This window comes from Apilactobacillus intestinapis (assembly GCF_049166695.1).
Taxonomy (GTDB): Bacteria; Bacillota; Bacilli; order Lactobacillales; family Lactobacillaceae; genus Apilactobacillus; species Apilactobacillus kunkeei_C.
Genome location: NZ_JBMHFD010000001.1, coordinates 114539 through 172209, shown reverse-complemented (window position 1 = coordinate 172209; position 57671 = coordinate 114539). Strand labels below are relative to the sequence as shown.

Here is a 57671-nt window from a genome sequence, read left to right as displayed (position 1 = left end):
CCTGATGTTCTTGAGAAAACATCGAAGCTTTCAAACATTGGTGTTCTTATTTCTTGATAACGATAAGCCGCAAACAACTTTCTAGCTGTTTCTTCAACAAATTGCCATTTTTCAGAAGTTCCTGGCAAAATATCTGCGGTTCCTTTTGGACGTTGATATCGCATGATAATCCCTCCGCAAACTTTAATAACTGAATAAAAAAGCCCCTGTCTAAATAAAATCATTTAGACAAGGGCGCAAAAAGCACGGTACCACCTTTTTTTAACTCTTATGTAACGTATAATTACGAATGGCTTAGCCATTAGCCTCAAAAGTGTCTTTCCAGGATTTCTTTCGTCGTTATTTCACCAAACTAACGCTCTCTTATACCTAAGAAAATTCCGTACTCTTCTTTTTTCATCAGCGAGTATTCTATTCATGTTTTAGATTAATGTAATTTACTTAAAAAGTCAAGAACTCACATATTTTGCTTCATTCTAAATCCATTGTAGAATGGAATCGAGGTGATATATATGAAGCAATTAACACAAGAATGGCTTGAACAATTACCAATTAAAAACGTAACTAAACTACCCCCTGTCTCGGGTGGTGATATCAATGATTCATATGAAATCATTGCTGATAACCAAAAATACTTTATGAAAGTCCAACCCAATAAAGGAAAGGAATTCTTCGAACACGAAGTCGAAGGAATCAAACTGATTGGTCAATACGCGACCGTTCCAACCATTATTGACTATGGTGAAATTGATGGTGATGGCTTTCTAATTCAAAAATGGATGAACCTATCACCATTTGGTGATCAATATCAATTAGGTCAAATGTTGGCTAACGTTCATAAGCACCACAATGACCGTTTTGGTCTAGACAAGGACTTTAAACTAGGTCGTGTGCCAAAGACGAACACATGGCAAGATAATTGGACCGACTTCTTCATCAAACAACGTTTGAATCCTTTAATGGATATGGCCATTAAAAGCCGTGAAATTTCCAAAGAAGATTTAAACCATTTCGATAATCTAAAAGAATCTTTCAAAAAGGATATGGATAGCCATCATAGTGATGCATCCCTTCTTCATGGTGACCTATGGAGTGGGAACTTCTCATTTCTAGAAGACGGCAATCCAATCTTGATTGACCCGGATGTCTACTATGGTGACCGTGAATTCGACATTGGTGTGACTACCGTATTTGGTGGCTTCAATGCCGACTTCTACGAAGGTTACAACGATACCTATCCACTAGACACCGGATGGAAGAGAAGAATTCAATACTATCAATTCTTCTACCTACTTGCCCACTACGTCATGTTTGGTGGCGGATATGGATTAGAAGTAAAGAGTATTCTAAGCCAATACTAGTCATTACGATGTAAGAAATCATAATAGTTGTTGATTGTCATTTCGGGGTTCCCAGTGGAATTAATCATTCCATCTGGATCAAATAAACAGGCTTTGATTCCAGCATTATGAGCGGCATCAACGTCTAGCTTTCTGTCACCCATGAACATGCAATCATCACGATTAATATCATTATTTTTAATTAAATAATTAACCGCTTCTGGATCAGGTTTTCTCTTGAAAGCCTGATTTTTTGTCACCATTTCGGTGAAGTAATCCTTTAATCCGGCATCTTCCAACATTGCAATGGAATCATCATCACGGTGAGTTAGTAAAAAGTTTCTCCCGCCATCGTCGACATTTTGCGCTAACACCTTATCTACATTTATAAAGATGTTGGCGTCTTTGACATTTTGTTTTTCGTATTGGCGATACTTGTCATTAATTGTGTCTGCATCAATATTGAAATGAGCAGCGTACTTTTGCACACATGTAGCCAGAGAATGACGACGCATCACCTGATTGATTTCATAATCATCAATTTCAAACTCATCAATTCTCATATCAATTAAGGCATCAACAAATGCTTCTACCATAATTGGATATGTATCCATAATTGTTCCATCAAAATCCCAAATTAAATCCATGTCTTTCTCCCCTAATTAAAAAAGAGCTTTCACAAGCTCTTTTTATTTGTTTTCTGTATCAAAAATAATTGTAAACGGACCGTCGTTTTGCAAATCAACTTGCATGTCTGCGCCAAAACGTCCAGTTTCAACATGATTACCAACATCCCTTAAAGCTTGGTTAAACTGGTCATACATATCAGATGCAAAATCTGGTTTGCCCGCCTTGGTGAATGAAGGACGATTACCCTTCTTGGTATCAGCATACAAAGTAAATTGGGATACTGATAATATTTCACCATTAATTGATTGTAAGCTCAAGTTAGTCTTACCGTCTTCGTCAGCGAAAATGCGTAAGTTACTAATCTTTCGCACTAAGTAATCAATATCGTCTTTGGTGTCGTCATCTTTAATACCAACTAATAGCAAGTAACCTTGGTTAATTTTACCAACTGGTTCGTTATCAATTGATACGCTCGCATGACTGACTCTTTGAAGTACAACTCGCATAATTAGCTCCTTACATAAATGGTCTTTTTACTACGTAAACATCAGGAATATTCTTCAAGTGGTCAATAATCATATCCAATTGTTCTAGATTACGAACACCTACCTTCAATGAAATAACGGCAGTCTTATCGTGATCCACTTTTCCTTCAATTGAATTGATTTGTTTGCAAATGGTGCTGACCTTCTTGATAACATCATTTAACAAGTTATTACGGTTGTATCCTTGCACTTCGATGTTAGCACTGAATGAAGCATGATTATCTGAAGCGATGTTCCAAGTAACGCTTACCAAACGTTCATCGTTATCGTTGATGTTTGGACAGTCCTTACGGTGAACAGATACCCCACGTCCTTTAGTGATGTATCCAACCACTTCATCACCAGGAACAGGTGAACAACAGTGACTTAGTCGAACTAATAGGTTGTCAACACCTTCGATTACAATTCCATCAGAAGGTTTCTTGTTCTTATTAGTCTTGTTGACCTCGTCGGTTGTCTTTTCAATTGTTTGGTGGTTTTCCAAAATATCTTTTTGTTGTTGTTCAATTCTCTTCTTTTCAGCTTCATCTCTGATGCTGGCGGTTAGAATATTAACAATTCCGTTTGGTTGTTTATTACCAAACCCGATTTCAGCAAACATATCATTAACTTGGTTGTAATATGTTCCCTTGATTGCATCTTCAAGATGTTCTTTGGTCATGATTTCATTAACATCATAACCGGCATCCTTAACCGATTTGGTCAAGATTTCTCTTCCGGCGTTGACGTTTTTTTCACGATCGCGAGTCTTGAAGTATTGACGAATCTTGTGCTTAGCACGACTTGTCGATACCAAGCTAATCCAATCTTGGCTAGGTCCAGCAGAACTGGATGAGGTCATGATTTCAACGATATCACCGGTTTGGATTTGGTAATCCAATGGTTCGATTTTACCGTTAACACGGGAACCAACTGTGTGATTACCAATATCAGTATGAATTAAGTATGCCATATCCAGTGGACCGGAACCCTTTGGCAATTCCAAAACATCCCCTTGTGGAGTGAATGCATACACGTGATCACCAAATAGGTCACCCTTTACGCCATCCATAAAATCAGAAGCACTATCGGTATCTTCTTGTAGTTCAATAATGCGCTTAAACCAGTTCAAACGGTTATTGTCTGAAGATTCCTTAACTTCATCTGTAGCTCCTTCTTTGTAAGCCCAGTGAGCAGCAACCCCATATTCAGCGATTTGATGCATTTCCTTGGTTCTGATTTGAACTTCCAATGGACGTCCACCAGGTCCAACAACAGTGGTATGCAAGGATTGGTACATATTAGCCTTAGGCATCGCAATGTAGTCCTTAAAACGACCCGGCATTGGTGACCACTTAGTATGAATAGCACCTAGAACTGCATAACAGTCCTTGATGGAATCAACAATGCATCTAACGGCCAATAAGTCATAGATTTGTTCGAATTGTTTCTTCTTAATAACCATCTTGTGGTAAACGGAGTATAAGTGCTTAGGTCTACCATAGACTTCCACATTCTTAAGCCCCATTTGTTTAACTTGTTGGTTCACTTCTTTAACGGCTTCATTAATATATGAAACACGTTCGTCTCGCTTAGAGTTCATTAAGTGAACAATGCGGTAATATTGTTGTGGGTTAAGGTATCTAAGTGAGATATCTTCTAGTTCCCACTTAATTGTCCCAATCCCCAAACGATCGGCAAGTGGTGCGTAAATTTCCAATGTTTCATTAGAAATACGACGTTGCTTTTCTGGTTTTAAATGCTTTAGTGTACGCATGTTATGCAAACGGTCAGCCAATTTAACAATCATGACACGAATATCCTTACACATTGCTAATAATAGCTTACGGTGGTTTTCGGCCAATTGTTCTTGGTTCGATTTGTACTTAATCTTACCAAGCTTGGTAACTCCATCTACAATTAGTTCGATATCGTTACCGAATAATTCAGCGATATCTGATAATTCTGCTCCGGTATCTTCAACAACATCGTGCAATAGGCCCGCACTAACGGTTTCTGGGTCCATTTTTAATGTTGCTAGAATACTAGCTACTTGAATTGGATGAACAATATAAGGTTCTCCGGATTGTCTAAATTGGTCTTTATGACAAATTGACGCAAATTCGTATGCTTTTTTAACAATTCCTACATGTTGTTCATTCATGTAACTGGAAATTTCTTTAAATAAGTCTTCTTTAGACCAAATCTTATGTTCAGACATTTCCAAAACCTTCTTCCAATCATTTATTTTCTATATTCTATCATTAATTTAATGAGTTTAATTCCATATGAACTGATAAAGCTGATAAAAAGTAAAATGGTGCTGTTTCAGTTCTTAAAATTCTAGGACCTAATCCACAAGTTAAATATCCCATTGATTGTAAAGTTTCAACTTCCTTAGGAGATATGCCTCCTTCAGGTCCAAAGAACATTGCGACACTTTCAGCCGGTTTGGTTTGATCTAGTGTCTTAATTAAATCAGATTTTTCACCATGCTTAGCTGATTCTTCGTAAGCAATTAAACGATGATCAAAATCATAGTTAGCTAATTCCTTGATTGAATTAATATATTCAACTTCTGGAATCACATTTCGATGCGATTGTTCAGCTGCACTTCTAGCGATTTTTCTAAAACGTTGTAATTTCTTTTCGGCCTTATTATTCCATTTAGCAATAGCCCAATCCGTTGGGGTAAAGATAATCTTTTTCACCCCTAATTCGGTGGCTTTTTGCACCACTAGTTCGGCCTTTTCCTTCTTTGGTAAACCACAAATAATAACCGCATCAGCTGGTAGTTCAACATTCTTATCAGATACTTCAACTACTTTAGCTAGATTGTTCTCATTATCGATTAATTCGGCAACAAATAATTGGTGGTTACCGTCAACGATTTCAAAACGATTCCCCTCTGTGGAACGTAAAACACCCATGAAGTGATGAGCGATATCAGCACTAACCTCAAACTCAGTATCATTACTCAATATTTGGTCTGTAAAGTAGTGTTGCATCTATTCATCATCCCTTCTTAAATGTGCTGTAATTCCACACCAATCACCTAACATTGATACTTGATCAATCACGAAATCATTGTCATTAAGTGTTTGATTGGTAATATCTAGTTTTTCCTTAATAATACCGGAAATGATAATTTGTCCGCCAGGATTTAGATTATTAACTGCTTGTGGAATTAAAGGTAATACCGCTTCTGGAAGCATGTTAGCAAAAATAATATCTACCTTCTTAGTAATGCCATCCAATAAACTGTTCTTACCAACTTTAATGTCGTCAGCAAAGCCGTTTAAGGCCACGTTTTGTTTAGCAGATGTAACGGCATCGTCATCATAGTCATAGGCTTCAATATCAGCAGCACCTAGTAGTTTGGCACCGATACTTAAAACCCCAGAACCAGTTCCAATATCTAGAATGCTTTGACCTTCTCTAATGATGTTTTCAATTGCTTGAAGACATAAAACAGTGGTTGGATGTACCCCAGTACCAAATGCCTTCTTTGGATCTAGTTTGATTACCAACTCATCATCTGATTCTTTCTTATAATCTTCCCATACTGGTGAGATTGTTAAGAACTTGGTAATGCGTTTGGCGTGGTAGTACTTTTCCCATTCAGTGTTCCACTTGTCATCATTTAAATCCTTGGTAACAACCTTACCCATTCCAGGGTTTAGGCCAAAGCTCTTTAATTGATCCACTCTTTCTTGGATTGCTGGCACCTTTGACTTAATGTCAAAGTCTTCTGGGAAATATGAGTTAATACTCAATACTCCATCGTTTCTTGAATCTAATTCCACACCTAGAGATCCAAATTCCATCAAGATGTTAATAACTGCATCTTGAGATTCATCATTTGTTAATACTGATATTTCAGTCCATTCCATTTCAAACACCCCTGTTAACTTTTACAAAAAAGGTGCATCCCTCCTATAGGACACACCCCCGATTAATTTAGCGTACTATTTCGATTCTGTCTTTTCTTTTTCTTGAATCTTTAGCTGCTTAAGTTTTTCCTCATGTTGTTGCAAGTGAGATTCCAAATAAAGCATCAATGAATTTTCATCCTTAAAAATTCGTGGATGTTTTTGTTTATGAAGTCTTAAATCAATTTCATTAATTTTTTGTCTACCTGTCCATTTATGACCGTATCTGATGATTAAACGGTTATCTAAATGTTTCTTTCCGAATCTAAACACGTAAACGTTATCTGGAGTAAGCAATGGTCTAATGTAAGTCTTTTTGTAGTAGTATCCATTATCTCTTAAAAACTTTTTAGTTCGATTAAGCATTGTTTGTACACCTCCATTTTTTAATATTTTGCAATTGCTTTTTAATAAAGCATAATCTGTCCATAAATCATTCTATATAAATTTTATATTAAGTTTGCTAAATTGTCTACCTATATTATATATAAATAAAAACGCCAAATGTCTGCTGTTTACACAGAAATTAGGCGTTTAAGATTTATTATTTTACTTCTCCAACATCAAGAGCTTGATGCTTTAGTTTGGTAAAGACATGCTTATCAGCGATCCCTGTAATTCCTCCTTGGAAGAAGAATGCGAACAAGGTTCCTAATCCGAAGTTATTAAATTGGTGAGTAATTACAATAGCGATAATTGCCATGATAGTTGGTGGAATGTATGAGAACCACATTGCCTTTGAGGCATTTCCATCACAGTATTTAAATCTTAAAATTTGCATTAAATCATCAGCAGGATGTAGTGCAATGTTAACTCTTTGGTAAATTGAAATTGCAATCGCAATAAATGAAACACCAACGAAGTTAAGTAATACATATGCTAATGTCATTCCAATTCCGTGTGCTTCTGGTAACCAGTTACTTACAACACCGTTGAAATAGTTAATCAATAATGAGAATGGTCCTAAGAAAGCAGCGTTACCAATAACTCTGCTCCAGCTCCATTTTCCAACTAGAATTGAGTTAAGAACTGTAATTAACATTCCTAGTCCAAAGAATGCCCAGAATAAAACCCATTTACCATTACCTAAAACGGCGTATCCTAGGTTGTTTTCAGCAGCTGTCCAGTATGCTGATCCTAGAAATGATGGATGAATTTTGGCACTAGTTACTAGTGTTAAAACATTCCCCAATGAGTTAATAACTAGTGAGATTAAAAAGTAAATAATAGAGCTTGTCCAAGAAATGGTTCTTTTTGACTTAGTAGAACTTGCACTAATTTGCATGATAGAAATACCCCTTACCTGTAAAATTTTAATATTATTTTTAATTGTGAAAAATTTATCTAGCATTTGAAAGCTAATCAGCTATCAAAAACTTAGTGCAATAAAGCACAAACTTAATTAACAAGTAAATAATAACACGAAATATTATAAAATCAAGTTAATTACCTCGCATATCAATTGGTTTGATATGTCTTTGTAAATGATTTTTGTAATAATCATCACTTGTTTTTTGTTTGTGAACTTTATAACAAAATAAATTATAAACCATTTTAAAAATAAAATAAACCCCTTTCATAAAAAAGCTCAATCTTTTTTCAATAAAAAAGAAGCATCAACGATAAACCGTTGATGCTTCAATCTTATTTTCTTAATTCTTCTGTATTAATCCAGTAATTATGGTTGTCTAAACTTACTAATGCGTATTTAGGACCTAAGAATTCTTTGAATTCTCTATCACATAATTGAGCTGTCTTAATTATTTTCACTTTTCTATCACCATCTAGATACTTAACAAAATGATTATCACGATAGTTAGCGAAGTCCTTGCTTTTTGCCCAAAGTGTTGCACAGTCTTTAGCAATCATTTGATCACTAAATCCTTGTGTTGATAAATCATCATTGTAGAATGTTTCAAGACTGTGATCACTTAGCATCTTTTCAACAGAACGTTTAGATGCATTGCCATCCATCCAAGCTGAATACTTCTTGTAGAATGATTCATACTTATCATCAGGAGTCCATCCATTGTTGAATATATCATCAAGACTTTCAATTACTTCATCGTTAGTCTTAACGATTGGACCTGGTGCTTCCTTAATGAAGTCAAAGTAGAATCCACGAATGGCATTCGCATAATCTTCTAAGTCATAAGTAAAGAAGATCATTGGACGTTTTAATGTCGCATAATCAAACATTACTGATGAGTAGTCAGTAATCAATACGTCACTGATTAGATACAATTCAGCAATGTCAGGATAGTTGCTTACGTTTAGTGCGAAACCTTCGTAATCACTTAAATCTAAATTATTAGAGATTAAGTAATGAGTTCTTACTAATACGTATGCCTTCCCTTCATAGCGTTCACGTAGCTTTTGTAAATCAAGGTGTAACTTGGCAGTGAATTCATCGTTTTTAATATATTCATTATCACGCCAAGTTGGAGCATACAAGATAACCTTCTTGTATGCTCCAATACCTAGATCTTCCTTGATTTCTTCGATATCACTAGAGGTATGGTTTACCAGAATATCATTTCTTGGGTATCCGTCCAATTGAATTTGACTGGCTTGCATTCTAAAGCAGCGTTGCATGATTTCTGCTGAATACATGTTAGGTGCAATCAATCTGGTCCATCTTCTGTTATCCTTAAAGACTTCTTCGTGGTACTTAGCAACGTTTACACCAGGCATTGTTACCTTCATGACGTCGGCACCAATGGTCTTTAATGGTGTACCATGCCAAGTTTGTAATACGACAGTGTCCTTACTTGGGTGCCATCTAAATGGACGACGTGAATTGGTTACCCAGTACTTAGCTCTGGCTTGTTTTAAAATTCCCTTGAAACCAAATCTGGTTACATAAGGAATTTGGTTTAATTCAAAGAATTCACGCTCTTCCTTATTTACGTTCCAGTATAGTTTGAATCCAGGGTAATTGGCTTTCATGTATTCATAAATTGCCTTAGGATTATCTGAATATTGAGTTCCAAAGAAACTATCGAAAATCACGATATCCTTCTTAGTAAGACGTTTTGATAGTTCATTTAACAACTTAGCTTGGAAGAAGTTAGTATTCCAGAAGTGACCAATCTTCTTAAATAACAAGCTCTTGGCTGGTTCTTGGTCTAGATCTTCTTTTTGAGTAGCCAACACTGTTTCAACAACTTGTTGAGTGGCATCCCCGTTTCGACCATATTGTGCAAATTCGTCACAGAATATTTCCATTTGGTCTGCATAGTTGTCTGCAACTGAATCGATATGTCTGATTCGATCAATCAATTCATCTTCTGTCTTAACAATTGGTCCAGGCATTTGCTTGTAGTAATCCAAGTAAACACCACGGTTAGCTTCATCTAGGTACCAGTCAGCATCGTATGCATAGAAAATCATTGGACGTTTTAGATGAGCATAGTCAAACATTACTGATGAGTAATCGGTGATCATCGCATCACTGATTAGGTATAAATCATTAATGTTGTCGTAGTCACTAACGTCGTATACAAAACCTGGGTTGTTGTAGAAACTATTTGAGTGAGCTACAAAGTAATGCAAACGAACAAGTAGAATGTAACCATCTGATAGTTTTTCTTGTAGCTTATCTAAATCAAGTTTGAAGTCAAAACCACCATCCGCTCTAAATGTTGGTGCATATAAAATTACACGCTTGTTTAGCGGAATCCCCAGTTTGTTCTTGATTGAATTAATGTACTCCGTATTGTTGTGAGTGTATAGTTCATCGTTTCTAGGAAAACCTGATTTAATAATCTTTTGACTGTAGTTAAATGCATGCTTAGCAGTTTTTTCCATGTAATCAGAAGGTACAACCAAGTAGTCCCAGCGACGGTTTCTCATTGCAAAACGATTTTGTAACTTGTTGGAGCCAAACTTAAAGTGTGGTTCATCAAATCCCATGTGCTTTAAGAATGTTCCGTGAAGTGTTTCCACTTCGATTTGGCCCTTACGCTTAGCGTAACGGTTAGGCATGTTGGTATTTTGAATGATAAATCTAGCAACAGCCAAGTAGTACCAATACTTAAATGTGTTTACGCGAACCTTTTCACCGTCACCAGTAATCTTGGTTTCGATGTTGTTGAAAATCCAAACTGGTTTAATTTCAGGATGATTTTCTTCAACGTATTGGTACATCAACTTTTCGTTACTATCAAACTTACTTGACCAATATGAGTCAAATACCATCACATCTCTAAGTGGTAACAATCTCATCAATGGATATAAAACAGAGTAAGAAATGGCACGTAAGCCCTTCTTAGCATCCATTGCACCAAAGAATGGTTGATTTACCTTGAAGATAAGATTCATGCTCTTATCCTTCTTTACAGCGTAGAAAATTTGAGATTTACCATTGAATGGTAATTCAGTAGTCTTGATTCGACAGTCCTTGGTGTACTTCATGCGGTAAGTATGAGCCTTACCATCTACTTGAAGATAAATCTTAAATTGATAATCACCTTCAAGTAAGTCTAGTTGTTCATTGTCGTTTGAAGTTAGTGCAAAGTCAAAGTCGAAGCTATCACCATTAATTTGGAAATGGTTGGATGATGGATCCAATACCTTTCTAGTTGCCTTGTCAGAACTAATTAATTCAACGTGAGCTTGTGATACCAAGACGCTGATTGGATCAACAGCTTTGTTCATTTTGGCAGAAACATGTAGAACGTTATTAGAATCAACAGTGACTTTCTTAGCAACAAATGGTGCTTCTTCGATCATTAGTTGCATGTTCAAAATGTCACCATAGAACAATGAAATGGCATCCCCATCATCTAGATTAATTTGTTGATTAATCTTGTTTGAAGAAAATGAGTAGTTCATTTCAGCATGGGTGAAGTTATCCAGAATAACTAACTTAAGTTCTTGGTTACGAGCTTTGTCATTAATTTCTTTAACGTTAAATGCAAAATTGTTCTCGTTTTGATCAATTGAATGAATGGTAGTGCCATTGTCAGACATTAAGACAGCATTGTAACCTGATACATCCATGTTATCAACGTTAAAAATTAGTTCATCTTTATCTTCGCTAACTGTTGGATAACTAATCACAGGTCTTCTATCAGAATCAGAGTTTAAATCAATTACTTCAAAGACTAGTGAACCAACACTGTTAAATCTAGTAATCACTTTTACCCCGTTGTATTCAAACGGTAAAATGGCTTTTTGGGTCAGCTTTTCAATTGGATTAGTAGCAAAATCCTTCACCATGATGTGATTATCAACGGTGTTCTTAATTTGTACCTTCCAAGTTCCAACACCTAAAGTGTCGATTGCTTGTTTGATATTAAACTTAACTTCGTAATCAGCGTTGTTGTACTTAGCATTTGGTTTTAAAGTTCTTCTTACAAAAGGACTTTCGATTCTCTTGATTTGAACCTTAACGGTCTTTTTATTCTTAACATTAATCAAGCTAGCTTGTAGTGATTCGTTCTTGTTACCGTCACCAAATGTTTGTTTAACAAGGTGAAGCTTAGTAATCTTGAAAGCTCCATTGATTCTAATATCACCATTGTCAACATTGGTAAATTCAACGTCTCTGATTTTTTGGTTAAAGCGACTGTTGTTATCGTTTAAATTAACATTATCAACAAGTTCTTTCTTGTTACCTAATTCAGGCGCAATTAGACGGTAGTTTGAACCACCAATTGAATTTTTAAATTCACCAATTTGTTTTTTGTAAGAGATGTCATTAATAACATCGATATCGTTATATCTAATTGCTGAATATAGGATTTGTTGTTTGACTGGCAAACGGTAGAAAATTTCAGAATCCCATAAGTGCCAATCTCTTAGGAACTTGTAAACCATTTCTTGAGCTTGATAGATATAGTCGCTGCTATTATCACCTAGATTTTGGGTAAAGATAAATAAGTCTAAGAATAGGGCTTTATATTTAAAGTCTTGAACAAATGAATCTTCTTCACTAAAGCCATTGTTAAAAATTATTTGTAGGGTTCTTCTAAGGGAACTTAGTCGGCTTTCAAAGTTGGAAAGCGCACTTCTTGTTTGTGTAATGGAATCAGCACTTTCACGCCATCTCCATTCGTAAACATCATCTTCTACGACTGAAGTCTTATGTGACTTCAAGTGTGCTTCCATCGAGAATGGAATATCTTCGTAAATAATGCCTTCAACGAACTTGATGCTGTTACCAAGCAAGAAGGAACGCTTGTATAGTTTGTTCCAACTGGTTGTGTCGTAAATCAAGTCATGGTTGGTTGTAATGTGTGTATTATCGTAATCATCGTGCACAGCAAAAGAATGTAGGTATGAATTTTGATAACGATCTTTATCAAATCGCTTAACAAAACCTACAACTAAGTCTGAGTCGTTTTGACGTGCTTTAAACGCCATTGAAGGATAAGCGTTAGCAGGAACAATATCATCACCATCAACGAAGGCAATGTACTTTCCTCTAGCATGCTTCATTCCATAATTTCTGGTGTTACTTAAACCACCGTTTTCTTTATGTAGTGCTCTAAAGCTATTATATTTATTTGCAAACTCATCAATAATTTTGCTTGTATTATCAGTTGATCCGTCATCAATCATCAATACTTCAAGGCTTTCCATAGGGAAATTAGTATTAGCAATGGATGACAAACATTTTTCAATGTAATCTTGTACGTTATAGCAGGCCACTATCACGGATAGATATGGTTCATTCATATTTAAGTGCCTCTCTCATAATATTTTCCAATAAAAAATACCAACTAAAAACTTGGCATATCAGTCTAATAATGTGGCAAACTCTCTCTAATTTACCTATCTGCATTATATCACTAAAAGCATTGTTTTTAATTGGTATTTATTAATCTTTACTAATTTTTAGGTAATACAATATTCAATAAAATTCCTAGAATTACGGATACAGCTAGTCCATTTAATGGCAATGTTCCTATTTTGATCATGAAGCCACCGACTCCAATTACCAAAATGGTTGAAACAATCATTAAATTACGTTTATTTGCTAAATCAATTTGATTTTCAATCATGATTTTGATTCCGCTGGAAGCAATTGTTCCAAATAATAGGAAACTGATACCACCGATTACAGGTAGTGGCATTTGCATAATTAACACATTTAACTTGTTCACAAACGAGAATAAAATGGCAAATACTGCGGCACCAATCAATACATAGACACTGTGAATCTTAGTAATTGCCATAACTCCGATGTTTTCACCATAACTAGTTACAGCTGGACCACCAACTAATCCGGCAAACATTGAAGCTAGACCGTCACCTGTTAGGGTTCTGTTCAAACCAGGATCCTTAAAGTAGTTTCTGCCTGTTAATTCATCTAGTACCATCAAGTGACCCAAATGTTCAGTAATGGTAACGAAGGCAATTGGTGCAATGGCGATAATTGCACCCCATTCAAATTTTACATTGTATGAAACGAACGGAATTTCAAACTTAGGCATTGCAAACCATGGTGCATTTGCGATTGTACTTAGGTTAACCAATCCCATCGCGATTGATAAAACATATCCACAAACGATGGCTAGTAGAATTGGCATAAAGCCTAGAAAACCCTTTAGGTACATGTTAAAGAAGATTGCTAGTAGTAACGTTACCAATGCGACGAACACGTACTTGTAGTCATAATTTCCATTGTTTAGCATTGCATCGTTGGCAGCACTAGATGCTAGTGATAATCCAATTACGATTACAACTGGTCCAACCACGACTGCTGGAAGCAACTTATCAATCCATTCCGAACCAATCATGGCAACAATCAATGCGACTACTAGATAAATTACACCAACTGCAATTACCCCTTGAGCAATTCCAGGATAACCAGTTACCTGCATCAAGTACTTCATTGGTACGATGAATGCGAAACTAGATCCCATGTATGCAGGAATCTTCTTTTGCGTTACTAGAATGTGAATTAAAGTTCCCACTCCTGAAGTAAACAAAGCGATGCTTGGGCTTAAACCAACCAATAATGGTACGATTACTGTACTCCCAAACATTGAAAACATATGTTGTAGTGATAAACCAATCCAAAGCCAGAATCCTGGTTTATCGTTAACATCTAAAATGGTGTCTGAATTTTTATTCATAACCAATCCCCCTAAATGATTTCAGAGCTTTAATCTAGCAAAAAAGGTCCATTCATCCCTAGACGAATAGACCTTCACAAATTTTTATTAAATTCGCTAATCTTATCAGCCTCACGGGACTAAATTAAAGACTCTATATTTTTAATATATCATACTGATAATTTCTTATGAAGTCAATTACTTTTTATCGCTTTCTTCTTCATCAGTTTGTAGAACAGCCATGAATGCGGCTTGTGGAATGTCTACCTTACCGACGGCTTTCATACGTTTCTTACCAGCTTTTTGCTTTTCTAATAGCTTCATTCTTCTGGTTCTGTCACCACCGTATAGGTGAGCAGTAACATCCTTACGGTAAGCTTTGATGTTAGTTCTAGCAATGACCTTAGCACCAATTGCGGCTTGGACAGGAATTTCGAAGTTTTGACGTGGAATAATCTTCTTAAGTTTTTCAACGATTACTCGAGCACGACTAGCTGAGAATTGACGGTGAGAAATGAAACTCAATGCATCGACCTTTTCACCGTTCAATAGGATATCAATCTTAACTAGATCAGAAGGCTTGTAGTCCCCTAATTCGTAATCAAGTGATGCATATCCTCTAGTGGTTGACTTCAACTTATCGAAGAAGTCGAAGATGATTTCTGATAATGGAATTGAGTACATGATGTTAACACGGTAATCATCGATGTATTCCATTGTTTCAAATTGACCACGACGTGATTGGCAAAGTTCCATCACGGCACCAACGTAATCGTTAGGCACCATTACAGTTGCTTTTACGTATGGTTCTTCAACGGCTTTGATTTCCGAAGCATCTGGCATTTCAGATGGATTTTCCACATCTTTTCTTTGACCATCAGTAGTAAAGACGTGGTAAGTAACAGATGGTGCAGTGGTAATTAGATCTAGATTGAATTCTCTTTCTAGACGTTCTTGCACAACATCCATGTGTAGCATTCCTAAGAACCCACATCTAAAACCGAATCCAAGTGCTTGTGATGATTCAGGTTCGAATTCCAAGGCAGCATCGTTTAGCTTAAGTTTTTCAAGTGATTCTCTTAAGTCACCAAACTTAGCGTTGTCGGTTGGGTATAAACCAGAATAAACCATTGGTTCCATTTCACGGTAACCTGGTAGTGGTTCATCGGCTGGGTTATCAGCGTTAGTAACAGTATCCCCAACACGAGTTTGGTTGATATCCTTGATACTTGCAGTGATGTATCCAACGTCTCCTGCCATTAGGTATTCTCTTTGAACAGGATGTGGTGAGTTAACACCAACTTCGGTAACTTCGTATTCACTACCACTGTTCATTAAGCGAATCTTGTCTCCTGGTTTAACAACACCATCACGTAAACGAACACTCAAAACAACTCCACGATAATCATCGTAAACAGAGTCAAAGACAAGTGCCTTTAGTGGTGCATCTAAATCACCTTGAGGAGCAGGTACTTCTTCTACGATTCTTTCCAATAAGTCCTCGATTCCGATTCCCTTTTTAGCACTAGCTAAAACAGCGTTTTCGGCATCGATACCAATGATATCTTCAACTTCTTTTTTAACCATGTCTGGTTGGGCAGAAGGTAAATCAATCTTATTAATTACAGGAACAATTTCCAAATCATCATCGATTGCCAAGTAAACATTGGCTAAAGTTTGTGCTTCAACACCTTGAGCGGCATCGACAACTAAAACAGCACCTTCACAGGCAGCCAAACTTCTTGATACTTCGTATGAGAAATCGACATGTCCTGGTGTATCGATAAGATGAAATTCATAGTCATGACCATCCTTAGAATGGTACTTTAGCTCAACTGCATTCAACTTAATTGTGATTCCACGTTCTCTTTCAAGTTCCATGTCATCCAATAATTGGTTTTGCATATCTCTTTTTGCGACAGTATCTGTCATTTCTAAAATTCGATCGGCTAAAGTAGATTTACCATGATCAATATGAGCAACAATCGAAAAGTTACGAATGTATTTTTGATGTTCCTTCATTTTTGCTATGTCCATGTTTATTCCTACTTTCAACGTAATGTATTAATACAATTATAACAACCAAAAAGACAATGCACAAACTAAATCATGCTATCAGAATTCTTTTCGGCAACAAAAAAGAGTCGCATATGCGACCCTTAATTTATTTCTTGCCATTCATAGCATCTTTCATCTTTTCGAAGAATCCACCATTCTTGTATTCTTCTTCTCCAGATGCTTCAGCAAAAGCTTTTAGAGCTTGTTTTTGTTGTTTGTTTAAACTCTTAGGAGTGACAATCTTAACAGTAACTAGTTCATCACCTTTTGAACTACTGTTAATCTTAGGCATTCCCTTACCTCTAAGTCTGAAGGTAGTATTTGATTGAGTTCCTGCTGGAACCTTCATTTCAACATCACCATATACGGTCTTAACCTTGATGGTGCTACCTAGAGTAGCTTGAGTAAATGAGATGTTTTGTGAGTAATGTAGTTCAGAGCCATCACGTTCAAAGTCACGACTAGGTTTTACTCTAAATACGATGAATAAGTCACCGTAAGGTCCACCGTTTTCACCGGCTTCACCTTGACCTTGTAATCTCATTTGTTGTCCATCATCAACACCGGCAGGAATGTTTACTTCTACCTTGTGACTTTCGTGCATGTGACCTGAGCCACCACACTTAGGACATTTGTCCTTAATTTCTTTACCAGTTCCACCACAAGTAGGACATGGATGTTGAGTTTGCATTTGACCTAATGGTGTATTTTGAACTGATGTTACGTAACCACTACCGTTACATTGGTGACAAGTTTCTGGATGAGTTCCTGGTTTTGCACCTGAACCATCACAGGTATCACACTTAGCTTCACGGTCGTATCTGATCGTAGTCTTCTTACCGAAAACGGCATCTTCAAAATTGATTGTCATTTGGTATTGAAGATCACGACCCTTAACAGGAGCATTTGGATCTCTTTGAGCACCTCTTGCTCCACCACCAAAGAATTGGCTGAAGATGTCGTCGAAGCCGCCGCCACCGAAGCCAGAGAATCCTCCAGCTCCGCCACCGAAGCCTCCGGCACCTCCGCCGAATCCACCGGCTGGGCCATCAGCTGAACCAAATTGATCGTAATTACGACGTTTTTGTTCATCACTTAGTACTTCGTAAGCTTCGTTAATTTCCTTAAACTTCTTTTCAGCACCGGGTTCTTTGTTGATATCAGGATGATACTTCTTAGACATTTTACGGTAAGCGTGCTTAATGTCATCTTGACTGGCGTCTTTTGATATTCCCAGAATTGAATAGTAATCCTTATCTGCCATTTTAATCCCCCATAACCTTCATTTTGAAATAAAAGGCCAAAGCCCAACAAGTCAGACTTTGACCCTTTTTAAAGTAATCTAATTACTTATTGTTTTTGTCATCATCATGAACTTCATGGAAATCGCCGTCAACAGTGTTGTCGTCTTTACCCTTGTTGTCTGATGAATCGTTTGCGTTACCTTGTTGATCTGAACCTTGTTCTTGTTGTTGTTGGTATAACTTAACAGCAAGTGCTTGAACTTGTTGACTCAAATCATCCTTCTTAGCTTTCATTTCGTCTAAGTTGTTGTCTTCTTTAGCCTTCTTCAATGCATCTTCAGCTTCTTTAGCCTTCTTGATTTCATCTTCAGAAACCTTACCTTCAACATCCTTTAGAGTCTTGTCAGTTTGGAAGATTAATTGATCTACTTCGTTCTTCAAATCAACTTCTTCTTTACGCTTCTTGTCTTGTTCTTCGTTCTTCTTAGCTTCATCCATCATACGGTTGATTTCATCATCTGATAGACCGTTTGAATCCTTGATGGTAATCTTTTGTTCCTTACCAGTACCTTTGTCCTTAGCAGAAACGTTTACGATACCATTCTTATCGATATCAAACTTAACTTCGATTTGAGGAACACCACGAGGTGCAGCAGGAATGTCAGTTAATTGGAATTGACCTAAAGTCTTGTTGTCAGCTGCCATTGGACGTTCACCTTGTAGTACGTGAATATCTACGGCTGGTTGGTTATCAGCGGCAGTTGAGAATACTTGTGACTTAGAAGTTGGGATAGTTGTGTTTCTATCGATTAACTTAGTGAATACACCACCCATAGTTTCGATACCTAATGATAGTGGAGTAACATCAAGTAATACAACGTCCTTAACATCACCAGTTAGAACACCACCTTGAACAGCGGCACCTAAAGCAACGGCTTCGTCAGGGTTGATTGAGTGGTTTGGTTCTTTACCAGTCCAGCTCTTAACAGCTTCTTGAACGGCTGGGATACGAGTTGAACCACCATTTAGGATAACTTCATCAATATCTGAAGTGCTTAGACCAGCATCTTTTAGAGCGTTGTCAAAAGCAACCTTAGTCTTGTCAACTAAGTCAGAAGTTAATTCGTTAAACTTAGCACGTGATAGTGTAGTTTGTAAGTGAAGTGGACCATTTTCACCTGATGAGATGAATGGAAGACTGATTTCAGTTTCAGAAACACCTGATAGATCCTTCTTAGCCTTTTCAGCAGCATCCTTTAGTCTTTGTAATGCCATCTTGTCTTGTGATAAGTCGATGCCATTTTCGTTCTTAAATTGTTCTACTAGGTAGTCCATAACTCTCTTATCAAAGTCATCCCCACCTAAGTGAGTATCACCATTAGTTGATAGTACTTGGAATACACCGTCACCTAATTCAAGAACGGAAACATCAAAAGTACCACCACCAAGGTCATATACAAGAACTTTTTCGTCTTTATCTTGCTTGTCTAGACCGTAAGCTAATGATGCAGCAGTTGGTTCGTTGATGATACGTTTTACATCTAAACCAGCAATCTTACCAGCATCCTTAGTTGCTTGTCTTTGTGAGTCGTTGAAGTATGCAGGAACAGTGATAACGGCTTCGCTAACAGTGTCACCTAAGTAGTCTTCAGCGAATCCCTTGATGTATTGTAGGATCATTGCTGAGATTTGTTGTGGAGTGTACTTCTTACCATCAACATCTACAGTGTAACCTTCTTCACCCATGTGACTCTTAATTGAAGCAATGGTGTTTGGGTTTGTGATCATTTGACGCTTAGCAACTTCACCAACTTGTGGTTCGCCATCTTTAAATGCAACAACAGATGGAGTTGTACGTGAACCTTCTGGATTAGTAATGATTTTTGGTTCTTTACCTTCAAGAACAGCAACAGCTGAGTTAGTAGTACCTAAATCGATACCGATAATTTTATTACTTGCCATAATTTATTATCTCCTTGATTATTTTTTTATTGAGCAACTACAACCATGCATGGTCGAATAACACGATCAGCTAGTTTGTAGCCTTTTTGTAAAATTTCTACAACAGTGTCTGCTGGATGATCATCATCTGCAGGAACTGTTTGAACCGCTTGACACTCGCTTGGGTCAAATGGTTTGTTTAAGACATCAATTTCTTCAATGCCATTTTCAGATAATGCTTTGTTGAAATGCTTTAGAACAAGTTCAACACCTTGTTTTAATTGCTTTCCACTATCATCTGAAACTTCAACACCCAATGCACGTTCCAAGTTATCCATTGCAGGTAAGATACTAGTTGCTAGTTTTTGACCATCATACTTGTAGATATCTGCACGTTCACGCTTGAATCGTGTTTGCATGTTTTGCATTTCTGCTTCAGCACGAAGATACTTGTCAGAGAAATCTTCAACTTGTTGTTGAAGTTCTTCAACTTGCTTTTCTAATGAATCCTTTTTATCTTTCTTAGCGTCCTTCTTTTTGTCGGCGCCTTTGTCCTTAGCAGCTTCTTTCTTTGAAGTTGCTTTTTCTAGGTCTTTTTCATCATCCTTCTTGCTAGCCAAATGAATGCCTCCTTTTACTGATTATATTTATCATAATAATTTCTCAGTTTCTTTGATAATTCATTTCTAAATCCATCAACGATTCCAATTACTCTAGAATATGGCATCCTAGTAGGACCTAGAACGGCGATAACACCCTTTCCATATGGTCCAACATCATAGGAACCAGTAATAATACTGTAATCCTTTAATAGATCATTGCTTAATTCCGGTCCAATTTGAACGGAAATTGAATTATCTGAACTCTTGATGAACTTCGCAGCATCATCAGTATCATTTAACAATGAGTAAATTGGCTTTAGATAACTGATGTCATTATTATCAGTAAAACTCAATAGATTCAATTCACCACCGATATAAAACTGATTAGTAGAAGCTTGCATCAAAACATCATCAAGAGTTTGAACTAAGCTATCAGGGTTCTTAACGTACTTGAGAATTTCAGGTACGATTTCTGTCTTCAACTTAGTGATAACTTCGTCTAAAGGCTTCCCTGCTAACTTGTCATTGATCATTCTGACAACGGCATCTAACTTGTCACCGCCCAAGTCACCATCAATATGGAAAACCTGGTTAACAACTTCATCATTATCAGTGATTAGAATTGCCATCACCTTATGATTACCAAGTGGAACTAAACGAAAGCTCCCCAAAACGGGAGTTGTTTCTTGTTCCGGCTTTAAAGTCAATGCAGTGTAATTTGTTAAGTTAGATAGAATGTCAGCTGATTGTTGAACGATTTCATCAATTTGTCTAAATCTTCCTGATAGTGAATTTTGAATAATCATCATATCACTGTTATCAATTGGATTTGGATTCAACAAGTTATCAACATAGTAGCGATAACCTTCGATTGATGGAACACGTCCCGATGAAGAATGATTCTTGGTAATTAAACCAATCTCTTCTAGAAATGCCATTTCATTTCTGACGGTTGCTGAACTGACATGTATTGGTAATTGACTGGATAATGCCTTTGAACCAACAGGAACACCTGATTTTGTGTAATCATTAACGATGATTTTCAAAATCATTTTTTCTCTTTCAGTAAGCATACCCGATCACTCCTTATCGATTAGCACCTTTAGCAGTCATCTGTGTTAAGTGCTAACCACAATTATTAATTTACCAAAGCCATCTATATAAGTCAAGAAAAAGACTAGTTATTTTCAAAATATTGACGTGTGAAATCTTCGTCAGATTGAAGTTGCTTAATTAGCTTATCAATCCCTTCAAACTTCACTTCACCACGAATACGGTATAGCCAATCTACCTTTAATACTTCACCATATATATTGTCATTAAAATCTAAAATATTAATTTCTACTGTGATTGGATTCTTATCACCAAAGGTAACGTTACGCCCAATTGAAGCCATCCCATGATACTTTTTTTCACCGATAAACACATCAACTACGTAGACACCGATAGTTGGTAGCCATTGTAGTTCATCGTGTTCGATGTTGGCTGTTGGATAGCCCAATTCACGACCACGGGCAAAGCCATGGACAACAGTTCCACCAGTTTGAAATGGTCTTCCCATTAAATGGTTCACTGTTTGAATGTGACCTTCGTCTAGGTTCTTTCTAATTCTAGTTGAACTGATTTTTTCTAATTGATAATCTGCCAAGTCCACGGCAACTACATCAAATCGATTTTTTGCATAATTTGGTAGTAAGTCCATTGTTGCGTCCTTGGCACCATAAGTATGATCCGTTCCGGCAACTACGGTGTCGGCATTAAATCTAACTAGGTAGTTATCAACAAATTCTTGTGGTGTCTGGTTTTGAAAACTAAAACTATAGTTAACAACGAACACCTTATTAACACCCAATGATTCAAACATTTCATTTTTGCTGTCTGACATAATGATGTTTCTTCTATCATGTGGTGATAATTGTTTATATACTACAGCAGGTTTATGGTCATAAGTTAATACTGCCAAAGGTAGGTTCTTCTGCATGGCAATATCGCGCGCTTTTTCCAATACCTTTTGATGGCCTAAGTGAATTCCATCGAAATAGCCCATTGCTAAAACTAGCTTTTCTGATTGATGAAAATCAGAACTCAATGGATGATGTAATTTGATTATTTCCATAATTTCATGCCTTTCGATTATTGATTGCTAAACATTTTTTCTGGTTTGTAAATTTGTTTGTTTTGATCATAGAAGTACAAAGCCTTAACTTCGTTGTTAAACGTTAACACACATTTATCGTCATTTATACCTAAAACACCTAAATCCAAGAAACCACCATTTTGGACGATCTTCCATTGGCTTTCGTTTAGTTCAACATGCTTAAAGTCGGTCAATGCGTAATCAATTGATTTAACGATGTCATCGATAGTGTCATTTTCTACGGCTGATTTTACGTCGCTAATCTTAAAAGTATCTTCAATTGTAAAACCACCACTCTTAATTCTAGTTAAACTAGACATCACAGCTGGCATATCAATCTTTTTACCAAAGTCAACAGCAAGCGTTCTTACATAGGTTCCCTTACCACAACCAACTTCAAAGAAGATAGTTTGTTGTTTTTTGTCTTCATCATAAATGCTGTCTTTGATTTGTTTAAAGTAATGAATTTGAACATGTCTTTCTGGACGTTCTACTTCCTCACCATTTCTGGCGTATTCATAAAGTCTTTTTCCATTAACCTTCACGGCTGAATACATTGGTGGAATTTGAATTAAATCTTCAGAAACAAAACTGTTAAGTAGTTCATTAATTTCATCGTCTGTTAGTGGCTTTTCTAGTGGTTTAGTACTGACCACTTCACCGTCTAAATCTTCGGTTGTGGTATCAAAACCTAAGGTAATGCTGCCTTGATATACCTTTCCTGAGTTCATTAGGTATTCCACTAGTTTGGTACCCTTACCTAAACAAATTGGTAAAACTCCTTCTACGTTTGGATCTAGTGTTCCACTGTGACCAATTCGTTTCATTTTTAAAATGCCTCGTAATTGACTAACGCAGGCAAAACTGGTCATACCCTTTTCTTTATATAATGGGATAATTCCGTCCATATTACACGACTCCTCAGATGTTATTTATATCTTAAATTATATCATAGACGCCTTTTTTCACTAAATCAGAGCAAACAAAAAGAACCCATAACATCAGTTACGGGTTCTTTTTTTATTAACGATCTTCTCGTTTTAATTTGTTGATTAATTGATCAATCTTACTTCCATATTGAATTGATTCATCCAATTTGAATGTTAATTCAGGTGTACGGTAGATACTCAAACGAGAACCTAGTTCACCTCTGATTAATGATGTTGCCTTATCCAAACCTTTTTGGGTAGTTTCTTCATCATTATCGTTATCAGATAAGATGCTGTAGTAAATAGTAGCTTGTTGTAAGTCACCAGTTACGTCAACACCAGTAATGGTTACACCTTGAACTCGTGGATCTCTCACACGTTTTAATAAGATGTCATTAACTTCTTTTTGAATTTCTTGTTCTAGTCTTCCAACTCTGTATTGAGCCATATCAATTCACTCCTTTACTTAGCAGGAACTTCTTTCATTTCGTAGGCTTCTACAACGTCACCTTCCTTGATGTCGTTGTAGTTTTCAATAGTAAGTCCACATTCAAATCCTTGCTTAACTTCCTTAGCATCATCTTTGAAACGCTTCAAACTATTTAGTTCACCGTTGTAGATAACAACGTTATCACGGATTAAACGAATCTTACTGTCACGTTTAATTACACCATCGGTAACCATTCCACCTGCAATTGTACCAATCTTAGAAGCTTTGTAAAGTTGTCTTACTTCAACTTCACCAGTAACTTCTTCTTTGTACTTAGGTGCTAGCATACCCTTCATTGCTGATTCTACTTCATCAATAGCATCGTAGATAACTTGGTGTAGACGAATGTCAACGTTATCAGTTTCAGCTTGAGCCTTAGCTTGTGGAGTAGCACGAACGTTAAATCCAACGATGATAGCGTTACTTGCTTCAGCCAATGCAATATCACTTTCGTTAATTGCACCAACAGAACTGTGGACGATGTTAACCTTAACACCTTCAACATCAATCTTTTGTAGACTTGATGCAAGTGCTTCAACAGAACCTTGAACGTCAGCCTTAATAATTACGGCAACTTCCTTCATTTCTCCTTCTTTTAGAGATTCGAATAAGTTATCCAAAGTAACACTGTTGTTCTTCTTACGTTCTTCCATTTGAGCTTCCTTAGCTCTTTCTTCACCGGCTGCACGGGCAGTTTTTTCATCATCGAATACTACGAAACGGTCCCCAGCTTCTGGAACATCGTTTAAACCAGTAATTTCGATAGGAGTTGATGGTTTAGCACCATCTAAGTCCTTACCCTTTTCGTTAGTCATAGTTCTAACACGACCGAATGTGTCACCAACTACGATTGGGTCACCGACATGCATAGTACCTTGTTGAACAAGTAATGTTGCAACTGGACCTCTACCACGATCTAGACGAGCTTCAATAACTGAACCGGCAGCATGTTGCTTAGGGTTAGCCTTTAATTCCATCACGTCTGATTGTAGAAGAATCATGTCTAGTAATTCATCAACGTTTGTACCCATCTTAGCTGATAGTTCAACGAAGATAGTGTCACCACCCCAGTCTTCTGGGATCAATTCGTAACTTGCTAGTTGTTCGATAACGTGGTTAGGGTTTGCACCTGGTTTATCAATCTTGTTAATTGCAACGATAATTGGAGTCTTAGCGGCCTTAGCATGGTCGATAGCTTCAATTGTTTGTGGCATAACACCATCATCTGCGGCAACAACTAGGATTGTGATATCAGTGATATCAGCACCACGAGCACGCATAGCAGTAAAGGCAGCATGTCCTGGAGTATCCAAGAATGTGATAACCTTACCGTTTCTTTCAAGTTGGTAGGCACCGATTGCTTGAGTAATTCCACCAGCTTCACCAGCAGTGATGTGTGAGTTTCTCAAGTAATCCAATAATGTTGTCTTACCATGGTCAACGTGTCCCATGATAGTAACAACTGGTGCACGGTCTTCTAGGTAGTCAGTGTTTTCTGCTTCTTCTTCGAAGATCTTATCGATATCAGAAACGTTTACTTCAACCTTTTCTTCAGCCTTAATACCGTAGTCAGCAGCTAGAAGTTCGATTGTATCCTTATCCAATGAAACGTTTTGGTTAACCATTACTCCTAATAGGAATAACTTCTTAACGATTTCAGCTGGTTCTCTATGGATAATCTTACCGATTTCTTGAGCGTTCATACCAACTGTGTATACCAATGTTTCTGGCAATGGACGTTCTTTTCTTTCTGGCGCTTTGTTGTTCTTGTGGTTTTGTCTGATACGTTGGTTCTTAGTGTACATACCAGCAAACTTGTTGTTACCACGGTTGTTTTTCTTGTTGAATTTCTTCTTGTTCTTCTTACCACCCTTTTTGAAGTTTGAAGAACCATTGTTATTTGGTTTGTTTGTGTTGTTACTGTTATTACTGTTGTTATTGTTCATAGATTGCTTTGCCTTATTGTTAGAATTTTTGTTTAAAGTCTTGTGTGGCTTTTCGGCAGGTTTCTTAGAATTATTGTTAGCTGGTTTGGTTGCATTAACCGGCTTTTTCTTTGGAGCAAAGTGGTCTCTGATAGCCTTTTCTTCGTTAGCATCTAGACCTGACATATGATTTTTAACGTCATATCCCTTTTTCTTTGCTTCATCAATAATTGTCTTACTAGCTACATTTATCTCTTTAGATAACTCATAAATTCTTTTCTTACCCATACCATCACGTTCCTTTACAATTAATTTGTCATTTCTTTCAAACGTTTGGCAAATCCATTGTCTGCGATCCCAATAATGGTCCGCGGCATCCCAATTGCATCACTTATCTCTACTTTAGTAAACATTTGATTGGTAGGAATGTTATATGAATTTGCCTTATCTGTAAATTTCTTCAAGCTGGCTTTTCCAGAGTCAGTAGCGATAATCAGAAATTTAATTTTATTCTTCTTGATTGCGTTGAGCAATATGTCTTCACCAGTAGTTATCTTTCCGGCTCGCTTTGCTAAACCAATAAAGTTTAATATTTGTTCTTTATTTGTCATTTTCGAAAAGTTCTTTTCTGGCTTGTTTGTGGTCTACGTAAGCAATTAAATCATCGTAAAATTCATCACTTAAGTCAACTGAAAATACTTCGTTTAGTTTCTTTTCATCCTTGGCTTTTTGTGCGACTTTTACGTCAATTGAAACGTATGCCCCTCTACCTGATTTTTTTCCAGTTTCATCGATAGTAACGTTATTTTCTTTGTCCTTAACGATTCTAACTAAATCTTTCTTGGGAGCCATTTCACCAGTAACAATATCTTTTCTCATTGGAATTTTTCTTGTTCTCATTGAATTAACACTCCTTAAACTTGTTATTATTCGTTATCGATTGCGTCGTCACTATCTTCTTGGACGTCTTCATTTAGACCATCAGCTTCTGATTCAGACTTGATATCAATCTTGTAACCAGTCAACTTAGCAGCTAGACGTGCGTTTTGTCCACGCTTACCAATTGCTAATGATAGTTGGTAGTCAGGTACGATAACTGTACATGCACGTTCATTTTCTTCATCAAAGATAACATCAACTACTTCTGATGGGTTTAATGAATTAGCAATGAATTCGGCAGGATCTTCAGTCCATTGAACGATGTCCATGTTTTCGCCACCTAATTCATTAACGATAGTTTGAACACGTTGACCTCTTGGTCCAACAGTTGTACCAACTGGGTCGATATCATCGTTGTTAGATCTAACGGCTACCTTAGCACGGTCTCCGGCTTCTCTTGCGATTGATACAACTTCAACAGTTCCGTCGTAAATTTCAGGAACTTCTTCTTCAAATAGTCGTTTTAATAAACCAGGAGCGGTACGACTAACGAAGATTTGAGGACCCTTAGTAGCGTCTTCAACACGGTTAACGTAAACCTTGATTCTGTCTTGTGGTCTGTATGTTTCATTTGGCATTTGGTCGTTCTTAGGCATAACTGCTTCAACCTTACCTAAATCAACATATACAAAACGATCGTCTTGGCGTTCGATTTCACCAGTGATTAGTTCGTCTTGGTACTTGCTGTACTTGTTGTAAACAATTGTTCTTTCAGCTTCTCTAACTCTTTGCATAATAACTTGTTTTGCAGTTTGAGCAGCGATTCTACCAAAGTTCTTAGGAGTAACTTCAAACTTAATTTCGTCACCTAATTCGTAACCACGGTTTAATTGTAATGCATCTGATAGACTGCATTCTAGTCTTGGGTCAACTACATCTTCAACAACAGTCTTAACGGCGTAAACATGGATGTTACCCTTCTTGTCGTCAAAAGCAACTTCAACGTTTTGTGCTTGGTTGTAGTTTCTCTTGTATGCTGAAGTTAATGCAGCTTCTAAAGCATCAATAACAGTTTCTTTAGAAATCCCTTTGTCGTTTTCTAGGGCATCTAGTGCACCTAAAAGTTCTTTACTCATTTTTGATTGTCTCCCTTAGCTAAAATTTAATTGCTAATCTTGCTTTGGCAATTGATTTTCTTGGTATTGTTAGATCCTTAATTCGACCTTTTAAATTAACAGTCAAAACTAATTCATCTTCGCTTAATTCTTTTAAAGTCCCTTCATAGACTTTTTCACCGTTAATTGGTGCATACAATGAAACATGAATGTATTCATTAACAGCTTTTTCATAATCTTCTGGTTTCTTTAGAGGTCTTTCAGCTCCTGGAGATGAGACTTCTAGAAAGTAAGCTTGTGGAATTGGATCCGGATCCATTGAATCTAATTTTTCACTTAGTTCGTCAGATACTAACGCACAGTCTTCAATATTGATACCGCCGTCCTTATCGACATAAACCCTTAAATACCAATTCTTGCTTTCTTTTACAAATTCGATGTCATATAAATAAAAGTCATGACTATCTAGAATTGGAGTTACTACTTCTTTTACCACTTCTGTAACTTCGCTCAATGATACGCCTCCTAAAAAAATCCAATAAAAAGAGCGAGCATTTCTGCTCACTCCTTTCTCTCAGATATAAATCATAATGTATCATACCATACTATCTGAGATTGTTCAATACATACTACATCATATCAAATAAACTTAATTGGTTTTCATCAGGTAAGTTATCGATGATATGATTTTCTGTCATAAATTCGATTAACTTCTTAGAAACCTTTCCACGTTTGGATAAGTCCTCTTTAGAGATAAATTCTTTATCTTCACGCGCTGCAACGATTTGTTTAGCAACGTTTAAACCAAGACCAGGAATGGCTCTAAATGGTGCAATTAACTTGTTACCATCAATTAACCATTGTTCGGCATCGGAACGGTTTAAATCAACCATTTCGAATTCGAAACCTCTTTCAATCATTTCGTTGGCTAATTCAAGAACAGTTAATAGGTTCTTATCTTTGGCAGATGCATCGTTTCCAAGATCGTTAATTTCTTTCATCTTAGCCTTAACAGCTTCCTTACCATGACACATTGAAACGATATCAAAGTCATCGGCTCTAACTGAGAAGTATGCACAGTAGTATACCAATGGGAAGTACACCTTAAAGTAAGCCACACGTAACGCCATTAAAACGTAGGCTGCCGCATGGGCACGTGGGAACATGTACTTAATCTTTAGACATGAATCAATGTACCATTGTGGAATGTTGGCTTCGTGCATTTTCTTTTGCCATTCGTCCTTAATTCCACGACCCTTACGAACATATTCCATGATTTGGAATGATGTTTCTGAATCTAGTCCCCAGTTAATCAAGTCCGTCATGATGTTATCACGACAACCAATAACGTTGGCGATGGTTGCTTTACCTTCCTTGATTAATTCGTCAGCGTTTCCTAACCAAACGTCGGTACCATGGGATAGACCAGAAATTTGTAGTAGTTGTGAGAAGTTTGCCGGATTAGTTTGTTCTAGCATCCCTCTAACGAACTTGGTACCAAACTCAGGAATTCCTAGTGTCCCAGTCTTTGATTGGATTTGATCTTGAGTTACACCAATTGTATCTGTACCGGAAAATAGTCCCATAACTCCCGGGTCATCCATTGGGATTGATTGAGGATCAATTCCTGATAAATCTTGAAGCATTCTGATCATAGTTGGGTCATCATGTCCCAGCACATCCATCTTCAAGATGTTGTCATGGATAGAATGGAAATCAAAGTGGGTAGTTTCCCAAGCCGCGTTTTGATCATCGGCAGGATATTGGATTGGTGTGAAATCAAAGATATCCATATCGTCAGGAACGATAATAATTCCGGCCGGATGTTGTCCGGTCGTTCTCTTAACACCAGTATCACCCTTTGATAGACGATCAATTTCGGCAGAACGAATAGTTTGTTGAGTATCTCTTTCGTATGCCTTTACGTATCCATAAGCGGTCTTATCCGCAACAGTACCGATGGTTCCGGCACGGTATACGTTATTTTCACCGAACAACACCTTTAGGTAGTTATGGGCGATTGGTTGATAGTCACCAGAGAAGTTCAAATCAATATCTGGAACCTTGTTCCCACTAAATCCAAGGAATGTTTCGAACGGAATATTATGACCGTCACCAATCATTAACGTTCCACATTCTGGACAGTTTTCATGTGGTAAATCGTATCCTGAACCATATTCACCCTTAGTAAAGAACTTAGAGTATTTACAGTTTGGACAACGATAGTGTGGTGGCAATGGATTAACTTCAGTAATCCCCGCCATTGTGGCTACCAAACTGGAACCAACGGAACCACGGGAACCTACCAGATATCCATCCTTGTTACTCTTTGCTACAAGACGCTTAGCGATTAAGTAAATAACTGAGAATCCGTTACCAATAATACTCTTCAACTCACGGTCCAAACGTGCCTGAATTAATTCAGGTAGTGGATCACCGTATAGTTTATGGGCCATATCCATTGTTGAGTTTCTGATTTCATCTTCGGCACCCTTCATGTGAGGTGTGTATAGTCGATCTAAGACCGGATGAATTCCATCATCAACCATGTTGGCAATCTTTTGGGTATTATCAACAACGATTTCCTTGCTGACATCTTCACCTAAGTATTCAAAATCACTCAACATTTCGTCTGTGGTTAAGAATGGTACCTTAGGTAATTCTTGTCTATTTAATGGGTTAGCCCCACCTTGTGAATGAATCAAAATCTTACGGTAAATATAGTCTTGTGGATCCATGTAATGAACATCCCCAGTTGCAACAACCGGTTTATTCATTTCATGACCCATATCAACCATGTTTTGTACTAATTCTTGTAGGTGCTTCTTACCATGGATTAATTCTGAATCAATCATTGGTTGATAGGCTGCACTTGGTTGGACTTCTAGATAATCGTAGAATTCAGCCTTCTTTTCGGCTTCTTCTTTACCTTTTTGTAGCATTGCGGTGAATACTTCACCGTTTGCACAAGCAGAACCAACTAATATTCCTTCACGGTACTTTTCAAGCACACTTCGTGGAATTCTTGGCACTCTATAGAAGTATTCAACATTGGATAATGAAACCAACTTAAACATGTTCTTTAATCCAGCCTGTGTTTGAGCCATCAAGATAGCGTGGAATGGACGCGCATGTTTATATGCATCATTATCGGACATGTGTTCATTTAGTTGATTTACCTTAGTAATGTTGTAACGTTCTTCGGCATCCTTGATGAACAAGTAATTCAAATGACCTGTTGTTTCTGCATCATATACGGCACGGTGATGGTGTTCCAAAGCAACGTCAAACTTCTTAGCCAATGTGTTCAAACGATAGCTCTTGTAGTTTGGATATAAGAAACGAGCCAATGGCAATGTATCAATGATTGGGTTTTGAATTTCTTCCATCCCATATCTTTGATAACCAACGTTCATAAAGCCAACGTCAAAAGTAACGTTGTGCCCTACAACGATTGAGTCGCCACAGAATTCTCTAAACAACTTAAAGACTTCTTCTTCAGACTTAGAACCTTTAACCATATCATCAGTGATAGATGTAAGTTCAGTCGTAAAATCTGATAAGTGGAAACCAGGATCAATAAATTCTTCAAATTGGTCCAAGACGTTATTATGTTGCATTCTAACGGCTGAAACTTCGATTACCTTATCGTAAATTGCAGAAAGACCAGTTGTTTCAATATCGAAAACAACGTAAGTAGCATCTGCTAAATCACGGTCATCTTCGTTAAATGTAATTGGAACACCGTCATCTACAACGTTTGCTTCAACACCATATAGCATCTTAATGTCATTCTTTTGTGCAGCAGTATAGGCAAATGGAAAACCTTGAACAGCAGCGTGGTCGGTAATCGCTAATGCCGGGTGACCCCATTCTTTAGCTCTAGCCACGTATTCTTCAATACTGTTAGTTGCATCCATTTGACTCATCTTAGTGTGTAGATGTAATTCAACACGTTTTTCTTCTGCGTCATCGTGACGACCTTCATGATGTAATGGATTAATGTCATAAGCATTCAATGTTAATTCGTGACTGTAGTTATCTTCTTGTATACCACCACGAACCTTAATCCAATCGCCTTCTTGCAATGCGGCAAAGTTAGCTTCATCGTTTTCGTTATTAGAGAACTTCTTAACTTCGATTGATGATGAATAATCGGTAATCTTTAAGATCATCAATTGACGACCTGATCTAAGTGAACGAATTTCCTTACTAAAGATGTGACCATTTACAATCACTAGTTTTTCTTCTTGAACGATATCAACTAGTTTAGTAACTTCTAGGTCATCCTTAATCTTCTTACCGATTTGTACTTTACCCTTTGGAACTGCATTTTTTGAGTTCTTTTGACGTTTAGCAGATGATTCTTGGATTGCTTGCATCGCCTTTTGAGCTAACTCAGCATCCTTCTTTTCCTTTTCAGCTTTAAAATCTTTGATTTTTTCTTGAGAAGCAGTTTCATCAACAAAAACAGAGATGGTAAAGTGTGGAAAACCTAATCGTTCATACAAATCTTCAATTGGACTAACTGCTTTGTCCACAAGAAAGTTCTTAACAATTTCGTTATCAGCACTAAGTTCGATTTTATGATCAACGATCTTTGGTGCATCACGTCTTAATAGTTCATTTTTAATAGCATCAGTGATATCAGCATGTTTGACAATCCATTCCCAATAATTGCCTAATTGCTTGTTATCAAATTGATTGTCGTTTGCTTTGATATTAATTTTAGTAGTAGCGATTTCATCAAAAGTCGCTTGCATACGACTATAAAAATCCAAGAAGACTTCGTAATCTAAAATTCGTGGAAGTGTAAGGTGGAATTCCCAAATTTTGGAACGTTTGTGGATATCAATCTTCTCAATCTGACCGCCTTTAAAATTATCGGAATCAATTTGGTCTTTTAACTGTAATTGATTCAATAATTTTGTAAATAATTCTTCTTGGTTAGACAATCTAATACCTCCATCCTAAGTCAGCTAAAAAAGGTCAGTCTCTTCAACTGACCCTTTTTTTATTTCAAATCTTTAAGTAAGATTTTTACAGTGTTAACAACTTCTTCTTGCTTAACTTCAACAGTTTCGCCAGTTTTTCTAATCTTTATTTCTACGATTCCTTCACTAGCCTTCTTACCAACAGTAACTCTGATTGGTAATCCAATTAGATCTGAATCGGCAAACTTAACTCCGGCTCTTTCTTTTCTGTCATCAGTTAAAACATCAAAGCCTTCATCCTTAAGTTCTTTTTCAATACCATCAGCAACACTAACTTGAGTTTCATCCTTTGTGTTAACAGGAATCAAGTGAATGTCGAATGGTGAAATTGACTTAGGCCAAATTAAACCATTGTCATCAGCTTGTTGTTCAGCAATAGCAGTTAGTAATCTACTAATACCGATACCGTAACAACCCATTACAACTGGTTTTTGACGACCATTTTCATCCAAGACGTTTGCATCTAAGTCCTTTGAGTATCTAGTTCCTAGCTTGAAGATATGAGCAATTTCAATACCACGAGTGAACTTCAATACACCTGAACCGTCTGGTGAGATTTCACCTTCTTCAACTTCTCTAAAGTCACCGTAAGTAACGTTTTCAAAGTCACGTTCAGGGTTAACGTTAGCAAAGTGGTAACCATCTTCGTTGGCACCAGCAAATGCATTAGTCATGTCTTTAACGTAGTTATCTGCTAATACAGTTACAGATTCATCTAGGTTAAATGGACCAACGTATCCTCTTGATGTGTTAGTAAATTCTTTGATTTGTTCATCATTTGCCAAGTCAAAGAATGAAGCACCAAGTTGACCCTTAACCTTAACGTCGTTAACTTCGTGATCACCTCTAACTAAAACCATCACTGGTTTTTCGTCAGCAATGAATAGAACACTCTTAATAACGTTTGAAGCATCTGTGTCTAATAGTTCCACGTCATCTTCGATTGATTTCACGTTTGGAGTACTAATCTTTTCTAAGTCTTTTTGAGTTTCGTTAGACTTTTCAGGAACGTACATGCTCTTAGCCATTTCAAGGTTAGCAGCATATTCGCTATCGTCTGAGTAAACGATGGTATCTTCACCAACAGCAGCTGGTGCAGAGAATTCGATTGAATCTGAACCACCCATGGCACCACCATCACCAATGATAGTACGGTAATCTAAACCAACTTGGTCGAAAATCTTACGGTAAGCATCTTCCATTTGGTTGTAGATACGATCTAGGTCCGCATCATCAATTGAGAATGAGTAACCATCTTTCATGATAAATTCACGTCCACGTAGTAAACCGTTTCTTGGACGTTCTTCATCTCTATATTTTGGTTGAATTTGGTATAACACTAAAGGAAGTTTTTTATATGACTTAACTGAGTCACGAATGATTTCTGTGTAAGTTTCTTCGTGAGTTGGTCCTAGAATGAAATCAGTGTCATGTCTGTTCTTTAGCTTAAATAAAGCTGGACCGTAAGTTTGTAATCTTCCTGATTTTTCCCAAAGCTCTGCAGGTAATACTGCCGGCATAAGAGTTTCATTCGCGTCGATTTCGTCCATTTCCTTACGAATGATGTTTTCAATTTTTGAAATTACTTTGTATGCCAAAGGCAAGTATGCGTACATCCCTGCTGAAATTTGCTTAATGTATCCAGCTCTTAACATTAACTTATGACTAAGAGCTTCAGCACCCTTTGGCGCTTCTTTTAGCGTTGGGATTAACATTTTTGATTGCTTCATAAAAATCTCCTTAAATATGTTCTTAATGGATAAAGTATCTTTGAATGTCGTTAATTGTTACCAGTAGCATTAATACAACTAAGAATGCAAAACCAATAAGTGTAACAATTGTTTCAACTTTTTCAGAAGTTGGTTTTCTTCTAACGGCCTCAATTATGTTCATTAATATTTTACCACCATCTAGGACCGGAATTGGAATTAAATTCATAATCGCTAAGTTAATTGATAAGAATGCGATAAAGTAAACAACTCCTTGTAGTCCTAACTTAGTAGCTTGTGATGTGGAAGCATAGATTGCAACCGGTCCACCTAAGTCGTTTAAGCTGAAGTGACCAGTTACCATGTAAGCTAATTCAGATACAAGTTGCTTAGTCATGTTCCATGTTCTAGTAAAACCAGAGAACAACTTGGTTGTAAAACTAGAATCGACAGTGTTTTTAACTCCAATCAATCCATATTTTTTTCCATTGTTCTTTTGTGATTCACTGGTTAATTTAATTATTTTAACTTGACCATCTCTTTTAATAACTAAGGTTAACTTTTGATCTGGTCTAGCTTGAATTGCTGAGCTTATTTCATTCCAATTGTTGGTCTTTTGATTATCAACTTGAACAATTCTGTCACCACTCTTAATTCCGGCATCCCTTGCAACAGAATGTCCTTGAATTGGGGTAACTGTGTTTTGATTTGAAGCTACTCCACCTTGCATGAATGTCAAAATTGTAAATGCAACAATTGCTAGAATCACGTTATTAACAATTCCAGCAGCATTGGTTATTAATTTTTTGAATACTGGTGCGTTTTGGAATTGAACATCCTCAGGAGCAATTTGGACCTTTGTTCCGTCGTGTTCCACCATTAACGCATCATGATTGACTTTAAATCTCTTAACATCTTCGTTGTTATCTTGGTAACCTTCGATAAATAACTCGTGTTCAAGATCAACATTTGAAACTTCAAGAGGTAGACCGTCTAAAGTCTTTTGTTTTTGGCTGGTATTAATTAAAATAACTTCATTTTGTTCATTAAATTTAAGTGTAACTGGAGTACCAGGATCTAGTTCCTGTGAATCGTTATCGGCAATCCCAGCCATTCGAACATATCCACCTAAAGGAAGAATACGAATTGTATACGTGGTTTGATTGTGACGATAAAAGAAAATCTTCGGACCCATTCCAATAGAAAATTCTCTAACCATTATTCCTGATCTTTTGGCAACGATAAAGTGGCCAAATTCATGAACAAACACTAAAATTCCAAAAACAATAACGAAAGCTAGTATTGTGATAATCAATTAAATCACTCCTTTACATCTAAATAATGCCAAATAGGTGAAGAAGTGGCAAAACAAATAGTAAACTATCAAATCTGTCTAAAATTCCACCGTGTCCAGGTAAAATCTTTCCAGAATCTTTAACTTGGTAGTATCTCTTAAGAGCTGATTCAACTAAATCACCAAATTGACCAGCAATTGATAATACAAGAGTTACGATAACAGAAACAAGTAGTGATGTATGACCAACTGAGAAGTAGTACATCCATGCAGTAGCAATGATAGTTGCTAATAATGATCCACAGATTGAACCTTCCCATGTCTTATTAGGACTTACATGTGGAGCTAACTTGTGTTTACCGAATTGCTTACCGAAAATGTAAGCACCTGAGTCAGTTAACCAAACGATAAATAGTGCGTAGAATAATACCGCAATACCAACATGTCTAGCAGCAATAAAGTAATGGAAGCCCATTCCAATGTATAGCATTGCAAGTGTAATCACACCAGCATCATCAAATGAAAAAATGTTCTTAGTAACAACATTTCTTAACATCAATAGCATTACTACTAAATAGAACAAAAAGTTAACTGATAGAAATGATGGTAGACCATTGAACCAGTTACTTGGTGCAATTAATAAAGTTACACCAATAAATGATAGGATTGCTTCTGGTGAAATTACTAACTTTTTCTTCATGATTAGTACTTCAGACATCGCAACAATTCCTAAAGCAATTGCTCCAATTTGAATAAAAATGCCACCCAATAAAACTATTGGCACAAATAATAATAAGGCAATAATTGCCGTTAATACTCTTGTTTTCATAATAATCTCCTAATGTTACTTGTTTTTTAATCCCCCAAAACGACGATGACGTCCTTGGAACTTGGCAATACATTTCATTAAATCTTCTTTAGTGTAGTCAGGCCATTTAGTGTCATCAAATACGAATTCACTGTATGCAACTTGCCATAATAAGAAGTTAGATAATCTTTCTTCCCCACTTGTTCTAATCAATAAATCTGGGTTAGCAAATTCTCCAAGTGATGAAGTCATTAAATTTTCACTAACGACGTCCTTATTAATGTCATCGACATTTAAACTTCCATCAGATACCTTTTGAGCAATCTTTTGAACTGCTGTAACGATTTCGTCCTGGCTTCCATAGTTTAAAGCAAAGTTCAAAATCATTCCATCGCATTTCTTAGTGTCCTCAACAGCATCATTGATGGCCTTTTGTGTAGACTTAGGTAATTGATCTACATATCCCATAACGTTAACTCTAACGTTATTCTTTACTAAATTTGGTACAAAAGTAGAGAAAAATTTCTCTGGTAAATCCATCAAGTAGTTAACTTCTTGATCCGGACGTTTCCAGTTTTCGGTAGAAAAGGCGTACAAAGTTAATGCCTTCACACCTAAATCACTAGCTGCTTTTGTAATGTCCTTTACAACGTTCATTCCCTTTTTATGTCCAGCAATTCTTGGCAAATGTCTTTGTTGGGCCCATCTTCCATTTCCATCCATGATAATGGCAATATGTTTGGGAATATTATTGTAGTCAAGTTCTGTGGTAGTTTTTTTCTTAAACTTAAACATATATACCTCGCCTATTAGTACAAATAAAGGATGAGAAACAATCCTCATCCCACATTTGTAAAGTTATTTTATTGGATTAATCTCCATTCGCCACGTTTAGCTTCTACTAAAGTTTCGAAATATTTTAATAATTGGTTAGCGTCGTTTGGACTATGTTCACCTAAAAGATTTAATCCTTCACCCGTAGGAATTGGATCACTTAAATCTGTAATTTCAGTTTCATTTTCAATTGTTGCTTCAGTAAACGCAACAATCCAATCATCTTCAATTAATTGTGAAACCACAAAAAAGATGTTGAAATCGTCAGTAACATATACCGGCATAACATAGATTCCATCTTGAATTTCTTCAAGTTGATTACCATTGTAAGACAATGCTTGCTTGGTATCATCGTTCATACTTTCAGATAGTTTGAAAACCATCTTATTGAATTCCTCTGTACCTGGTGTAACTTCTTGTTCTTGCATGGTGACATCCCCTTTTATTAGTTTATCCGTTTAGTACTTCCTTTTCTTTGGCAGCAATAACGTCATCTAAATCTTTGATTTGTGAATCTGTCAACTTTTGAACCTTATCTTCTAGTGCGTGAGTTTCATCATCTGTAAAGTCATCGTTCTTGTTACCCTTCTTTACAGCGTCCATAGCTTCACGACGTACATTTCTAATAGCGACTTTACCTTGTTCACCGGCAGCCTTAACCTTCTTAGAAATTTCTTTTCTACGTTCTTCAGTTAGTTGTGGAACAACTAAACGAATGTTATCACCATCGTTAGCTGGGTTAATACCAATATCAGCTTCAAGGATTCCCTTTTCAATATCATCTAGAGCTGATTTGTCATATGGAGTAACCATAATAACTCTAGCTTCAGGAACAGTGATTGAAGCAATTTGGTTTAATGGTGTTGGTGCACCATAGTATTCAGCAGTAACACCGTTTAATAGACTGGCGTTAGCACGACCTGCTCTAATACTTGCTAATTCTTGTCTTAATGATGCAATTGACTTTTGCATCTTGTCTTTTGCTGTATCTAAAATTTCATTTTGAGTTGCCATACTTTATTTCCCCTTAACTGTAGTTCCGATTTTTTCACCCTTAACAACTTTTTCAATGTTGCCGGATTCATTTAAGTTAAACACTACTAATGGAATATCGTTGTCCATTGATAATGAACTTGCTGTAGTATCCATTACTTGTAGGTTCTTGTTAATGATATCCATTTGAGTTAATTCATCAAATTTAACAGCATTTGGATCCTTGTTAGGATCAGCTGAGTAAATACCATCAACTCCGTTTTTAGCCATTAAAATAGCATCTGCATGTACTTCAGCAGCACGTAAAGCAGCAGTTGTATCTGTTGAGAAGAATGGGTTACCTGTACCACCAGAGAAGATAACGACACGATTCTTTTCAAGATGACGAACTGCCTTTCTACGAATATATGGTTCAGCAATTTGTCTCATTTCGATTGAGGTTTGAACTCTTGTTGGAACACCAAGTGATTCTAAGTTTTCTTGTAATGCTAAACCATTCATAACAGTTGCTAACATTCCAATGTAATCAGCTTGTGTTCTTTCCATGCCCATTTTTGAACCAGCTACTCCACGCCACATGTTACCGCCACCGACAACAATAGCAATTTGAATTCCTAGTTCGTAAACATTTTTTACTTCTTGCGCAATTTTCTTGATTACAGGTGGGTTAATACCGTGACCTTCATCACCAGCAAGTGCTTCACCACTTAGCTTTAAAACAATACGCTTATATTTTAAGTCAGACATCGAATTTCCTCCATTACATGATCGTTAATTTAATTTTAGCATAATATGAAATTTAAAAACAGTTTATAACCGCAATTATTTAATTATAAATATGTATAAAAAAAGGATACGTATCCGCATCCTTTTTCATTGATTATTTGATTTGTGAGTTAACTTCGTCAACAAAGTTAGTTTCTTCTTTTTCGATACCTTCACCGACTTCGTAACGAACAAAGGCCTTTAGTTGACCGCCGTTTTCCTTAACGTATTCAGCAACAGTCTTGTCTGAGTCCATAACGAATTCTTGGTCAGCTAAACTAATTTCAGCAAGGAACTTGTTTAGACGACCTTCAACCATCTTTTCAACGATGTTTTCAGGCTTGCCTTCTTGTAGGGCTTCCTTCTTTAGTTCTTCTCTTTCAGCTTCTAATCTGTCTTGAGGAACATCGTTTCTGTCTAGGTATTCTGGCTTAGTAGCAGCAATGTGCATTGCAACGTGCTTAGCAACAGTTTCGTCAACACCTTGAATTTGAACTAAGGCACCAATTAGACCTTGGTTGTGTAGGTAGTGACCAAAGCTTTCGTCATCGTTCTTAGTTAAAACAACGAAACGACGTAGAGTGATCTTTTCACCAGTAATTTGAGTAGTGTTGATGATCTTGTCGTTAACAGTTTCACCATCAACGTCAAGTGCTAAAGCAGCTTCAACATCAGCTGGCTTAGCTTCAACAATCTTAGCTGCGATTAAATCAATTAGGTTCTTGAAGTCATCGTTACCTGAAACAAAGTCAGTTTCAGCGTTAACTTCAACGATAGCAGCATCGTTACCGTGAGTAACAACACGAGTTAAACCAGCAGCGGCAACACGGTCACTCTTCTTTTCAGCTTTTGCGATACCCTTTTCACGTAAGTATTCTAGAGCTTTCTTTTCGTCACCATCTGAAGCAACTAAAGCTTTCTTAGCATCCATCATACCTACACTTGTCTTTTCACGTAATTCTTTTACTTGAGCAGCAGTAATCTTTGCCATTGTTATGGCCTCCTTAAGTTTTATATTAAAAAAGGCCGACTCATCCCAGGCCTTATCGGTCCAAAAACATGAGTCAGCCTAAGTGTTCAAACAAAATCAATATTTAAAAAATATTACTTGTCTTCACTTTCATTTTCATCTTTAGTGTCTTCGAATGTGCTTTCGCTAACATTTTCTTCACCTTGGTTACCTTCAATGATAGCGTCAGCCATCTTAGCAGTAATTAGACGAACGGCACGAATAGCGTCATCGTTTGATGGGATAATAACATCAACGTCATCTGGGTCAGTGTTAGTATCAACCATAGCAACGATAGGAATGTTTAACTTGTGAGCTTCGTGAACAGCGATTTGTTCTTTACGAGGGTCAACGATGAACATAACATCTGGAATCTTAGGCATGTCTTCGATACCACCAAGGAATTTTTCAAGCTTGTCAGTCTTCTTCTTTAGAAGAGCAACTTCTTTCTTAGGTAGTCTTTCGAAAGTACCATCTTCAGCCATCTTCTTAAGATCCTTTAGGTACTTGATACGGCTTTGAATAGTGTCCCAGTTAGTTAAAGTTCCACCTAACCAACGGTGATTAACGTAGTATTGACCTGCACGTACAGCTTCTTCTTGGATTGAGTCTTGAGCTTGCTTCTTAGTACCAACAAATAGTACAGTAGCGCCCTTAGCAGCTTCATCCTTCATAAAGTTGTATGCTGAATCAATCATCTTAACAGTCTTTTGTAAGTCGATGATGTAGATTCCGTTACGTTGGGTAAAGATGTATTTCTTCATCTTAGGGTTCCAACGACGAGTTTGGTGACCGAAGTGGACACCAGCTTCTAGTAATTGTTTCATAGAAATAACAGCCATGTTAATAGCCCTCCAAAAATAGTTTTTTCCTCCCCGTCAATCTATCAATTCAGAAACTATCAAGAAATAGCACTATCTGAGTTGTCATGACAGGTGTGAATTGGTAATAAATACCGAATATTATTGTATATTAAACTCCAACATTTATCAAGCTAAATATTACAATTTAACAATCTTATCTGATTTACCTGTGTTGATAAGGTCTCTGTTAGCGTCCAATGATAGAGTAACCATGTTTCTAACCGCTGTTTCAGTGTAGAAAGCAATGTGTGGGGTAATCAAAACATTGTCTCTGCTCATTAGGTTCTTTAGACGATCATCTGAGATATCATCGAAACTATCAAAGTTAACATTGAAAACACCTACTTCTGATTCATAAGTATCCAAAGCAGCACCTGCTAGTTTACCTGAATCTAAAGCCTTGATTAACGCGTCAGTATCAATTAGTGATCCACGCGCAGCGTTAATAATGTATGAACCATCTTTCATTTCTGATAAAGTCTTTTCATTTACCATGTGTTCATTTTCCTTAACGGCTGGTGCGTGTAGTGAAATGATATCAGCTTGTTTGTATAAATCGTCTGGAGTATCAACGTAGATACCTTGTTTTTCTAGTTCAGGGTTTCTGAATGGATCATATGCAATCACCTTTGCGCCGAATCCACGACAGATATCAACTAATACGTGACCAATACGACCTGTTCCGAAAACACCAACGGTCTTTGAGTTTAATTCTTGACCAATTTCAGGAGCCCATCTTAAGTCACCTGAACGTTGCTTGTCTTCAAAACGTTTTGTATTTCTTAGTAATCTCATAATTTCAGTAATTGCTAGTTCAGCAATTGCATTTGGAGAATATGCTGGAACGTTTGTTACAGTAATTCCATTTGCTTTTGCAGCATCAGCATCAACGTTATCTACCCCAACGTTTCTTAGTGATAGGTACTTGATGTTAAAACTACCTAATTTATCTAAAATTTCTTTAGTGTATGGTTTTTGTTGGTAAGCAACCACACCATCAAATCCATTAGCTTCTTCAACAGTTGATGAATCAAGTAATTTGGTTTCAACCTTTACTTCTACTTCCGGATTTTTTTGTTCCCATTCTTTTAAATATGGCATTTCATCATTTCTGATTCCATAAGCAATAATTTTCAATACAAAAACCTCCAAATATTCATCGTTACAGTTAGAATTATAACACTTAACACCGTGTCTTAAAGGCTTAGACCGTATTTAGATAAATTTACCCCATTTTCATTTAGGTATTCTAACTTCTTAGTTCTGCTCTGATGTTTAAAATGATACTCGGCACTCAAAGCATCATGTTTATTGTCAAAACTTTCGGAATATATCATTTCGACTGGCAAATGATTGCGGGTGTACTTGGCGCCCTTTCCACTTTGGTGTTGTTCTAATCGATGTTTCAAATCAGTCGTGTATCCACCATATAGTGAATCATCCCCGCACTTTAAAACATACATATAAAACTTATTCTCCATATAAAATCTTCCTTACAAAATCTGTATATTCGTTTGAATTATCTCTATAAACAAAAATTGGTGGTAGTACCTTGGTTCCACCATTCTTCCCCGCTTTGATTCCTTCAACTAGAATCATGTTTGATTCTTTTCCCTCACGTGGATAAATGTATTGAATCCTTTTTGGCATTACGTTGTGAGATTGCATGGCATCAAATAGTTCTAGCATGCGATCAGGACGGTAAACAAAGAACGCTTTAGCATTTGTCTTTAAAAGTCCCTCACACACGGTTAGGATTTTGTCTAAATTAGTTGTGATTTCATGTCTAGCAATTGCTAGGTATGGATTTGGATTCTTCTTACTGTCCTCTAAATCGGGAAAATAAGGTGGGTTACAAGTTATCACGTCAACAGAATCCTTGTCCACATAATCAAATGTATTATCAAGGTCATCGTTTATCACGGTCAACTTGTCGTCTAAGTTATTTAAACTAACACTGCGTTTTGCCATGTCAGCCAGTTTGTCTTGTAGTTCAATTTCGTAAATATGCCCATTGGTTTTATGTGACATAAATAACCCAACTGCACCATTGCCGGCACACAAATCGACAGTCTTTGAAGTACTCTTCTTGGGCAACCTAGCAAAGTCTGCCAAAAGTACCGCATCCAATGAGAATGAGAACACTTCGGGATTTTGAATTATCTTTATATCATTACTATATAGTTGATCTATTCTTTCGTTTTCCTTTAAAACATCGTCCACTTGAATATTCCACCTTATTTTTTCTTGCATAAATCAATAATAATAGAATACTATTAAATAATAAAGTACGAGAGGAGTTTATTTAATGTATTCTTTTTTAAAGTTCTTATGTAGAATCATTTTATATCCAATTAACGGAATGCCTAAGTTTGAAAACAAACAAAGAATTCCGGAAGGCAATTACATATTAGTTGCACCGCACCGTACATGGTTTGACCCATTGTACTTTGCCCTAGCAGCAAGTCCTAAAGAATTTGCTTTCATCGCTAAAAAGGAACTATTCAAAAACCCACTTTTAGCATACGTATTAAGACATGCAAACGTATTAAGTGTTGATCGTGAAAATCCTGGCCCATCAGTAATTAAGGAACCTGTTAAGATTCTTCAAAGCTCTGACAAGTCACTAATCATTTTCCCTTCAGGAACTAGACATTCTCAAGCACTAAAAGGTGGCGCTACTTTAATCGCCAAGCTTTCTAAAGCACCTTTACTTCCAGCTGTTTACCAAGGTCCACTTACCTTTAAGAGTTTGTTCTCACGTAAGAAAGCTGTCATCAACTTTGGTGACCCTATCTACTTGGACAAATCAATCAAGCTAAATGAAGAAGGTCAAAAAGCAGTCGAACAACAAATGCAAGATGCTTTCGATAAGTTAGATAAAGAAATTAATCCTGACTTTAAGTATGTTGACCCATCATCAGAAAAATAAGCAATAAAAAAAGACTTAATTTTTGAATTAAGTCTTTTTTTATTTATTTGGCGTTAGCCTTCATACTGTTCATCATTTGATTTAACTTCTTAGCTGAAGGTTTTTGACCCATTTGTAGCATCATTGCTCTTAATTGATCCTTGTTAATTGGGGGATTATCTTTAAGATATTTTTCCATGTACTTACGTGCCATGAAGAATCCACCGATCAAACCTACGATTAAAGCTAAAAGAATTAGGATAATCCATAAGAATGTTGACATAATTCTTCCTCCTCCCGTTAGTTACTATTATTAATTTTACACAACTTAATTATTAAATTCAAAAAAAGTTTTAATCGTCACGTAAACCTTTTTTACGTTGAACTTCCTTAACCTTTTCTGGTGTAACTTCTTTACCTTCTTTATTGAAAACTTGAACCATTTCAATTTGGCTTCTCATGTTTTCTTTAAAGCGTTTTAGGTATTGTTTTCTAAGGTCAGCTCTTTCAGCTTCTTCTTCCTTAGTCAATCCACTTTCCTTAGCTTTGTGGGCTAATTCATTAATACGTGGGATAAGTTTCTTTAAAATTGGATCTTCTGCTTCTGACATTTCATTATCTCCTTTACGAACATTTGTTTTTATTTTCCCGTTATGCTATATTAAAGCTATTATATTACAAGAAACGGGGTATTTATGTGACTTTTTCAAAAGAAGAAAAGACTTCTAAACAATTAGCTATTTTAGAATTTATCTGGAAAAGAATCAATAGCCAAGGCTATCCTCCTACAGTAAGAGAAATAGGTGAAGCCGTTAATCTTTCATCCACATCAACCGTCCACGGTCATTTAAGTCGCCTTGAAAAGAAGGGTTTTATCGTTAAGAATCCCGCTAAACCAAGAGCGCTTGAAATTACCGAAGATGGTCTTAAGAAAATTGGGGTTAACACACACCCTGGTGAAATCCCTGTTTTAGGTACCGTTGCTGCTGGTGAACCAATCCTAGCGGTTGAAGATACATCAGAATACTTCTCAATGCCTGACCAATACGAAAACTCAGATGATGTTTTCATGTTAGTCATTCAAGGTGAAAGTATGATCAACATCGGTATTTTAAACGGTGATAAAGTCATCGTTAAAAAGCAATCAACTGCTGAAAATGGTGATATCGTTATTGCAATGACTGATGAAAACGAAGTCACTTGCAAACGATTCTTCAAGGAATCTGATCACTATCGCCTACAACCTGAGAACGATAACTTGGCTCCAATCATCTTGGATCAAGTATCAATCGTTGGTAAGGTTGTTGGATTATACCGTGACAGTATTTTTTAAAATACTTCACCTTCGTAGTGATATTCAGGCATTTCTTTGAAATCGAACTTTTCAACATCGGATACCTTTGTTAGATATGACTTAGATCCGTTTGATAACATCAAGTTAACAATCGCATCTTTTTCATGGAATAAAACAACTGGTTTATCAATTGCATAAGCATACCCAATTTCGAAAGCTGTACCGCTGTCAACATTGTCGTCTACAAAGTCGATAATCGCGATAACGGCATCAGCTTTTTTTATTTCATCCACGTCAAGTTGGAAAACATCTCTAGACCATTGGCTACTACCAATTTCTGCCCCGTCGTTGACATTTGAGTTTCTTGGGCTAAAGTATCCTGAAACTGAAGGATTGTTATCCAATGCCTTTTCAATTCTTTGAATACGGTCAATTTGTTCATCATCAAAAAATGGTCCTGCTAAATATAATTTCATGTCAGTCTCCTACTTTCTTCCATAAATTCTTTGGTGGTCTTTTACCCCTTCAAGGAAAAATTCCGCCTTATCATTACTAGTATCCAACTTGATATCACCATCAGCGATTGGAATCCAGTTAGTAAAGATTTCTTCGTATTCTTCAACAGAAACTTGTTTTCTTGACTTCAAAGCATCATCTAATGATTTTGCTAATTCATCGTTTCTGAAGTTATCCTTTAGTTTCATTGGGAAGAATTCACCCTGTGCACCTGAGCCATAACTGAATAACGCAATACGATCACCAGATTGTAAATCATCTGAGTTATTAATTAATGATAGGAAGTTCAAATACAATGAACCGGTGTATAGGTTACCAACGTTTTCGTTGTAGATACGACCTTGTTCGAATTCTTTCTTCAAGTTAGCTTGTTGTCCTTCATCGGCTTCATCAATGATTGATCTTAGTGCCTTAATTCCCATCTTTGGATAAGGTAAATGGAATGTCATTGCTTTGAAATCAGCAATGGTTTGACCAGTGATTTCCTTGTATTCATCCCATGTCTTCTTAAAGAAATCAACGTAAACATCGTTTGAATAGTGACCATCAACAACGGCTTCTGTTCTGTACAATGGTCTCCAGAAATCCATTACATCATCAGAATAGAATGTACTTGGGCCATCGAATTCGGCAATTGAAGGATTGGCAGAAATTACCATGGCAACGGCACCCCCACCTTGAGTAACTTCACCAGGTGTCTTAATACCGTATCTAGCAATATCGGCACCAATTACTAGGGCTTGTCTTTCAGGATGGTTTTGCACATATTCTTTGGCCATTTGAAGACCAGCAGTAGCACCATAACAAGCTTGCTTTATTTCAAAAGCACGAGCTCGACGGCTTAAGCCTAACATGTTTTGTAAGTAAATAGCAGCAGATTTGGAGTTATCTACCCCTGTTTCTGTTCCAAAAATAATTAAATCAATTTTTTTACGATTATCATCATCAATAATCTTGGTACAAGCATTTGCTGCCATTGTGACAACATCTTGGGTATTGGGAATTACAGCTTGTTTCTTTTGGCCAATTCCAATCAAGTACTTGTTTGGGTCTTCGTTTCTAGCGTTAGCTAGATCGACCATATCTAAATACATATCTGATGAGTAAAAACTCATCTTGTCAATTCCAACATTCATAATGATAATCCACACTTTCATATAAATATTATTTTAATTGTACTATGAAACAACATTCTTCACAAAAGAAATAACAAAAAGGCGCACCGTTAAGTGCGTCTTTTTATTTTTCAAATTGCTTCTTTGCCTTTAAGAATGCATCAGCATAGTAGTAAGTTTTTTGATAGGTTTGTTCACCTGTGTATTGGTTAGGATATTCACCCCAGATGGAGAATGCAGCTCCAATATTGTTCTTGCTCTTAGCAAGATTCTTCTTGGATTGGTCATTCCACATGCTCATCTTCCATTTTTTAAATTCACTAGTCCAAATCTTCTTGGATTCTTTTGTGAATGAAGTAGGATCTGTAATCATGTAAAGATAGTAATTATTGTAGTTGATTGTCTTAAAGCCGGCCTTGTTTAGTTCAGGCAAAGTGGCACGCATTCTGATGTTATCTTTACGGTCCTTACTTGAACTAACCTCACCAGTTAAACTCCAGTAATTAATCAAAATATCCTTGTGATATTTATTTAAAACAGCTTTATGGAAACTATCATTCCACATTTCAAGTTTTAAATTATGTTGCTTAACGTAATCATCAATTGCATTGATGTATTTAACAGCCGCATTTTGGTCACTTCGATTATTAATGGTGATTTCATCGGCACCAACAATAATGTGGTATCCCTTTGGTAATAATCCAACGTATTCACTCAAAAGTTTCTTAGAAAAATCTAGAGTTGCCTTCTTGTGGTAGTACATTTCGTTATAACCATCTTTGTTATCCAATTGTTTAGCTAACTTCTTCCCAGCAGATGTGTATGAAAGAAGTTTGATGATTGATTGGTCATGACCTGGAAGGTCAATTTCTGGGATAACTTCAATTCCGTTCATATAACCATATTGAATGATGTCCAATAATTGATCCTTAGTTAAAAATGCTTTCTTGGTCTTTTTGTTGTAGTAAACACCATTTTTTTCATATGAGTTTTTAACGGTTTGACCTAAAGTAGAACTTTCCACACCATATCTCTCATTATCATTTAAGTGAAGTTGAAGATATGTACCATGATCTTTTTTAAGTAAATCAATGTACTTCTTAATTGTTGATGGCGCGTAGTATGTTCTTGAACAATCTAATGACAAACCGATTCGTTTAGTATTGTTATTAGTCGCTGCTAAGGTCTTTTTAGAAAGTGCACCCATTTGAACAAAAATCAAAATTAGGGCAAGAACTGCTCCCACGATTAAATATCTTTTTTTCGGCATAATCACCACTCTTTTCTTTGCGATTATTATATTTTTTAGTATAGCATTAAAATTTCATAAATCTATCTATTTTCATATTTTGTAATCATTATGAAATAGTTACATGTTAATAATAGTGCTTTAATCTTAAATCTAATTTAAATGTTTGTTTTATTGTCATCTATAATGATATGGTCGAATATGGTATCATTATATAGGTTTAATAGTAACATTAGATTGGAGTATTTGTTTATTTATGAAAAAAGCATCATCAATTTTTACTAAATCAGTATACACGTTGTTAGAATTTTCTTTAATGTTATCTACAGTGTTAGGGATTGGTTTCAACTGGGAATCAGCTTCAACTTACTCAAATAGTTTGAAAATAGATTTTCTAATTTTCATTCAAATTATATTTGTATTGTTAGCATTAATTCAAATCATATCTTTCTACATAAATAAAATCGATTTAAAGAAAGAAATAATCATTTCTGCAACACTATTTATATTGGCCATGATTCTTTACATACTACATGAATCTACAATTCAATTTCTTGTATGTATTTTACTTATCCTTATTTTAATGATAATTGACAAAAAATATTTGGCTTAAATTAAAATGACTAAACAAAAAGCACCATACTATCTGTATAGTGAGGTGCTTTTTATTTTACATTTATGATCATGAATGTATCAAAAGGAGAGTACATGTATAGGAGGCGTATTAAAAAGAAAATAAAAATGCAGTTAAAAAATTAAGTAGTTACTTAAATTTCTAACTGCATAAAAATGACGTAGTTTTGACGTAGTTTATAGTTAATAATAACTAACTATAAATGACTGATATGTACACCACAAATGCTTATAAACACCGTCACGTTAACGCTCATTAACAGTAATTGAACGGTATGACATTGTAGTTAAAGGAGAGTACAGGTATCGAGACCTATTTTTTATAAAACACTGTAACAACAGCATTCACATAGATTTAACATACACATATTTTTAAAATGACGTAGTTTTTGACGTAGTTTTAAAAATGGGGACGGTTATACATAATATAATACATATAATGGTAGAAACTAAAAAAGCCTAGCAATCAAAATGACTGCTAGGCTTTTTTGTTATTCAACTTTTTTGACCCAAACTTTGCATGAAGAAACATAACCGACTGCGGTCTTAATTCTGTATCTATTACCAACCTTTACAACAGTACCGTAGAATTGAGAACCTTTGCCCCAACGGACTTTACGTTGACTGGTTAATTCTTGCTCGTGGTAAGCGTTAACTCCGGTTTCAGAATAGAATAACTTACCGTCTTGGACGAAGTTACTGTTTTGAGCTGCAGGGGTTGCAGGCTTTACGATGCTTTCAAAACGTTCGCCAGTCAAAGTGCCGTCGAAGTCATATGATGCATCTACGTGCAGACCTTTATAGTTATCAGTAAATTGCCAAGCGTTAGAATTATCAACGCCGGGTTGAGATGAACCGTAACTAGCAACCCAGATATTCTTATCTGTTAATCGTGCATAGTTAATCTTCTTTGAGTTAAACCATGATGCACTACCGTAAACCACACGACACTTGTATCCATTGGCTTTAACGATTGATAAGAAAGTGTTGATTTGTGCGGTGATATCTCCGTAAAGCGAAGGGTCTTCGACATCAATAGCAAGTGGGGTAGATGCGTCCATACCGAACGCCTTAACCCATTTGATGAAGTAGTTAGCTTCAGCAGCAGGTGAACCTTGATAGTAGTGGTATAAACCAACGGTCTTAAATGCCTTTAGTCCATTACCAACTTGGTTACCAGATTTAGGATTTAAGTAGGTTGTACCATCAGTTAATTTAACCATTAACCCGTTGATACCTGCAGACTTTAATTGGTTCATGAAAGCTAATGAATCTGATTGATAACTTGAAATATCAGAGATTGTTTTCCAAGACATAACTATTCACCTTCTTTGTCGTTTTGTTGTTCTTTTTGTTCGTTTTGAACAACAGCTTTATCTTCAAATGAATCTGCATTAGGTGTTAATGCGTTTAATTCATCCTTTGTTAAATCTTCTGGAGCTGGTGTAGTAATAGGTTGCTTGTCGTTCAAGTAACCGTGTTGTTTCATGTATTGATATGCAGTTTCTACAACAGCATATAAATCATTACGTTTTACGTTAATTTTGTGTTCTGTTAAGAATGCGTATAACTTATCAACTGCCTTTTCACGACGGTCTGCATTAGCAAGTCCAACTTCGTTAGCAATTGGAGCAACAACTTCCTTCGCTTCTTCTAAAATATAAGCAGAACGACTAGCTAAATGATTTAGCTTTGTGTTCTTTGCTAAAGCTTTGAAATATGGTGTAAGCATGCTAACTACATAAATAGCAATTAGAATGTAGTAAAGTGGTGATTTGTGATCTACTGAGTTAATTAGTTGTGTTAAGTCCATTATTAATATCCCCTTTTTTGTATCTGTTTAATTCTGCTTTTAGATATTGGCAACGTGATTTAAGTTGCCTGTTTTCATCTTTAAGCTGTGTAATTTGTTTTTCGTAGTAATCTTTGACTTCATCAGATGACTTTTTTAAGCTCTTAAGCTTTTCATTCATCTTTCTGATGCTTTCTTGATTTAGCCTAAGTTTTGCATTAGCTTCATCAAGTCTATCCATTGTGTCATTTAACTTTAATCTAGCTTCTTTAAGCTCCTTTTGAGAACGTTCATTATCTTCCGTTCTGGCTTGCATTTCGACTTTATATGAATCAATTTGTCTATCTGCAATTTCCTTAATTGATTCAACAGTAAATTCACGGTCAGCACTGTCATTTTGTTTTTTCGCATTCTTCATTGATGAGTATGCTGATGCTGAAGCAACTACAAATCCACCAACTGCAATCATTGTGTCTATAGTCATTTCTTGCCACCATCCTCACGTGGCCCATGAATAGCCATAAGGATTAGTACGAATGAAATAGCCCATTCAATGTTGTAATGTGTCTCAAAAACTCCTCTAATAGAAAAAGCCGTGCAAACTAGCACGACCATAAAAATCGATATTACATAAGCTACGTTGGATAACTTACGTTTGTTACTTAATATTCCTAATAGAAGTATGATTCCGACTGCAATTAATAAAGTGTTAAACCATAAATCATCTGTCATTCCTCCAAGAAAATCTAATTTCTCTTTGTGATGATGAACCAAAGTGAACTGTGGGTTATCTAAATAGTTCAAATGGAACAACCCATAAAAACCTACCAATACGTCAAAAAGAAAAATACAGAAGTAGTAGTATCTCTTTTCTATTCTCTCTTTAAACATTTGCAAACTATCACTCCCTATTTTGTGCATAATAAAAGCACCTAACTAAATGAATAATTAGGTGCTACATTTGTGTATCTAAATTTTTAGGAGCGGTATATTGATTTTGTCTTTGTTGAGCATCTGCAATTGATTGTTTGTTCATTTCAACTAATTGGTTATACTCATCTTGATTAATGAATCCATAATCAAGGTAGAAACTGAAATCAACTTGAAATTCATATGATGCTAATGGTTTTAAATCGTTGAATGATGGGAACATTATTTATCACCTCCTTGTGTTGATGATTGGCTTTGCTTGTATTTAGCCAATTCTGCATTAATTTGAGCCAATTGAGTCATGTATGCTAATGATTGTTTTTGCATGCTTTGAATTTGCAACTTTAAATTAGCATTATCGGTATTTGCATTGTTTAATGCATTTTGTAAGTTGGTTTTATCTGTGGTTAAGTCATCGATTGTTGTTTGCATATCTAACATTTTTTGCTTCATATCAGCAAATTCCAGTTTGATATTTTGCGCCTGTTTTTCTGATTCTGAAAGTGGAATTTGATTTGGTGTAAAAACTACGCCACTTTCATCTACATAACATTTAGTAGGATAGTTTAGCAATGCAATAATTTGATCGTTTAACAATCCATTTTTTGCTTCATAACCATCCAATGGTTCAGTTGAGGCTTTTTCAATATAAGGATTATCTGTTTCAGATACCTTTACATAAATTTGTGTCATCTTAATATTCTCCTTAATTAATAAATTGATTTAAATCCTGTGTTTCCCCATGAATTACATGTTTGAACCCAGCAGTTATTAGTGTTGTTATAAATAAATTGTTGTACAACGCCTCCGCCTGCATCGATAACGACAAAATTCCCCCATAGATTTTGATCTTTCCAGTCTATATATTTTCTTCCTGCAAGATTATAAATTCCTGGTGTTTGTACCAAATATAAATAATCGGATTGAATATCACCCATGAACCTTAGACCTGAATATGCGGTACTTTGAGCTTGGTCAGCGGTTGTTTTAGCTTTACTAGCTAATGTATATGCATCATTGGCAGTATTATTAACGTTATTCAAGTTAGCATTAATTTGATTTACAGTACTATCAGTTGAAGCTTTAGCAGTTGCTATATCTCCTTCTAATCTAAAAATATCTGACTGCTTTGCATATCCCAAAGTTAGCATTGCTCCATCTAAATCTTTCTTAGCAAGATAAACATCATCTTTAACTGTTAAATTAATTTGTTGTGAGTTACTAAATCCAACCGTAATTGAAACACTTAATTTAACTGGTGTTCCTGTATCTTTTTCAATTACGAATGGATCAACTGCTTTTGATACTGATAATAAAGTTCGTTCAGATGAACCATCATAATATCCAAATAAGCCAACTAGCATAGCAGGATAATTATTTTCATTTCCTGTATTTGAAACAACTGATGTAGCAGTGAATGAATTATCATTTTGAGAAACGTTGTTGACGTAAAATGACATTCCATTACTGAAATCTTGAGCAGTCATTGAATCAATGGTTTTATTGCTTGGTACATCAGTATTTAAAATAATAATTTTGTCCAGAACTGCTGATTTTTTATTAGCAACTAAACCAGACAAAAAAGAGCTACCATTACTGGTAACTACTGCGCCATTATATTTCATTTTTTCCTCCTAAATGCTTATTTCCTTGCTGATAGATATTTGTCCACCAGTAAAGATTTGACCGCTACTGTTAACAGCAAACCCAATCTGATTGATTGTATAACCTGTAGCAGTAGCATTTTTTAATTCTTTAACCAAGTATGGAATCAAATTAGCATGTTGAATCGTATTAATATCAATACCTTTGATTTCAACAGTATTAACTAGTCCATCATTTAATTTTCCGTCCAAATATACCCTTGAATTATCTAGCTGAATATCGGTTGGCTGACATCCTAAAAGATTGCTCGTAATGTTAATTAAGTCTTTGATGCTACCTTTTGATCTACTAGCGTAAATGTGAGACTTAATTAAAAATCTGTAGGTGTCATCATCTAACCCATTACGATTTAATTCGTAGTTATCTCCAATATCATCCAATTCCAAGCCGTGAGCATAATTAATATCATGTGCCTTGTCTTGTTCATCAAGATTTAAAGACGAATTGAAGTAAATTCCATCAATAGCTTTAATAAACTTATCAAAGTTACTACCTTTAGAAATGTTAAATCCAGACATGTTTTTCATGTTGTCTTTATGATAATCATAGAAGTTTGTACCATTTTGTAATGTGTCGTTGTCATTAGCCATGAGTAATCACTTCCACATCATCATTTCTAGTTAGTGCGAATTCAAAGTTGGCTAGTTGTAAATCGTTTGAATTATATGATGAACCATCTGTGCTAACTTGGATAGAGTTAACTTGTTTAATACCAATCAATTGATATAAATATGGATATAACTTATTCAGAATTACCTTGTCGCCCATCTCAAAGTTTGATAGATAATCTTGAACTGATTGCTTAACCGCATCTTCATCAAATCCATCGCCAGTTGTAATATCAATCTTAAATGATAATGTTTTTTGTTGTGCTCTATCAAAGTTAACTACAATATCATTACCATATACATTTACATGTTTAGTAATTGAACCAACTGTTGTTGCTCCACCCGCAAGAACGTCAGCAAGTTTGTTAGCAATATCATCATCAGTACCACCAACTACATAAATATGAATTGTATTAGCTGGGTTGCCATGTTCATCTGTTAATTTAGATTGATTATTTTGAATTGTTACACTGCTAACACCATTTACATTTATCAATGCTGTTCTAATTCCACCTACAGTTGGATTTTCTGGAGAATATTGATTAATAGTGCCACGATTTCTAAAGTCGTAATCACTTTCTAAATCAGATCCACCAGAAGCTTGCATTGGATTATCAACACTTTCAATTTCATCTACTGGATTAGCTTGATTAATAATTGTATGTGCATCTACGTTTGTTGATGCTGATGCTTCTTGCGAATGAACAACAACAGTAGCATTACCATTTTGACCTATTTGAACATCATCATCTGATAAAAATGAATCACCTTTATCGGTAATGAATTCTGTTTGAGCAGGAATTAAATAACCAGAAGTACCAGTTATATTTAGTGTAGCCTCAGCATATTGTGCTTGATGTCGTTGAATTCCTAATGAAGTTCCTAGTCTGTCCATTGAAACTCCAGAGGCAGTTAACCAAAAATTATTGTCATAGACGTTTTGAGCGACGTTATCACATTCAACAATTCTATCAGCAAGCATTTGTGCAATCCTACCCATTGCTGAACCGTCAGAAACATCAGTATCTATTCCCAGATTTTTCTGAATTTCTGACTTAGCTTGCTTTAATGCATCATCTGCACTGATTGTTACCCAACCGTCATCAGTTAATGGCATCTGTATTCACTTCCTTCCAAAAATCTAATTGACCTAATGTTGTGTTTACGATGATATGAATATCAACTGTTGTATGATTTGGATTAATCTGTGGATCGACTAAAACAACATCAATGATTCGCTTATCTTGTTGCAGCGAAGTAGAAATTGATGAAATACAAGCATTTCTATCAAATCCACCAATTAACCAATCATAATCAATTCCAACATTTTCATTAGACCAACTTCCTTTTTTAGTCATTAAAATCATGTTTAGTGATTGTTTGATTTCATCTAAACCGGTTACATACAATGGACTATCTTTACTAATATATAAATCACCATCATCTGTATATAACAAATCTTGAGCCATTTATCTCACCACCTTTCATTTTTTAAAGTCTTTTTTATTTGCTATCTTCCCAATAACAAATGAGTAATCAACAGAATGCTTTCTATTTGAACTAACTGGATAATATCCCTTTGTATATTTGGAATTGTCATAATCTAAGCAGATAACGATAACTTCATCCCCATTCTTGTAATCTAGTAGTTCTGGTTGGCCTGGAAGAATGATAAAATGTACTTTCTGAACCATTGATTCTTTCTTACCATCAATCCTTGCAAGTGGTTGTACAGTAGCTGTAGGCGGTGTCATTTTTTCAATTTTAGCTATATATGCAACAGAAACATCATTGATAGAATTGCTATAAACCTTTCTCATCAAATCTGTAAAATAATCTTTTTGTTCAGCCATTTAATCACTTCTTTCTGTTAGTTCGTTTAGCTTTGGCTTGTTTTACTCGTTTAGCATCTAACTTAGCCTTTGCTTTAGCATCATCAGATTTTGCTTTCTTAATTTCACTAGCTTGTTCTTTTTTGTATTGTGATAACTTTTTAAAATTAATAGTCATTGTTGGTGTATCTGAATTACTTAATGTGGCATTCCCATTAGTGACTATTACATCATCTGTAAATCCTGAAAATTTATCATCAATTCTAAAAATGACTCCTGTAGTAATTATTGGATTGAATAGAATAGTAGCTTCATAAACATCCTTGTTATCTTCATCTGTTGATAAGCTAGGTGAAGTAATTAGCCCCGTTTTAGGTACACACGTGTAATTCAAATGTTTATTGCTTACAAATGACTTGATTACTAATTTACCGTGTTGATAGAACATATCGGTTTTACAATCTTTAGCAATATCTTGGATACATGACAGTGGTTTCTTCTTAGCGGTGTAACCAGAATAATAGACGTGGTTATAGACTAGTTTCATTTCACTAATCTTAATGCCAGCTTTATCAGCTAACGTCTTAATGATTGTTGAGCCCTTTGTTCCTGACTTAAAACTCATGTTTTTATATACAGTTTTAACCCTATATACTTTTTGCTTATTTGCTTTTTCAGTTGCTCTGCTTTGAGCTCCCTTTAGTTGAGTTCTATATGCCTTAATCGAATTTTGAATTTGTACGTAGTTCAAATGTTTTTGATGTCTTGTAGCATTAGGATTAGCATTTAGCCATGCTTGACGCCTCTTTTTTGCATTGTTTTCAAAATTCCTCATTTGAGAACGATATGTTGATGATTTGTTTGTAGACTTAGCTCTAACTTGCTTGCTTTGTGCTACCTTAATCGCTTTCTTTGGATCAACCTTTGTTCCATCTTGTATCGTTAGATGCAAATACCAATCTCCTGATTCCCATTTAATTGCATCTACTGTCGTGATAGATGCAGTTAATAAGTGAGCTATGTTATTTTCAGTGAAGTCAGCATTATAGAACCCTGCATAAATGGAAAGATTTGAACCCACTTTAAACTTGCTTGCAGTCTTTTTAGAAATTCCATGAATTGTAATATCAGTATCAGACGGAACATCTTGATTACTAAAGTTATAAGTTATTTCAATTTGAGCATTTTTACCCTGCAAATAGCTTGATACAATTCTAACTTCATCATCTAACTCTATCCTTTGATAGAAGTGTACTAATTCCATTATTCATCACCTACTGACTTATCTGTTCCATAATCATTGATATCAGAGTGCGCTGTGTTGTCTGATACGGTATCATCATCACCTTCATCGCTAGAATTGCCCGCATTTGCGTCTGTGTCATCGTCATCCGTATCTTTTATGAATAATTGAACTGTATTTGTAAAGTTAAGCTTACTAACTTCAGTTTCGTTACCTTGTTCATCCATTGGAACGATATTAATTAAAGGTAATCGAGGATCATTAATTGAGCCGAACAATGGATAACCGTAAACTAGTTTTTCTCCGTTAACAATTTGAATTCCATTCTCATCAAATAAATCAATGTAGTAACTATCATTGATTTCGTTGTAGTAAAGATAAAAAGTAAAATCGATACCATCAATGGTGTAATCAAATTGAACTGGAACATCATCTAAATTAATATCAATATAGTCATTTACTGCCATCTACTTACCTCCTAATAATAAATTTTTGCACCAATTGGTATAGCCTTTTCAGCATATTTGTTTAGCTTTCTAACATGTTCTAAAGAAACATTCTTACTTCTTGCAACTGATACATAAGTAACACCTGACTTAGCAATTACATATCTGTGTTTATTAGTTGCCTTGCTGCTTTTTGTTCCCTTCTTATTACCTTTATGACCTACATATTTTGTTGTTCCTTTTTTTGTTTTAACATTTGTATCAAAAAACTGAGCTTCTGTTAAAGTGATTGATACATTAGCTGAATTAATTCCTGTTCCTGTATCCGTAAATTCATATGAGTTCGTAAATGCACT

Annotated in this window: 58 protein-coding genes (2 of these 58 running past the window's edge); 3 read left to right on the top strand and 55 right to left on the bottom strand. The window is 36.0% G+C overall.

Going from position 1 to position 57671, the window contains the following annotated elements; all coding sequences use genetic code 11:
• Window positions 1–164: the start of a histidine--tRNA ligase gene (gene hisS / locus ACOMA7_RS01035; protein ID WP_421391451.1), read on the bottom strand. It extends 1126 nt beyond the left edge of the window; 164 of the gene's 1290 nt are visible here — the first part of the coding sequence; the start codon lies at window positions 162–164; the stop codon falls past the left edge of the window.
• Between the two features lie 348 nt (window positions 165–512).
• Between hisS and ACOMA7_RS01030 the strand changes: the two genes are divergently transcribed.
• Window positions 513–1361, top strand: a complete 849-nt coding sequence (locus ACOMA7_RS01030) for a fructosamine kinase family protein (RefSeq protein ID WP_421391449.1) — start codon at window positions 513–515, stop codon at window positions 1359–1361.
• Here the strand turns inward: ACOMA7_RS01030 and ACOMA7_RS01025 are convergent.
• The 35 genes from ACOMA7_RS01025 to ACOMA7_RS00855 form a co-directional block, all read right to left on the bottom strand.
• Window positions 1358–1987, bottom strand: a complete 630-nt coding sequence (locus ACOMA7_RS01025; protein ID WP_421391447.1) for an HAD-IA family hydrolase — start codon at window positions 1985–1987, stop codon at window positions 1358–1360. The genes ACOMA7_RS01030 and ACOMA7_RS01025 overlap by 4 nt on opposite strands.
• A gap of 42 nt (window positions 1988–2029) precedes the next feature.
• Window positions 2030–2476, bottom strand: a complete 447-nt coding sequence (gene dtd / locus ACOMA7_RS01020; RefSeq protein WP_421391445.1) for a D-aminoacyl-tRNA deacylase — start codon at window positions 2474–2476, stop codon at window positions 2030–2032.
• A gap of 10 nt (window positions 2477–2486) precedes the next feature.
• Complete coding sequence (locus ACOMA7_RS01015; RefSeq protein WP_421391443.1) at window positions 2487–4715, bottom strand: RelA/SpoT family protein; 2229 nt, start codon at window positions 4713–4715, stop codon at window positions 2487–2489.
• Window positions 4716–4758: 43 nt separating this feature from the next.
• Window positions 4759–5502, bottom strand: coding sequence for an RsmE family RNA methyltransferase (locus ACOMA7_RS01010; RefSeq protein WP_421391441.1), 744 nt, complete (start codon window positions 5500–5502; stop codon window positions 4759–4761).
• Window positions 5503–6387 (bottom strand): 50S ribosomal protein L11 methyltransferase, encoded by an 885-nt coding sequence (gene prmA, locus ACOMA7_RS01005; RefSeq protein WP_054608216.1) that lies wholly within the window; start codon window positions 6385–6387, stop codon window positions 5503–5505.
• Window positions 6388–6462: 75 nt separating this feature from the next.
• Window positions 6463–6792 carry a hypothetical protein gene (locus ACOMA7_RS01000; RefSeq protein ID WP_034531650.1) on the bottom strand — a complete coding sequence of 110 codons (330 nt, stop codon included), beginning with the start codon at window positions 6790–6792 and terminating at the stop codon, window positions 6463–6465.
• Between the two features lie 178 nt (window positions 6793–6970).
• On the bottom strand, window positions 6971–7711 hold the full coding sequence (locus ACOMA7_RS00995; protein WP_054608217.1) for a DUF6198 family protein: 741 nt from the start codon (window positions 7709–7711) through the stop codon (window positions 6971–6973).
• Between the two features lie 359 nt (window positions 7712–8070).
• A complete protein-coding gene (locus tag ACOMA7_RS00990) occupies window positions 8071–13110 on the bottom strand; it encodes a bifunctional glycosyltransferase/CDP-glycerol:glycerophosphate glycerophosphotransferase (RefSeq protein WP_421391438.1) in 5040 nt (1679 codons plus the stop codon).
• Between the two features lie 152 nt (window positions 13111–13262).
• A complete protein-coding gene (locus tag ACOMA7_RS00985) occupies window positions 13263–14513 on the bottom strand; it encodes a uracil-xanthine permease family protein (RefSeq protein ID WP_301945509.1) in 1251 nt (416 codons plus the stop codon).
• A gap of 177 nt (window positions 14514–14690) precedes the next feature.
• Window positions 14691–16529: a translation elongation factor 4 gene (lepA, locus tag ACOMA7_RS00980; protein ID WP_301945510.1), complete on the bottom strand. Its 1839-nt coding sequence runs from the start codon at window positions 16527–16529 to the stop codon at window positions 14691–14693.
• Between the two features lie 127 nt (window positions 16530–16656).
• Window positions 16657–17814, bottom strand: coding sequence for a molecular chaperone DnaJ (gene dnaJ, locus ACOMA7_RS00975; RefSeq protein ID WP_301945511.1), 1158 nt, complete (start codon window positions 17812–17814; stop codon window positions 16657–16659).
• A gap of 82 nt (window positions 17815–17896) precedes the next feature.
• Window positions 17897–19756 carry a molecular chaperone DnaK gene (dnaK, locus tag ACOMA7_RS00970; protein ID WP_034531659.1) on the bottom strand — a complete coding sequence of 620 codons (1860 nt, stop codon included), beginning with the start codon at window positions 19754–19756 and terminating at the stop codon, window positions 17897–17899.
• A gap of 26 nt (window positions 19757–19782) precedes the next feature.
• On the bottom strand, window positions 19783–20355 hold the full coding sequence (gene grpE, locus ACOMA7_RS00965) for a nucleotide exchange factor GrpE (protein ID WP_171819660.1): 573 nt from the start codon (window positions 20353–20355) through the stop codon (window positions 19783–19785).
• A gap of 14 nt (window positions 20356–20369) precedes the next feature.
• Complete coding sequence (gene hrcA / locus ACOMA7_RS00960) at window positions 20370–21410, bottom strand: heat-inducible transcriptional repressor HrcA (protein ID WP_054608223.1); 1041 nt, start codon at window positions 21408–21410, stop codon at window positions 20370–20372.
• 104 nt (window positions 21411–21514) lie between these two features.
• Entirely contained in the window at window positions 21515–22453 is a 939-nt protein-coding gene (gene ribF, locus ACOMA7_RS00955; protein ID WP_414826944.1) for a riboflavin biosynthesis protein RibF, read from the bottom strand.
• A gap of 17 nt (window positions 22454–22470) precedes the next feature.
• Window positions 22471–23382: a tRNA pseudouridine(55) synthase TruB gene (truB, locus tag ACOMA7_RS00950; protein ID WP_414826945.1), complete on the bottom strand. Its 912-nt coding sequence runs from the start codon at window positions 23380–23382 to the stop codon at window positions 22471–22473.
• A 115-nt stretch (window positions 23383–23497) separates the two neighbouring features.
• Window positions 23498–23851 carry a 30S ribosome-binding factor RbfA gene (rbfA, locus tag ACOMA7_RS00945; protein ID WP_041152352.1) on the bottom strand — a complete coding sequence of 118 codons (354 nt, stop codon included), beginning with the start codon at window positions 23849–23851 and terminating at the stop codon, window positions 23498–23500.
• A gap of 14 nt (window positions 23852–23865) precedes the next feature.
• Window positions 23866–26106 (bottom strand): translation initiation factor IF-2, encoded by a 2241-nt coding sequence (infB, locus tag ACOMA7_RS00940; protein WP_034533983.1) that lies wholly within the window; start codon window positions 26104–26106, stop codon window positions 23866–23868.
• Window positions 26107–26126: 20 nt separating this feature from the next.
• Complete coding sequence (locus ACOMA7_RS00935; protein ID WP_034531672.1) at window positions 26127–26429, bottom strand: L7Ae/L30e/S12e/Gadd45 family ribosomal protein; 303 nt, start codon at window positions 26427–26429, stop codon at window positions 26127–26129.
• Entirely contained in the window at window positions 26419–26718 is a 300-nt protein-coding gene (gene rnpM, locus ACOMA7_RS00930; protein ID WP_034531674.1) for an RNase P modulator RnpM, read from the bottom strand. The genes ACOMA7_RS00935 and rnpM overlap by 11 nt, the downstream gene beginning before the upstream one ends.
• Window positions 26719–26744: 26 nt before the next feature.
• Complete coding sequence (gene nusA, locus ACOMA7_RS00925) at window positions 26745–27833, bottom strand: transcription termination factor NusA (RefSeq protein WP_421391431.1); 1089 nt, start codon at window positions 27831–27833, stop codon at window positions 26745–26747.
• Window positions 27834–27852: 19 nt separating this feature from the next.
• Window positions 27853–28326, bottom strand: coding sequence for a ribosome maturation factor RimP (gene rimP, locus ACOMA7_RS00920; RefSeq protein WP_034531677.1), 474 nt, complete (start codon window positions 28324–28326; stop codon window positions 27853–27855).
• Window positions 28327–28441: 115 nt separating this feature from the next.
• Entirely contained in the window at window positions 28442–32767 is a 4326-nt protein-coding gene (locus tag ACOMA7_RS00915; RefSeq protein ID WP_301945513.1) for a PolC-type DNA polymerase III, read from the bottom strand.
• 59 nt (window positions 32768–32826) lie between these two features.
• On the bottom strand, window positions 32827–34536 hold the full coding sequence (locus tag ACOMA7_RS00910; RefSeq protein WP_054608230.1) for a proline--tRNA ligase: 1710 nt from the start codon (window positions 34534–34536) through the stop codon (window positions 32827–32829).
• A 22-nt stretch (window positions 34537–34558) separates the two neighbouring features.
• The gene (rseP, locus tag ACOMA7_RS00905) at window positions 34559–35830 is read right to left on the bottom strand and encodes an RIP metalloprotease RseP (RefSeq protein WP_301945514.1); all 1272 of its coding nucleotides are present in this window, start codon (window positions 35828–35830) and stop codon (window positions 34559–34561) included.
• 19 nt (window positions 35831–35849) lie between these two features.
• Complete coding sequence (locus ACOMA7_RS00900; protein WP_414826947.1) at window positions 35850–36638, bottom strand: phosphatidate cytidylyltransferase; 789 nt, start codon at window positions 36636–36638, stop codon at window positions 35850–35852.
• Window positions 36639–36653: 15 nt separating this feature from the next.
• Window positions 36654–37412: an isoprenyl transferase gene (locus ACOMA7_RS00895; RefSeq protein WP_414826948.1), complete on the bottom strand. Its 759-nt coding sequence runs from the start codon at window positions 37410–37412 to the stop codon at window positions 36654–36656.
• Window positions 37413–37480: 68 nt separating this feature from the next.
• Window positions 37481–37879, bottom strand: coding sequence for a hypothetical protein (locus ACOMA7_RS00890; RefSeq protein WP_034531688.1), 399 nt, complete (start codon window positions 37877–37879; stop codon window positions 37481–37483).
• Window positions 37880–37901: 22 nt separating this feature from the next.
• Window positions 37902–38465 carry a ribosome recycling factor gene (gene frr, locus ACOMA7_RS00885; RefSeq protein ID WP_041152360.1) on the bottom strand — a complete coding sequence of 188 codons (564 nt, stop codon included), beginning with the start codon at window positions 38463–38465 and terminating at the stop codon, window positions 37902–37904.
• A 3-nt stretch (window positions 38466–38468) separates the two neighbouring features.
• Complete coding sequence (gene pyrH, locus ACOMA7_RS00880; RefSeq protein ID WP_041152361.1) at window positions 38469–39191, bottom strand: UMP kinase; 723 nt, start codon at window positions 39189–39191, stop codon at window positions 38469–38471.
• 133 nt (window positions 39192–39324) lie between these two features.
• The gene (gene tsf / locus ACOMA7_RS00875; protein ID WP_053791839.1) at window positions 39325–40200 is read right to left on the bottom strand and encodes a translation elongation factor Ts; all 876 of its coding nucleotides are present in this window, start codon (window positions 40198–40200) and stop codon (window positions 39325–39327) included.
• 113 nt (window positions 40201–40313) lie between these two features.
• Window positions 40314–41060 carry a 30S ribosomal protein S2 gene (gene rpsB / locus ACOMA7_RS00870; RefSeq protein ID WP_034533994.1) on the bottom strand — a complete coding sequence of 249 codons (747 nt, stop codon included), beginning with the start codon at window positions 41058–41060 and terminating at the stop codon, window positions 40314–40316.
• Between the two features lie 159 nt (window positions 41061–41219).
• A complete protein-coding gene (locus ACOMA7_RS00865) occupies window positions 41220–42218 on the bottom strand; it encodes a D-2-hydroxyacid dehydrogenase (RefSeq protein WP_041152363.1) in 999 nt (332 codons plus the stop codon).
• Between the two features lie 59 nt (window positions 42219–42277).
• The gene (locus ACOMA7_RS00860) at window positions 42278–42562 is read right to left on the bottom strand and encodes a GIY-YIG nuclease family protein (protein ID WP_034533997.1); all 285 of its coding nucleotides are present in this window, start codon (window positions 42560–42562) and stop codon (window positions 42278–42280) included.
• A complete protein-coding gene (locus ACOMA7_RS00855; RefSeq protein ID WP_301945516.1) occupies window positions 42552–43304 on the bottom strand; it encodes a tRNA1(Val) (adenine(37)-N6)-methyltransferase in 753 nt (250 codons plus the stop codon). Before ACOMA7_RS00855 ends, ACOMA7_RS00860 begins: the two co-directional genes overlap by 11 nt.
• Before the next feature lie 85 nt (window positions 43305–43389).
• On the opposite strand from ACOMA7_RS00855, the gene ACOMA7_RS00850 reads away from it, so the two are divergent.
• Window positions 43390–44013: a lysophospholipid acyltransferase family protein gene (locus ACOMA7_RS00850; protein ID WP_421391423.1), complete on the top strand. Its 624-nt coding sequence runs from the start codon at window positions 43390–43392 to the stop codon at window positions 44011–44013.
• Window positions 44014–44056: 43 nt separating this feature from the next.
• Here ACOMA7_RS00850 and ACOMA7_RS00845 read toward each other — a convergent pair whose 3' ends face one another.
• Together ACOMA7_RS00845 and ACOMA7_RS00840 are read right to left on the bottom strand one after the other, a co-directional pair.
• Window positions 44057–44275, bottom strand: coding sequence for a YneF family protein (locus ACOMA7_RS00845; RefSeq protein WP_034531707.1), 219 nt, complete (start codon window positions 44273–44275; stop codon window positions 44057–44059).
• Between the two features lie 70 nt (window positions 44276–44345).
• Window positions 44346–44603 carry a DUF896 domain-containing protein gene (locus ACOMA7_RS00840; protein ID WP_034531709.1) on the bottom strand — a complete coding sequence of 86 codons (258 nt, stop codon included), beginning with the start codon at window positions 44601–44603 and terminating at the stop codon, window positions 44346–44348.
• An 86-nt stretch (window positions 44604–44689) separates the two neighbouring features.
• On the opposite strand from ACOMA7_RS00840, the gene lexA reads away from it, so the two are divergent.
• Window positions 44690–45325, top strand: a complete 636-nt coding sequence (gene lexA / locus ACOMA7_RS00835) for a transcriptional repressor LexA (protein WP_034531710.1) — start codon at window positions 44690–44692, stop codon at window positions 45323–45325.
• Here the strand turns inward: lexA and ACOMA7_RS00830 are convergent.
• From ACOMA7_RS00830 to ACOMA7_RS00750, 17 genes are all read right to left on the bottom strand, one after another.
• A complete protein-coding gene (locus tag ACOMA7_RS00830) occupies window positions 45322–45762 on the bottom strand; it encodes a nucleoside 2-deoxyribosyltransferase (RefSeq protein ID WP_054608235.1) in 441 nt (146 codons plus the stop codon). The genes lexA and ACOMA7_RS00830 overlap by 4 nt on opposite strands.
• Window positions 45763–45771: 9 nt before the next feature.
• Window positions 45772–46938 (bottom strand): hydroxymethylglutaryl-CoA synthase, encoded by a 1167-nt coding sequence (locus tag ACOMA7_RS00825; protein ID WP_054608236.1) that lies wholly within the window; start codon window positions 46936–46938, stop codon window positions 45772–45774.
• Between the two features lie 103 nt (window positions 46939–47041).
• Window positions 47042–48187: a family 20 glycosylhydrolase gene (locus ACOMA7_RS00820; RefSeq protein WP_054608237.1), complete on the bottom strand. Its 1146-nt coding sequence runs from the start codon at window positions 48185–48187 to the stop codon at window positions 47042–47044.
• A 1103-nt stretch (window positions 48188–49290) separates the two neighbouring features.
• Entirely contained in the window at window positions 49291–50115 is an 825-nt protein-coding gene (locus tag ACOMA7_RS00815) for a GH25 family lysozyme (RefSeq protein WP_421391418.1), read from the bottom strand.
• Between the two features lie 2 nt (window positions 50116–50117).
• Complete coding sequence (locus ACOMA7_RS00810) at window positions 50118–50612, bottom strand: phage holin, LLH family (protein WP_421391416.1); 495 nt, start codon at window positions 50610–50612, stop codon at window positions 50118–50120.
• A complete protein-coding gene (locus tag ACOMA7_RS00805; RefSeq protein WP_057197970.1) occupies window positions 50590–51075 on the bottom strand; it encodes a hypothetical protein in 486 nt (161 codons plus the stop codon). The genes ACOMA7_RS00810 and ACOMA7_RS00805 overlap by 23 nt, the downstream gene beginning before the upstream one ends.
• Window positions 51072–51488: a hypothetical protein gene (locus ACOMA7_RS00800; RefSeq protein ID WP_263500536.1), complete on the bottom strand. Its 417-nt coding sequence runs from the start codon at window positions 51486–51488 to the stop codon at window positions 51072–51074. Before ACOMA7_RS00800 ends, ACOMA7_RS00805 begins: the two co-directional genes overlap by 4 nt.
• A gap of 58 nt (window positions 51489–51546) precedes the next feature.
• On the bottom strand, window positions 51547–51744 hold the full coding sequence (locus tag ACOMA7_RS00795; protein ID WP_421391413.1) for a hypothetical protein: 198 nt from the start codon (window positions 51742–51744) through the stop codon (window positions 51547–51549).
• A complete protein-coding gene (locus tag ACOMA7_RS00790) occupies window positions 51744–52214 on the bottom strand; it encodes a hypothetical protein (protein WP_421391411.1) in 471 nt (156 codons plus the stop codon). The genes ACOMA7_RS00795 and ACOMA7_RS00790 overlap by 1 nt, the downstream gene beginning before the upstream one ends.
• 17 nt (window positions 52215–52231) lie before the next feature.
• Complete coding sequence (locus tag ACOMA7_RS00785; RefSeq protein WP_421391409.1) at window positions 52232–53146, bottom strand: hypothetical protein; 915 nt, start codon at window positions 53144–53146, stop codon at window positions 52232–52234.
• A 9-nt stretch (window positions 53147–53155) separates the two neighbouring features.
• Window positions 53156–53776: a hypothetical protein gene (locus tag ACOMA7_RS00780; protein WP_421391407.1), complete on the bottom strand. Its 621-nt coding sequence runs from the start codon at window positions 53774–53776 to the stop codon at window positions 53156–53158.
• Window positions 53769–54911, bottom strand: coding sequence for a baseplate J/gp47 family protein (locus ACOMA7_RS00775; protein WP_421391405.1), 1143 nt, complete (start codon window positions 54909–54911; stop codon window positions 53769–53771). The genes ACOMA7_RS00780 and ACOMA7_RS00775 overlap by 8 nt, the downstream gene beginning before the upstream one ends.
• Window positions 54898–55263: a contractile injection system sheath initiator gene (locus ACOMA7_RS00770; protein ID WP_421391403.1), complete on the bottom strand. Its 366-nt coding sequence runs from the start codon at window positions 55261–55263 to the stop codon at window positions 54898–54900. The genes ACOMA7_RS00775 and ACOMA7_RS00770 overlap by 14 nt, the downstream gene beginning before the upstream one ends.
• Window positions 55264–55278: 15 nt before the next feature.
• Window positions 55279–55647, bottom strand: coding sequence for a hypothetical protein (locus ACOMA7_RS00765; RefSeq protein WP_421391401.1), 369 nt, complete (start codon window positions 55645–55647; stop codon window positions 55279–55281).
• A gap of 4 nt (window positions 55648–55651) precedes the next feature.
• Window positions 55652–56890, bottom strand: a complete 1239-nt coding sequence (locus ACOMA7_RS00760) for a hypothetical protein (RefSeq protein ID WP_421391399.1) — start codon at window positions 56888–56890, stop codon at window positions 55652–55654.
• Window positions 56890–57336 carry a phage baseplate plug family protein gene (locus ACOMA7_RS00755; protein WP_421391397.1) on the bottom strand — a complete coding sequence of 149 codons (447 nt, stop codon included), beginning with the start codon at window positions 57334–57336 and terminating at the stop codon, window positions 56890–56892. The genes ACOMA7_RS00760 and ACOMA7_RS00755 overlap by 1 nt, the downstream gene beginning before the upstream one ends.
• Before the next feature lie 11 nt (window positions 57337–57347).
• Window positions 57348–57671: the final stretch of a hypothetical protein gene (locus ACOMA7_RS00750; protein WP_421391395.1), read on the bottom strand. Its footprint extends 567 nt past the window's final position; only the last 324 of its 891 coding nucleotides appear in the window; its start codon lies off the right edge, out of view; it ends in the stop codon at window positions 57348–57350.

Excerpts from the sequence above, each read along its gene's own strand:
- ACOMA7_RS00790 (WP_421391411.1), bottom strand. The coding sequence starts at position 52,214 with ATGACACAAATTTATGTAAAGGTATCTGAAACAGATAATCCTTATATT.
- infB (WP_034533983.1), bottom strand. The coding sequence starts at position 26,106 with ATGGGTAAGAAAAGAATTTATGAGTTATCTAAAGAGATAAATGTAGCT.
- dnaK (WP_034531659.1), bottom strand. The coding sequence starts at position 19,756 with ATGGCAAGTAATAAAATTATCGGTATCGATTTAGGTACTACTAACTCA.
- rnpM (WP_034531674.1), bottom strand. The coding sequence starts at position 26,718 with ATGAGAACAAGAAAAATTCCAATGAGAAAAGATATTGTTACTGGTGAA.
- ACOMA7_RS00990 (WP_421391438.1), bottom strand. The coding sequence starts at position 13,110 with ATGAATGAACCATATCTATCCGTGATAGTGGCCTGCTATAACGTACAA.
- ACOMA7_RS00935 (WP_034531672.1), bottom strand. The coding sequence starts at position 26,429 with ATGACAAATAAAGAACAAATATTAAACTTTATTGGTTTAGCAAAGCGA.
- truB (WP_414826945.1), bottom strand. The coding sequence starts at position 23,382 with ATGGACGGAATTATCCCATTATATAAAGAAAAGGGTATGACCAGTTTT.
- rpsB (WP_034533994.1), bottom strand. The coding sequence starts at position 41,060 with ATGGCTGTTATTTCTATGAAACAATTACTAGAAGCTGGTGTCCACTTC.
- ACOMA7_RS00860 (WP_034533997.1), bottom strand. The coding sequence starts at position 42,562 with ATGGAGAATAAGTTTTATATGTATGTTTTAAAGTGCGGGGATGATTCA.
- ACOMA7_RS00820 (WP_054608237.1), bottom strand. The coding sequence starts at position 48,187 with ATGCCGAAAAAAAGATATTTAATCGTGGGAGCAGTTCTTGCCCTAATT.
- lepA (WP_301945510.1), bottom strand. The coding sequence starts at position 16,529 with ATGGACATAGCAAAAATGAAGGAACATCAAAAATACATTCGTAACTTT.
- ACOMA7_RS00765 (WP_421391401.1), bottom strand. The coding sequence starts at position 55,647 with ATGGCTGAACAAAAAGATTATTTTACAGATTTGATGAGAAAGGTTTAT.
- ACOMA7_RS00845 (WP_034531707.1), bottom strand. The coding sequence starts at position 44,275 with ATGTCAACATTCTTATGGATTATCCTAATTCTTTTAGCTTTAATCGTA.
- ACOMA7_RS01010 (WP_421391441.1), bottom strand. The coding sequence starts at position 5,502 with ATGCAACACTACTTTACAGACCAAATATTGAGTAATGATACTGAGTTT.
- ACOMA7_RS00985 (WP_301945509.1), bottom strand. The coding sequence starts at position 14,513 with ATGAATAAAAATTCAGACACCATTTTAGATGTTAACGATAAACCAGGA.
- dtd (WP_421391445.1), bottom strand. The coding sequence starts at position 2,476 with ATGCGAGTTGTACTTCAAAGAGTCAGTCATGCGAGCGTATCAATTGAT.
- ACOMA7_RS00890 (WP_034531688.1), bottom strand. The coding sequence starts at position 37,879 with ATGCAAGAACAAGAAGTTACACCAGGTACAGAGGAATTCAATAAGATG.
- ACOMA7_RS00810 (WP_421391416.1), bottom strand. The coding sequence starts at position 50,612 with ATGGACTTAACACAACTAATTAACTCAGTAGATCACAAATCACCACTT.
- frr (WP_041152360.1), bottom strand. The coding sequence starts at position 38,465 with ATGGCAACTCAAAATGAAATTTTAGATACAGCAAAAGACAAGATGCAA.
- ACOMA7_RS01025 (WP_421391447.1), bottom strand. The coding sequence starts at position 1,987 with ATGGATTTAATTTGGGATTTTGATGGAACAATTATGGATACATATCCA.
- ACOMA7_RS00900 (WP_414826947.1), bottom strand. The coding sequence starts at position 36,638 with ATGAAAACAAGAGTATTAACGGCAATTATTGCCTTATTATTATTTGTG.
- prmA (WP_054608216.1), bottom strand. The coding sequence starts at position 6,387 with ATGGAATGGACTGAAATATCAGTATTAACAAATGATGAATCTCAAGAT.
- ACOMA7_RS01030 (WP_421391449.1), top strand. The coding sequence starts at position 513 with ATGAAGCAATTAACACAAGAATGGCTTGAACAATTACCAATTAAAAAC.
- ACOMA7_RS00760 (WP_421391399.1), bottom strand. The coding sequence starts at position 56,890 with ATGGAATTAGTACACTTCTATCAAAGGATAGAGTTAGATGATGAAGTT.
- ACOMA7_RS00825 (WP_054608236.1), bottom strand. The coding sequence starts at position 46,938 with ATGAATGTTGGAATTGACAAGATGAGTTTTTACTCATCAGATATGTAT.
- ACOMA7_RS00805 (WP_057197970.1), bottom strand. The coding sequence starts at position 51,075 with ATGACTATAGACACAATGATTGCAGTTGGTGGATTTGTAGTTGCTTCA.
- ACOMA7_RS00775 (WP_421391405.1), bottom strand. The coding sequence starts at position 54,911 with ATGCCATTAACTGATGACGGTTGGGTAACAATCAGTGCAGATGATGCA.
- ACOMA7_RS01000 (WP_034531650.1), bottom strand. The coding sequence starts at position 6,792 with ATGCTTAATCGAACTAAAAAGTTTTTAAGAGATAATGGATACTACTAC.
- pyrH (WP_041152361.1), bottom strand. The coding sequence starts at position 39,191 with ATGTCTGACTTAAAATATAAGCGTATTGTTTTAAAGCTAAGTGGTGAA.
- ACOMA7_RS01015 (WP_421391443.1), bottom strand. The coding sequence starts at position 4,715 with ATGTCTGAACATAAGATTTGGTCTAAAGAAGACTTATTTAAAGAAATT.
- ACOMA7_RS00995 (WP_054608217.1), bottom strand. The coding sequence starts at position 7,711 with ATGCAAATTAGTGCAAGTTCTACTAAGTCAAAAAGAACCATTTCTTGG.
- dnaJ (WP_301945511.1), bottom strand. The coding sequence starts at position 17,814 with ATGGCAGATAAGGATTACTATTCAATTCTGGGAATATCAAAAGACGCC.
- ACOMA7_RS00785 (WP_421391409.1), bottom strand. The coding sequence starts at position 53,146 with ATGAAATATAATGGCGCAGTAGTTACCAGTAATGGTAGCTCTTTTTTG.
- ACOMA7_RS00895 (WP_414826948.1), bottom strand. The coding sequence starts at position 37,412 with ATGTTTAAGTTTAAGAAAAAAACTACCACAGAACTTGACTACAATAAT.
- ACOMA7_RS00780 (WP_421391407.1), bottom strand. The coding sequence starts at position 53,776 with ATGGCTAATGACAACGACACATTACAAAATGGTACAAACTTCTATGAT.
- ACOMA7_RS00770 (WP_421391403.1), bottom strand. The coding sequence starts at position 55,263 with ATGGCTCAAGATTTGTTATATACAGATGATGGTGATTTATATATTAGT.
- ACOMA7_RS00840 (WP_034531709.1), bottom strand. The coding sequence starts at position 44,603 with ATGTCAGAAGCAGAAGATCCAATTTTAAAGAAACTTATCCCACGTATT.
- ACOMA7_RS00815 (WP_421391418.1), bottom strand. The coding sequence starts at position 50,115 with ATGTCTTGGAAAACAATCTCTGATATTTCAAGTTATCAATCAGATTCA.
- ACOMA7_RS00755 (WP_421391397.1), bottom strand. The coding sequence starts at position 57,336 with ATGGCAGTAAATGACTATATTGATATTAATTTAGATGATGTTCCAGTT.
- rbfA (WP_041152352.1), bottom strand. The coding sequence starts at position 23,851 with ATGGCTCAATACAGAGTTGGAAGACTAGAACAAGAAATTCAAAAAGAA.
- ACOMA7_RS00850 (WP_421391423.1), top strand. The coding sequence starts at position 43,390 with ATGTATTCTTTTTTAAAGTTCTTATGTAGAATCATTTTATATCCAATT.
- ribF (WP_414826944.1), bottom strand. The coding sequence starts at position 22,453 with ATGGAAATAATCAAATTACATCATCCATTGAGTTCTGATTTTCATCAA.
- hrcA (WP_054608223.1), bottom strand. The coding sequence starts at position 21,410 with ATGCTTACTGAAAGAGAAAAAATGATTTTGAAAATCATCGTTAATGAT.
- ACOMA7_RS00795 (WP_421391413.1), bottom strand. The coding sequence starts at position 51,744 with ATGTTCCCATCATTCAACGATTTAAAACCATTAGCATCATATGAATTT.
- nusA (WP_421391431.1), bottom strand. The coding sequence starts at position 27,833 with ATGAGTAAAGAACTTTTAGGTGCACTAGATGCCCTAGAAAACGACAAA.
- tsf (WP_053791839.1), bottom strand. The coding sequence starts at position 40,200 with ATGGCAAAGATTACTGCTGCTCAAGTAAAAGAATTACGTGAAAAGACA.
- ACOMA7_RS00830 (WP_054608235.1), bottom strand. The coding sequence starts at position 45,762 with ATGAAATTATATTTAGCAGGACCATTTTTTGATGATGAACAAATTGAC.
- ACOMA7_RS00910 (WP_054608230.1), bottom strand. The coding sequence starts at position 34,536 with ATGAAGCAATCAAAAATGTTAATCCCAACGCTAAAAGAAGCGCCAAAG.